The organism is Micromonospora sp. NBC_00617, assembly GCF_045161355.1.
GTDB lineage: Bacteria > Actinomycetota > Actinomycetes > Mycobacteriales > Micromonosporaceae > Micromonospora.
The window spans coordinates 2,292,403-2,349,103 of sequence record NZ_CP107751.1 but is presented as its reverse complement, the minus strand read 5'-3'; the positions used below and the strand labels follow the sequence as shown (position 1 = coordinate 2,349,103).

At 71.8% G+C, this 56,701-nt stretch carries 57 protein-coding genes and 1 pseudogene (1 of these 58 cut by a window edge); 43 read left to right on the top strand and 15 right to left on the bottom strand.

The genetic code is table 11. The features are described 5' to 3' along the window. On the top strand, positions 1-2 hold a 2-nt sliver of the coding sequence (locus OG505_RS10675) for an isocitrate lyase/phosphoenolpyruvate mutase family protein (protein ID WP_405432894.1). Its footprint begins 715 nt before the window's first position; a 2-nt sliver of its 717-nt coding sequence is all that appears in the window; its start codon lies beyond the left edge, outside the window; the stop codon is cut by the window's left edge — 2 of its three bases fall inside, at positions 1-2. Positions 3-69: 67 nt separating this feature from the next. Here OG505_RS10675 and OG505_RS10670 read toward each other — a convergent pair whose 3' ends face one another. Beyond that, a complete protein-coding gene (locus OG505_RS10670) occupies positions 70-996 on the bottom strand; it encodes a 5'-3' exonuclease H3TH domain-containing protein (protein WP_405432893.1) in 927 nt (308 codons plus the stop codon). Between the two features lie 58 nt (positions 997-1,054). Beyond that, positions 1,055-1,282 (bottom strand): hypothetical protein, encoded by a 228-nt coding sequence (locus tag OG505_RS10665; protein WP_405432891.1) that lies wholly within the window; start codon positions 1,280-1,282, stop codon positions 1,055-1,057. Between the two features lie 119 nt (positions 1,283-1,401). Here OG505_RS10665 and OG505_RS10660 point away from each other — a divergent pair, with 119 nt between their 5' ends. Further along, positions 1,402-2,493: a DUF4037 domain-containing protein gene (locus tag OG505_RS10660; RefSeq protein ID WP_405432890.1), complete on the top strand. Its 1,092-nt coding sequence runs from the start codon at positions 1,402-1,404 to the stop codon at positions 2,491-2,493. Here the strand turns inward: OG505_RS10660 and OG505_RS10655 are convergent. Continuing rightward, a complete protein-coding gene (locus OG505_RS10655; protein ID WP_405432889.1) occupies positions 2,477-3,739 on the bottom strand; it encodes an MFS transporter in 1,263 nt (420 codons plus the stop codon). The genes OG505_RS10660 and OG505_RS10655 overlap by 17 nt on opposite strands. A gap of 146 nt (positions 3,740-3,885) precedes the next feature. Between OG505_RS10655 and OG505_RS10650 the strand changes: the two genes are divergently transcribed. Further along, positions 3,886-4,773 carry a winged helix-turn-helix transcriptional regulator gene (locus OG505_RS10650; protein WP_405432888.1) on the top strand — a complete coding sequence of 296 codons (888 nt, stop codon included), beginning with the start codon at positions 3,886-3,888 and terminating at the stop codon, positions 4,771-4,773. Positions 4,774-4,840: 67 nt separating this feature from the next. Here the strand turns inward: OG505_RS10650 and OG505_RS10645 are convergent, their stop codons facing one another. Further along, the gene (locus tag OG505_RS10645) at positions 4,841-6,211 is read right to left on the bottom strand and encodes a glycosyl hydrolase family 18 protein (RefSeq protein ID WP_405432887.1); all 1,371 of its coding nucleotides are present in this window, start codon (positions 6,209-6,211) and stop codon (positions 4,841-4,843) included. A 205-nt stretch (positions 6,212-6,416) separates the two neighbouring features. On the opposite strand from OG505_RS10645, the gene OG505_RS10640 reads away from it, so the two are divergent. The 3 genes from OG505_RS10640 (at position 6,417) to OG505_RS10630 (ending at position 8,251) form a co-directional block, all read left to right on the top strand. Then, positions 6,417-6,542: a hypothetical protein gene (locus OG505_RS10640; protein ID WP_405434896.1), complete on the top strand. Its 126-nt coding sequence runs from the start codon at positions 6,417-6,419 to the stop codon at positions 6,540-6,542. Beyond that, the gene (locus OG505_RS10635; protein ID WP_405432886.1) at positions 6,539-7,681 is read left to right on the top strand and encodes an acyl-CoA dehydrogenase family protein; all 1,143 of its coding nucleotides are present in this window, start codon (positions 6,539-6,541) and stop codon (positions 7,679-7,681) included. The genes OG505_RS10640 and OG505_RS10635 overlap by 4 nt, the downstream gene beginning before the upstream one ends. A 63-nt stretch (positions 7,682-7,744) precedes the next feature. Next, positions 7,745-8,251, top strand: a complete 507-nt coding sequence (locus tag OG505_RS10630; protein ID WP_405432884.1) for an Lrp/AsnC family transcriptional regulator — start codon at positions 7,745-7,747, stop codon at positions 8,249-8,251. Here OG505_RS10630 and OG505_RS10625 read toward each other — a convergent pair. Beyond that, the gene (locus OG505_RS10625) at positions 8,181-8,792 is read right to left on the bottom strand and encodes a histidine phosphatase family protein (protein WP_405432883.1); all 612 of its coding nucleotides are present in this window, start codon (positions 8,790-8,792) and stop codon (positions 8,181-8,183) included. The two genes, OG505_RS10630 and OG505_RS10625, sit on opposite strands and share 71 nt — an antisense overlap. A gap of 156 nt (positions 8,793-8,948) precedes the next feature. Here OG505_RS10625 and OG505_RS10620 point away from each other — a divergent pair, with 156 nt between their 5' ends. The 5 genes from OG505_RS10620 (at position 8,949) to OG505_RS10600 (ending at position 12,345) form a co-directional block, all read left to right on the top strand. After that, on the top strand, positions 8,949-9,143 hold the full coding sequence (locus OG505_RS10620; protein WP_088989634.1) for a CsbD family protein: 195 nt from the start codon (positions 8,949-8,951) through the stop codon (positions 9,141-9,143). A 72-nt stretch (positions 9,144-9,215) separates the two neighbouring features. Beyond that, positions 9,216-9,557 carry a YnfA family protein gene (locus OG505_RS10615; protein ID WP_405432880.1) on the top strand — a complete coding sequence of 114 codons (342 nt, stop codon included), beginning with the start codon at positions 9,216-9,218 and terminating at the stop codon, positions 9,555-9,557. A gap of 386 nt (positions 9,558-9,943) precedes the next feature. Further along, a complete protein-coding gene (locus OG505_RS10610) occupies positions 9,944-10,642 on the top strand; it encodes a polysaccharide deacetylase family protein (protein ID WP_405432879.1) in 699 nt (232 codons plus the stop codon). A gap of 123 nt (positions 10,643-10,765) precedes the next feature. Next, complete coding sequence (locus OG505_RS10605; RefSeq protein WP_405432877.1) at positions 10,766-11,287, top strand: RNA polymerase sigma factor; 522 nt, start codon at positions 10,766-10,768, stop codon at positions 11,285-11,287. Then, entirely contained in the window at positions 11,287-12,345 is a 1,059-nt protein-coding gene (locus OG505_RS10600; protein WP_405432876.1) for a hypothetical protein, read from the top strand. The genes OG505_RS10605 and OG505_RS10600 overlap by 1 nt, the downstream gene beginning before the upstream one ends. A 49-nt stretch (positions 12,346-12,394) precedes the next feature. Here the strand turns inward: OG505_RS10600 and OG505_RS10595 are convergent, their stop codons facing one another. Beyond that, positions 12,395-13,786: a KamA family radical SAM protein gene (locus tag OG505_RS10595; RefSeq protein ID WP_405432874.1), complete on the bottom strand. Its 1,392-nt coding sequence runs from the start codon at positions 13,784-13,786 to the stop codon at positions 12,395-12,397. A 155-nt stretch (positions 13,787-13,941) separates the two neighbouring features. Between OG505_RS10595 and OG505_RS10590 the strand changes: the two genes are divergently transcribed. The 9 genes from OG505_RS10590 to OG505_RS10550 all read left to right on the top strand — a co-directional run bounded on the left by OG505_RS10590 (position 13,942) and on the right by OG505_RS10550 (position 24,496). Next, positions 13,942-14,991, top strand: a complete 1,050-nt coding sequence (locus OG505_RS10590; protein ID WP_405434453.1) for a zinc-binding alcohol dehydrogenase — start codon at positions 13,942-13,944, stop codon at positions 14,989-14,991. Between the two features lie 4 nt (positions 14,992-14,995). Continuing rightward, positions 14,996-16,561 carry an amidohydrolase gene (locus OG505_RS10585; protein ID WP_405432872.1) on the top strand — a complete coding sequence of 522 codons (1,566 nt, stop codon included), beginning with the start codon at positions 14,996-14,998 and terminating at the stop codon, positions 16,559-16,561. Next, positions 16,558-18,114 carry a lysine 5,6-aminomutase subunit alpha gene (locus OG505_RS10580; protein WP_405432871.1) on the top strand — a complete coding sequence of 519 codons (1,557 nt, stop codon included), beginning with the start codon at positions 16,558-16,560 and terminating at the stop codon, positions 18,112-18,114. The genes OG505_RS10585 and OG505_RS10580 overlap by 4 nt, the downstream gene beginning before the upstream one ends. Before the next feature lie 71 nt (positions 18,115-18,185). Continuing rightward, entirely contained in the window at positions 18,186-18,935 is a 750-nt protein-coding gene (locus tag OG505_RS10575) for an OAM dimerization domain-containing protein (RefSeq protein WP_405434451.1), read from the top strand. Beyond that, complete coding sequence (locus OG505_RS10570; protein ID WP_405432870.1) at positions 18,932-19,339, top strand: hotdog domain-containing protein; 408 nt, start codon at positions 18,932-18,934, stop codon at positions 19,337-19,339. Before OG505_RS10575 ends, OG505_RS10570 begins: the two co-directional genes overlap by 4 nt. Positions 19,340-19,380: 41 nt before the next feature. Beyond that, positions 19,381-20,718, top strand: a complete 1,338-nt coding sequence (locus tag OG505_RS10565; RefSeq protein ID WP_405432869.1) for a glutamate mutase L — start codon at positions 19,381-19,383, stop codon at positions 20,716-20,718. Between the two features lie 577 nt (positions 20,719-21,295). Next, a complete protein-coding gene (gene lnt, locus OG505_RS10560) occupies positions 21,296-23,062 on the top strand; it encodes an apolipoprotein N-acyltransferase (protein ID WP_405434449.1) in 1,767 nt (588 codons plus the stop codon). Positions 23,063-23,096: 34 nt separating this feature from the next. Then, on the top strand, positions 23,097-23,906 hold the full coding sequence (locus tag OG505_RS10555) for a polyprenol monophosphomannose synthase (RefSeq protein ID WP_405432868.1): 810 nt from the start codon (positions 23,097-23,099) through the stop codon (positions 23,904-23,906). 65 nt (positions 23,907-23,971) lie between these two features. Next, complete coding sequence (locus OG505_RS10550) at positions 23,972-24,496, top strand: FxsA family protein (protein ID WP_405432867.1); 525 nt, start codon at positions 23,972-23,974, stop codon at positions 24,494-24,496. Positions 24,497-24,559: 63 nt separating this feature from the next. On the opposite strand, the gene OG505_RS10545 is transcribed toward OG505_RS10550, so the two are convergent. From OG505_RS10545 to OG505_RS10535, 3 genes are all read right to left on the bottom strand, one after another. Then, on the bottom strand, positions 24,560-24,901 hold the full coding sequence (locus tag OG505_RS10545) for an RNA polymerase-binding protein RbpA (protein ID WP_046564157.1): 342 nt from the start codon (positions 24,899-24,901) through the stop codon (positions 24,560-24,562). Between the two features lie 188 nt (positions 24,902-25,089). After that, a complete protein-coding gene (locus OG505_RS10540; RefSeq protein WP_405432866.1) occupies positions 25,090-26,277 on the bottom strand; it encodes a hypothetical protein in 1,188 nt (395 codons plus the stop codon). 26 nt (positions 26,278-26,303) lie between these two features. Then, entirely contained in the window at positions 26,304-27,653 is a 1,350-nt protein-coding gene (locus OG505_RS10535) for an MFS transporter (RefSeq protein ID WP_405432865.1), read from the bottom strand. Between the two features lie 57 nt (positions 27,654-27,710). Here OG505_RS10535 and OG505_RS10530 point away from each other — a divergent pair, with 57 nt between their 5' ends. Genes OG505_RS10530 through OG505_RS10520 form a run of 3 tightly spaced genes read left to right on the top strand, consistent with a single transcriptional unit; the run spans position 27,711 to position 30,554 of the window. Beyond that, entirely contained in the window at positions 27,711-28,358 is a 648-nt protein-coding gene (locus OG505_RS10530) for a TetR/AcrR family transcriptional regulator (RefSeq protein WP_405432864.1), read from the top strand. Between the two features lie 55 nt (positions 28,359-28,413). After that, positions 28,414-29,739 (top strand): flavin-containing monooxygenase, encoded by a 1,326-nt coding sequence (locus tag OG505_RS10525; RefSeq protein WP_405432863.1) that lies wholly within the window; start codon positions 28,414-28,416, stop codon positions 29,737-29,739. Next, positions 29,736-30,554 (top strand): SDR family NAD(P)-dependent oxidoreductase, encoded by an 819-nt coding sequence (locus tag OG505_RS10520; protein ID WP_405432862.1) that lies wholly within the window; start codon positions 29,736-29,738, stop codon positions 30,552-30,554. Before OG505_RS10525 ends, OG505_RS10520 begins: the two co-directional genes overlap by 4 nt. 8 nt (positions 30,555-30,562) lie before the next feature. Here OG505_RS10520 and OG505_RS10515 read toward each other — a convergent pair whose 3' ends face one another. Further along, entirely contained in the window at positions 30,563-31,213 is a 651-nt protein-coding gene (locus tag OG505_RS10515; protein WP_405432861.1) for a LysE family translocator, read from the bottom strand. Positions 31,214-31,425: 212 nt separating this feature from the next. Between OG505_RS10515 and OG505_RS10510 the strand changes: the two genes are divergently transcribed. From OG505_RS10510 to OG505_RS10475, 8 genes are all read left to right on the top strand, one after another. Then, entirely contained in the window at positions 31,426-31,902 is a 477-nt protein-coding gene (locus OG505_RS10510; RefSeq protein WP_405432860.1) for a DUF1992 domain-containing protein, read from the top strand. Positions 31,903-32,036: 134 nt separating this feature from the next. Further along, positions 32,037-33,320 (top strand): MFS transporter, encoded by a 1,284-nt coding sequence (locus OG505_RS10505; protein ID WP_405432859.1) that lies wholly within the window; start codon positions 32,037-32,039, stop codon positions 33,318-33,320. Positions 33,321-33,541: 221 nt separating this feature from the next. Then, positions 33,542-34,777, top strand: a complete 1,236-nt coding sequence (locus OG505_RS10500) for a condensation domain-containing protein (protein WP_405432858.1) — start codon at positions 33,542-33,544, stop codon at positions 34,775-34,777. Then, complete coding sequence (locus OG505_RS10495; RefSeq protein WP_405432857.1) at positions 34,774-36,105, top strand: MFS transporter; 1,332 nt, start codon at positions 34,774-34,776, stop codon at positions 36,103-36,105. The genes OG505_RS10500 and OG505_RS10495 overlap by 4 nt, the downstream gene beginning before the upstream one ends. Further along, positions 36,098-37,192 (top strand): hypothetical protein, encoded by a 1,095-nt coding sequence (locus tag OG505_RS10490; RefSeq protein ID WP_405432856.1) that lies wholly within the window; start codon positions 36,098-36,100, stop codon positions 37,190-37,192. The genes OG505_RS10495 and OG505_RS10490 overlap by 8 nt, the downstream gene beginning before the upstream one ends. Then, positions 37,164-37,400, top strand: a complete 237-nt coding sequence (locus tag OG505_RS10485; protein WP_405432855.1) for a phosphopantetheine-binding protein — start codon at positions 37,164-37,166, stop codon at positions 37,398-37,400. Before OG505_RS10490 ends, OG505_RS10485 begins: the two co-directional genes overlap by 29 nt. Beyond that, positions 37,397-38,605, top strand: a complete 1,209-nt coding sequence (locus OG505_RS10480; RefSeq protein WP_405432854.1) for a cytochrome P450 — start codon at positions 37,397-37,399, stop codon at positions 38,603-38,605. The genes OG505_RS10485 and OG505_RS10480 overlap by 4 nt, the downstream gene beginning before the upstream one ends. Next, a complete protein-coding gene (locus OG505_RS10475) occupies positions 38,602-39,888 on the top strand; it encodes an amino acid adenylation domain-containing protein (protein WP_405432853.1) in 1,287 nt (428 codons plus the stop codon). The genes OG505_RS10480 and OG505_RS10475 overlap by 4 nt, the downstream gene beginning before the upstream one ends. A gap of 24 nt (positions 39,889-39,912) precedes the next feature. Here the strand turns inward: OG505_RS10475 and OG505_RS10470 are convergent, their stop codons facing one another. Further along, positions 39,913-40,488: a maleylpyruvate isomerase N-terminal domain-containing protein gene (locus OG505_RS10470; protein WP_405432852.1), complete on the bottom strand. Its 576-nt coding sequence runs from the start codon at positions 40,486-40,488 to the stop codon at positions 39,913-39,915. Positions 40,489-40,583: 95 nt separating this feature from the next. After that, entirely contained in the window at positions 40,584-41,060 is a 477-nt protein-coding gene (locus OG505_RS10465; RefSeq protein ID WP_405432851.1) for a hypothetical protein, read from the bottom strand. 331 nt (positions 41,061-41,391) lie between these two features. Between OG505_RS10465 and rox the strand changes: the two genes are divergently transcribed. The 3 genes and pseudogenes from rox to OG505_RS10450 all read left to right on the top strand — a co-directional run. Continuing rightward, entirely contained in the window at positions 41,392-42,816 is a 1,425-nt protein-coding gene (rox, locus tag OG505_RS10460; protein ID WP_405434448.1) for a rifampin monooxygenase, read from the top strand. Between the two features lie 80 nt (positions 42,817-42,896). Then, positions 42,897-44,798 carry a S9 family peptidase gene (locus OG505_RS10455; RefSeq protein ID WP_405432850.1) on the top strand — a complete coding sequence of 634 codons (1,902 nt, stop codon included), beginning with the start codon at positions 42,897-42,899 and terminating at the stop codon, positions 44,796-44,798. A 70-nt stretch (positions 44,799-44,868) separates the two neighbouring features. Next, positions 44,869-45,100: pseudogene (locus OG505_RS10450) on the top strand (hypothetical protein); the annotation flags it as partial. Here OG505_RS10450 and OG505_RS10445 read toward each other — a convergent pair. Beyond that, a complete protein-coding gene (locus OG505_RS10445) occupies positions 45,076-45,801 on the bottom strand; it encodes an aminoglycoside phosphotransferase family protein (RefSeq protein ID WP_405432849.1) in 726 nt (241 codons plus the stop codon). The pseudogene OG505_RS10450 and the gene OG505_RS10445 sit on opposite strands and share 25 nt — an antisense overlap. A gap of 379 nt (positions 45,802-46,180) precedes the next feature. Next, positions 46,181-46,984, bottom strand: coding sequence for a helix-turn-helix domain-containing protein (locus OG505_RS10440; RefSeq protein WP_405432848.1), 804 nt, complete (start codon positions 46,982-46,984; stop codon positions 46,181-46,183). A gap of 117 nt (positions 46,985-47,101) precedes the next feature. Between OG505_RS10440 and OG505_RS10435 the strand changes: the two genes are divergently transcribed. The 8 genes from OG505_RS10435 (at position 47,102) to OG505_RS10400 (ending at position 53,642) form a co-directional block, all read left to right on the top strand. Beyond that, positions 47,102-47,524, top strand: a complete 423-nt coding sequence (locus tag OG505_RS10435; RefSeq protein WP_405432847.1) for a hypothetical protein — start codon at positions 47,102-47,104, stop codon at positions 47,522-47,524. Continuing rightward, positions 47,521-48,552: an NAD(P)-dependent alcohol dehydrogenase gene (locus tag OG505_RS10430; protein WP_405432846.1), complete on the top strand. Its 1,032-nt coding sequence runs from the start codon at positions 47,521-47,523 to the stop codon at positions 48,550-48,552. Before OG505_RS10435 ends, OG505_RS10430 begins: the two co-directional genes overlap by 4 nt. 217 nt (positions 48,553-48,769) lie before the next feature. Beyond that, positions 48,770-49,378, top strand: coding sequence for a dihydrofolate reductase family protein (locus OG505_RS10425; RefSeq protein WP_405432845.1), 609 nt, complete (start codon positions 48,770-48,772; stop codon positions 49,376-49,378). A 54-nt stretch (positions 49,379-49,432) separates the two neighbouring features. Beyond that, positions 49,433-49,756, top strand: a complete 324-nt coding sequence (locus OG505_RS10420) for a YciI family protein (RefSeq protein ID WP_405432844.1) — start codon at positions 49,433-49,435, stop codon at positions 49,754-49,756. Beyond that, complete coding sequence (locus tag OG505_RS10415) at positions 49,753-50,988, top strand: RNA polymerase sigma factor (protein WP_405432843.1); 1,236 nt, start codon at positions 49,753-49,755, stop codon at positions 50,986-50,988. Before OG505_RS10420 ends, OG505_RS10415 begins: the two co-directional genes overlap by 4 nt. Positions 50,989-51,164: 176 nt before the next feature. After that, positions 51,165-51,614, top strand: a complete 450-nt coding sequence (locus OG505_RS10410; RefSeq protein ID WP_405432842.1) for an HIT family protein — start codon at positions 51,165-51,167, stop codon at positions 51,612-51,614. Positions 51,615-51,789: 175 nt separating this feature from the next. Beyond that, positions 51,790-52,707, top strand: a complete 918-nt coding sequence (locus OG505_RS10405) for an IS982 family transposase (RefSeq protein ID WP_405427136.1) — start codon at positions 51,790-51,792, stop codon at positions 52,705-52,707. Between the two features lie 248 nt (positions 52,708-52,955). Further along, positions 52,956-53,642, top strand: coding sequence for a transposase (locus OG505_RS10400; protein WP_405432841.1), 687 nt, complete (start codon positions 52,956-52,958; stop codon positions 53,640-53,642). A gap of 4 nt (positions 53,643-53,646) precedes the next feature. Here OG505_RS10400 and OG505_RS10395 read toward each other — a convergent pair whose 3' ends face one another. Next, a complete protein-coding gene (locus OG505_RS10395; protein WP_405432840.1) occupies positions 53,647-55,053 on the bottom strand; it encodes an IS256 family transposase in 1,407 nt (468 codons plus the stop codon). Positions 55,054-55,153: 100 nt separating this feature from the next. Between OG505_RS10395 and OG505_RS10390 the strand changes: the two genes are divergently transcribed. Continuing rightward, entirely contained in the window at positions 55,154-56,053 is a 900-nt protein-coding gene (locus tag OG505_RS10390; RefSeq protein ID WP_405432838.1) for a Tn3 family transposase, read from the top strand. The last annotated feature ends 648 nt before the right edge of the window (positions 56,054-56,701 follow it).

Here is a 56,701-nt window from a genome sequence, read left to right as displayed (position 1 = left end):
GAGGCACCGGCCGACCGACGCGCCCTCAGGCGAGGGCGGGGCCGCGTTTGCGTGGAGGTCGCCGCCCGGTCAGGCGTCGGCGCGGGCGGCCAGGGCGTCCACGAGGCGGCGGGCGGAGCCGGCCAGGTTCCACCGGTCGGCCAGCTCGAGCAGTCGCTCCGGGTCGGCGGGGGCGGTCGGCAGCGCGGTGGGCAGCTCCGGCAGGGCCACGTCCAGGGCGACCCGGACCACCGTCGGCGCGACGGCCAGGTAGTCGCGGGCGCCCGCCAGCTTGGTGCGCAGGCCCGGCGCGAAGGACGAGTCGGAGTCGTCCAGCGCGGCCAGGATGCCGTCGATGCTGCCGTACCGCTCGATGAGCCGCGCGGCGGTCTTCTCGCCGACGCCCGGCACCCCGGGCAGTCCGTCGCTGGGGTCGCCGCGCAGGGCCGCGAAGTCGGCGTACCGGTCGGCGGGCACCCCGTAGCGGGTGCGCACCGCCGCGTCGTCGCAGTCGTCGAGCTTGGCCACGCCGCGCCCGACGTAGAGCAGCCGCACGGCCCGGGAGTCGTCGATGAGCTGGAACAGGTCCCGGTCGCCGGAGACCACCTCGACCGGGCCCGGCTGAGTCACCGACAGTGTGCCGAGCACGTCGTCGGCCTCGTAACCGGTCGCGCCGACGGCGGTGATGCCGACCGCGTCGAGGACCTCCAGGATCATCGGCACCTGCGGGGAGAGCGTGTCGGGGACGACCTCGCCGCCCTGCGGGGCCACCCGGTGCGCCTTGTACGACGGCAGCAGCTCGACCCGCCACGCCGGCCGCCAGTCGTAGTCCAGAGCGCACACCATCCGGTCGGCGCCCCGGCTGCGGATGAGCGTGGCGAGCATGTCGAGAAAGCCGCGCACAGCGTTGACGGGCGTGCCGTCCTCGGCGCGCGCGGCGGACTCCGGGATGCCGAAGTAGGCCCGGAAGTAGAGGCTGGGTGCGTCGATCAGCAGGATCGGGGATCGGTGTGCCACGCCCGACAGCCTGGCACAGCCCTGCGACGATCAGCGGTAGCCCGGCCGCCCGGTGGGATCAACGCCGCTCGTCGTGCCGGTAGACGGTGTCGCGTCGGGCGAGATGCTGCACGACGTAGCTGGTCACCAGCAGCAGGATCGCGACCAGCACCTCGACCCAGGCGGCGACGCCGTCAGCCACGGTGAGCCCGATGACCAGCAGGACCAGGCCGATGAGCGCGAGAACCCCGGCCCACAGTTGCCGGCGACGGCGGGTCGCCGCCCGGTTCGCGTCGTTCGCTGTCACGTCGGCCCTCCCGGTCGCGGCCCCATGCGGACATCCCGAACCCAGGCTATGGCCCCCGCCCCGGTCCTACCCGGAGAACCATCGTGCGGGCAGGCCCCGCAACGGCGCAGACTGCCGGTGTGTCGTTTCTTCCAGGCTTGGTGCTGGCCCGCCGGTACCACGACGAGGTGGTCGCGCCGATCCTGCGCGGTCGTCTCCCCGCCCTGCGGTACGCGGCGGGGCTGCTCGATGGTGGCTCGGAGGTGCTCGGCCTGGACACGGCCCGGTCCACCGACCACGACTGGGGCCCGCGCCTGCAGTTGTTCGTCGGGCCGGCTGACGTCGCCGCGATCCCGCGGATACGCGCCGCGCTGGACTCCGACCTGCCGGCGGAGTTCCTCGGCTGGCCCACTCGTTTCGCTGGCGACGGACGACTGGGTGTCGCCGATGCGGCCGGAACGCGCCACGGTGTCACGGTCGACGAATCGGCCGCTTGGTGGCGCCGCCGGCTCGGCTTCGACCCGATGGCCGGGGTCGGTACGGCGGACTGGCTCGCGAGCCCGACCCAGCGGTTGGCGGAGGTGACCGGTGGCGAGGTCTTCCACGACGGCCTCGACGGGGCGCTGACCGCTCGACGGGCGGCGATGCGGTGGTATCCGCCGGACGTGTGGCGGTACGTCCTGGCCGCCGTGTGGACGCGGATCGCGCAGGCTGAGCACCTGCCCGGCCGGTGCGCCGAGGTCGGCGACGAGGTGGGCAGCCGGGTCGTCACCGGGGGCATCGCCCGTGACGTGCTACGGCTCGGTCTGCTGCTGCATCGACGCTGGCCGCCGTACGACAAATGGCTCGGCACGACCTTCGGCAGGCTGCCCGGCGCGGCCCCGGCGGTCGCGGCGCTGGCCGAGGCGACCGGCCCGGGCGACTGGACCCGGCGCCAGGCCGGTCTGGTCGAGGCGCTGGAGACCATGGCCCGGTGGACCGACGACACCGCTCTGGCAGCGCCGGTACGCGCCCGGGCCGGGCCGTTTCACCGCCGGCCGTTCCTGGTGCTTGGTGCCGAGCGCGTCGCCGCCGCCCTTCGCGCCGCGGTGACCGACCCGGCGCTGCGCGACCGACCGCTGCTGGGGGCGGTCGACCAGTACGTGCACAGCGTCGATGTGCTCAGCGACGCGAGCCGGGCGCGGCGGGTGGCCGACGGCCTGTTCCGGGGTGCGGTCACCGACCGATGGTGACGGCCGGACGTCGGCCCTCGTCGCGGTCGTGGTCGGTGAGGTCGCGCAGGCGTCGGACGGGGGACAGCAGCAGCACCAGGGGCGCGCAGATCAGGGTCGCCGCGAAGACGAACAGGGTGGCGCGGGCGCCGAGCGGGCCGGCGAGAGCGCCGGCGACCAGCCCGCCGACCGGGATGGCGCCCCAGGAGACGAACCGCACGGTCGCCATCACCCGCGAGAGGAGTTCGGGCGGGCTGGCGATCTGCCGGTACGTCCGGGTGGTCACGCTGAGCACGACCGTGCCGAGGGAGAAGACGATGCTGCCGGCGGCGAAGGCGACGTAAGCCGGCCACCCGGTGCCCCCGGGGATCAGGAACGCTCCGGCGACCGTCGTGAACCCGGCGGCGACCAGCGCGCGGGCGCTGCCGAGCCGCGTGGTGATCGACGTGGCGAGGGCGGCCCCCACCAGCGCACCGACACCCTCGACGGCGAGCAGGACGCCGACCAGGCCGGCCGGCGCGTGCAGGTCGCGGACGAGGTAGAGCGGGTGCAGCGCGAACTGCGCGCCGCAGACGAAGTTCATGGCCGTCGCGGCCCACATGCACGGGGCCATGACCTGGTGGTACGCCACGTAGCGCCAGCCCTCGCGGATCAGCTCACCGACCGGCGGCCACTGCTCGGGTGCGTCGACGCGGCGCGCGGGCAGGGTGCGCAGCAGAGCCGCCGACACGAGGTAGCTGGCCGAGTCGACGAGCAGGGTGGGCACCGCGCCGAGCGCCTGCACGGCGAGCCCACCGAGCGATGGGCCGCTGAGCAGGGTCGCGGCGTGGGTGGCCGAGGTGAGACTGTTGCGCGACTGCAACTGCTCGCGCTCGACGATGCTGGGCAGGAAGGTCGAGTTGGCCACGTCGAACAGCACGTTGGCGAAGCTGACGACGAGCGCGGTGACCACCAGGTGGGTCACGGTGAGCTGCCCCCACCACCAGGTCAGCGGGATCGACGCGACGGCGAGGGCGCGGGCCAGGTCCGCGCCGACCTGGGTGCCGCGCAGCGGCAGGCGCTGCACGATCACGCCGGCGGGCAGGCCGATCACGATCCAGGCGACGTAGCTGGCCGCGGCGATCAGACCCATCTGCCACGCGGAGGCGTCCAGGACGGTGAGCGCGGTCAGCGGTAGGGCCACCGCGCCGACCGCCGACCCGACCAGACTGGTCGTGCCGGCGGCCCACCAGCGCCAGAACACACCGGCCCGTTCGTCGACGTGCATGTCGTCGGCCCCCGTCCGTCGCGCCGCTGCGTTCCCGGTGTCAGTGCGCTGCCGTTGGCGGTGCGTGCCGTGGGCAGTGGTTCCCGAGGACAGTGCGTTCCATTCTGGAACGGACTATAGTCGGGCGGGACCGAGGGAGGAAGCGGGTGCGACGAGAGGATCTCGCGGACGCGGACTGCGGCATCGCGCAGGCGCTCGGCGTGCTGGGGGACTGGTGGACGTTCCTCATCGTGCGCGACGTCGCCGGCGGCACGACCCGCTTCGACGCGCTCCAGCGGGAACTGGGCGTCAGCCGGCGGGCGCTCACCGAACACCTCGCCGCACTGGTCGAGCACGGCGTGCTGGAACGCCGCAGGTACTCGGCGCACCCGCCCCGGCACGACTATCTGCTCACTAGCAAGGGCGAGGGCCTGCTGCCGGTCCTGATCGCCCTGCAGGACTGGGGAACGAGGCACCTGATGGGTGACGGAGAGCTGACCGCGACCGCCGACGACGCCTCGGCCGAGGCGCGACGGGCACACGCGCTGGTGGGCCGACGGCTGCCGGAGGTCGCCCTGCCCGGCGCCGACGGCCGGCCGGTCGCGTTGACCGCGCCGGACGTCTGGAGCGTCCTCTACCTCTTTCCCGGGGCGTACGCGCCGGGGACGAACGGCTACCCGCCGGGCTGGGCCCAGATCCCCGGCGCCCGGGGCTGCACCCTCGAATCGACGACGTACGCCGACCGGCACCCGGCCTTCGCGGCGGCCGGGGTACGGGTGCGCGGGATCAGCACCCAGCGGCCCGACGAGCTCGCCGAGTTCGCCGCGTACGCCGGGCTGCCGTTTCCGTTGCTGTCCGATCAGGACGGTCGACTCGCCACGGGCCTGCTGCTGCCGGTCTTCTCCGCCGGCGGGGTGACCCGGTTCAAGCGACTGACGATGCTTGTCGACCCGACGTCGGTGGTGCGGGCGGTGCAGTTCCCGGTCACCGATCCGGCCGGTTCGGTCGACGAGATGCTGGCGCTGGCCCGCGACCACGCGACGATCCCCGGCTGACGACCCACGCGACGATCCCCGGCTGACGCGGGGGCGTCGACCGGGGATCGCGGCGGCTGGTTCAGGGTCAGGTCGGGAGGGTCCAGCGCTGGTTGGCGCCGGCGAAGCAGTCCCAGATCTGCAACCGGGCGCCGTCGGCCGAGCTGTTGTCGGTGACGTCCAGGCACTTGTTGGACTGCGGGTTGCGCAGCGTGCCGTTGGACTGCGCCTGCCAGACCTGGGCGCCGCTGCCGTTGCAGTCGTACAGCTGCACCTTGGCGCCGTTGGCGGTGGAGCCGCTGGTGATGTCGGCGCACTTGCCGAGGGCGCGCAGCGTGCCGTCGCTGGCGACGGTCCAGGTCTGCGCGTTGGTGCCGTTGCAGGTCCAGAGCTGGATGGCGGTGCCGTTGGCGGTGCTCGCGGAGGCCACGTCGACGCACTTGCCGCCGAGGCCGGTGATCTGGCCGGTACGACCGGACGGCGGCGGGGTGGTGCCGCCCATGATGGTGTCGTACATGGCGCTGACCAGCGAGGTGGAGCCGGTGGTGTCCTGCGACAGTTCCCAGTTCATGACGCCGCCGGCGTTCGCGAGGGCCCACTGCGTCTTGCGCTTGACGGTCGGGATGCCGTTGTAGCACTGCTGCGCGCCGCCGGCCGTGGTGCAGTCCCGGTTGGCGTTGGCGGGGTCCAGGGCGACGAGCGCCGAGTACGTGTAGTAGCCGGGGCGGCTGTAGAACGGGATGCCGAGGACGGCCTTGCTGGCCGGCAGGCCGCGGGACTTCCACAGGTTGATGCTGTTGATCGACCAGTCGTAGTTGGAGTGCGGGCTGCCGCCGTCGTACGCCATGATGTTGAGCCAGTCGACCTGGCCGAACACGGCCGTTGGCACGCCGTCGAGGTAGTAGCCCTCGGAGACGACTGCCGCGGTGAGCAGCTTGCCGCGGCTGTGCATGGCGCTGCCGAGCTGCGTCATGAGCTGGCTGTAGTTGTTCGCCGAGGCGCCCGGGTCCGGGTACTCCCAGTCGATGTCGACGCCGTCGAGGTTGTACTGGTTGACGAAGTTGACCAGGTTGTTGACGAAGGCGCCCCGGCTGCCGGAGTTGGCCGCGAGGGCCTCGAAGGCCGAATCGTTGCCGTCGTTCCAGCCGCCGACGGCGATCGAGACCTTGACGTTGTTGGCGTGCGCCTGGGAGACCAGCGAGGAAAGTTTGCTCGGGTTCTCCACCGCGCGCAGGCTGCCGTCGTTGTTGGGCAGCACGAACGCGTAGTTGATGTGGGTGAGCTTGTTGTACTGGATGGTGTTGACGTTGCCAGCCCACGAGGGCATGTAGCCGACGCTCTTGAAGTTGTTCGGCAGCACCACGGCCTGCGCGTTGGTGGGGACGAGGGTGACGGTGGCAGCGGCGGTGGCCAGGGCGAGCAGACCGGCGGTGAGGGCGCGGCGCAGTGGTGAGGACATCGGGGGCCTTCCCGTGGGCGGGGGACGACGCCCGCCTACGCAGAGTTGTCGCGGGCGGGAGATGCGGGACGCAGGAACGGGTGGGCCTCGAGGCAGCCAAATCTTAAAGAGTGTTAACTGTCGGCGTCAATCAACGCCGGTGGATTTCCTCGCCTGGGCGGATGCGGGCTTCTGGGGATGCCCAAACGACCGTTAAGCTCACGGGGTGGGAACCGATGAGTTGTACCCGCCGGACCGGCTGATCGACGCCCGCATCGAGGACATCGTCGTCTGCACGACGGACGGCGTGCAGCGGCTCAACACCACCCCCACGGAGCTCATCGCGCTATGACTGTCGACCGGATCCTCCCTACCGACGAGGCCCACGACCTGCTGGACCTCGCCACCGAGCTGGCCGACCGCGAGCTGGCGCCCAAGGCCGCGAGCTTCGAGGAACGCGCCGAGTTCCCCCGCGAGGTGCTGCGCACCATCGGCCGCGCCGGCCTGCTCGGCCTGCCCTACGCCGAGGAACACGGCGGCGCGGCGCAGCCGTACGAGGTGTACCTGCAGGTGCTGGAGATCCTGGCCAGCCGGTGGCTCGCGGTCGCCGAGGCGGTCAGCGTGCACACCCTGAGCTGTTACCCGGTCGCCGCGTTCGGCAGCGCCGAGCAGCGCAAGCTCCTGCCGGACATGCTCGGCGGCGAGTTGCTCGGCGCGTACTGCCTCTCCGAGCCGCAGGGCGGCTCCGACGCGGCGGCGCTGAGCACCCGGGCGGTCCGCGACGGCGACGCGTACGTCGTCTCCGGCACCAAGGCGTGGATCACGCACGCCCAGGTGGCCGACTTCTACAACGTCTTCTGCCGCACCGGCGGGCCCGGCCCGAAGGGCATCTCCTGTCTGGTCGCCGACGCGGGCACCGCCGGCATCTTGCCGCAGGCCGCCGAGCGGACCATGGGGCTGCGGTCCTCGCCGGTGGCGCAGATCGCCTTCGAGGAGGCGCGGGTGCCGGCCGACCGGCTGGTCGGTGGCGAGGGGGCGGGCTTCACCATCGCGATGTCCGCGCTCGACTCGGGCCGGCTGGGCATCGCCGCCTGCGCGGTCGGGCTGGCCCAGGCCGCGCTCGACTACGCCGTCGGCTACGCCCGCGAGCGTCAGCAGTTCGGCCGGTCCATCATCGACTTCCAGGGGCTCGGCTTCCTGCTCGCCGACGCGGCCACCCAGATCTCCGCCGCCCGCGCGCTCACCCTGGCCGCGGCCCGGCTGCGCGACGCGGGGCGGCCGTACTCGATCGAGGCGGCGAAGGCGAAGCTCTTCGCCACCGACATGGCGATGCGGGTGACCACCGATGCCGTGCAGGTGCTCGGCGGCGCTGGTTACGTGGCCGACCACCCGGTCGAGCGGTACATGCGCGAGGCGAAGGTGCTGCAGATCGTGGAGGGCACCAACCAGATCCAGCGGTTGGTGATCTCCCGGGCGCTCGCCAAGAGCTGAGACGGCGGGCCAGCGCGGCGTTCGTCGTCGCCGTCGCGCCGATTTCCCGGTAGGTTGCTCGCCGTGGAGGAGATCGACCGCGCCATCGTCGCCGCGCTGACCGCTGACGGCCGTCTGTCGTACACCGACCTGGCCGAGAAGGTGGGGCTGTCGGTGTCCGCCGTGCACCAGCGGGTGCGCCGGCTGGAGCAGCGCGGGGTGCTCAAGGGGTACGCCGCCCGGGTGTCGTTCGAGGCGCTCGACCTGCCGTTGACCGCGTTCGTGGCGATCCGGCCGTTCGACCCGTCGCAGCCGGACGACGCGCCGGAGCGACTGGCCCACCTGCCGGAGATCGACTCGTGCTACTCGGTGGCGGGGGAGGACTTCTACCTGCTGCTGGTGCGGGTGGCCAGCCCGGCGGATTTGGAGCGGGTGCTGCAGGAGATCCGTACCTCGGCGAACGTGACGACCCGGACGACGGTGGTGCTGTCCACCCCGTACGAGAATCGCCCGCCGAAGATCAGTGCAGCGGCGCCGAGTCGGTCGCGGTCCCGGGCGCCGGAGGAGCCGGCTGGTTCCACCGCAGGATGACCTGTCGGCCGTGCTCGTGACCGAGCGCGCTGACCGTGGCGGTGTCCAGGCGCAGCCGTCCGCCGGCGGATGGGGGCAGCCCGATCCAGCGGGCGCCGAGCACCCGCAGGCTGTGCGCGTGGCCCACCAGCGCCACGGTGCCCCGGTCGAGCAGTGGGGTGACGCGGGTCAGCACGCGGTCGAGCCGGTCACCCACCTGCGCGGGTGACTCCCCGCCGGGGCAGCCGTCGGTCCAGATGTTCCAGTGCGGGTCGTCGTCGTGGATGTCGACGGTGGTGCGGCCCTCGTAGTCGCCGTAGTTCCACTCGCTGAGGTCCTCGTCGACCGCGTCGACGGTGAGCCCGGCCAGCTGCGCGGTGCGCAGCGCCCGGGAGCGGGGGCTGGTCAGGACGGTGACGAAGCGCCGGCCGGCCAGGAACGCGGCGAGGGTGCGGGCCTGTCGCTCGCCGTCGGGGGTCAGCTCCAGATCGGTGTACGAGGTGTGCCGCAGGCTGGCGCTCCAGGTGGTCTCACCGTGCCGGATCAGCAGGAGCTCTCCCATGCGGCCAGTTAACCATCGCGGTGGGGCGGCGAGTGCCGCCCTCCCTCAACCTATCTTCCTAGGACGCCTTACGGGGTGTGCCGACCGACACCGCCGGTTTCGGCACCGGGAGAGCGGGCATGCGAGCCGCGACAACCGCCAGACCGAGGAGGCGCGATGAGCTTCACCGAGAAGGCAAAGAACAAGGTCGAGCAGATGGCCGGCGCCGCGAGAGAGCGCGTCGGCGACATGACCGACAACGAGCGGATGCGTGGCGAGGGCGCCAGCCAGCAGAGCGACGCGCGCGCCAAGCAGGCCGGTCAGAACGTCAAGGACGCGGGACGCAACGTGAAGGACTCCTTCACGAAGTGACCTGAGCGGTCCGCGGGTCCCCGGGTGCGCCGTCGCCCGGGGACCCGTCGTGTGCGCGGCTAGGGTCGTGGGGTGACCGTGCTCCGTTCCCTGGGGTTGTTCGTGCTGGCCGCTCTGGCCGAGATCGGTGGCGCCTGGCTGATCTGGCAGGGTTGGCGGGAGCAGCGCGGCCTGTGGTGGATCGCCGCCGGCGTGGTGGCGTTGGGCTGTTACGGCTTCGTGGCCACGTTCCAGCCGGACGCCAACTTCGGCCGCATCCTGGCCGCGTACGGCGGGGTGTTCGTGGCGGGTTCGTTGGGCTGGGCGATGGTGGTGGACGGGTTCCGCCCGGACCGCTGGGACCTGACCGGCGCGGCGCTGTGCCTGCTCGGCGTCGCGGTCATCATGTACGCCCCGCGCGCGGGTTCCGCCTGACCCGCGCTCGGTGACCTCGCGGGCGGTGTATCACTGGAAGGCGATATACCTCAGAGTCATATTTATACCTCTGAGGTATATCGCTTACCGGAGCGGCACCGCCCAAGCGGGCCTGAGACGCGCGCCCACGAGCCTTCGTGGTGCCACGCGGGGGACAGTGAGGCGCTTTCGTGTCTGCGATGATCTGCGGCGTGATCCGACCTGGGCTTCGCCCGTTTCTTGGCGTACTGGTTGTGGCGGCGATCCTCGGCGGTGCCGGGTGTGAAGCGTCCCGGGTGCCGCCCTCGGATGAGCCGGTCTTCGTCGGCTCGTCCGCCTCGTCGAGCCCATCCACGCCGTCCGTCGCCCCATCGGCCGGTGTCCCGTCTGCGCCGACGGTTGCCTCGGTGCCGGGCGCGACGCCGACCGGGACCAGGGCGCCGGTGGTGGACCACGGGCCGCGGACCGGTAACAAGGTCGCGTTGACCTTCGACGCGGACATGACCGACGCGATGTTGGGCAACCTGCGTGCCGGTCGGGTGAAGTCGTACGCCAACCTGCGCATCCTCGACCTGCTGGAACGGGAGCGGGTCCCGGCTACGTTCTTCCTGACCGGCAAGTGGGTGCAGCGGTATCCGGACGTGACGCGGCGGATCGCCGGTAATCCGCGCTTCGAGTTGGCCAACCACACGTACGGGCACGCGGCGTTCACCGGGGACTGCTACGACCTGCCCTCGAAGCCGGTGAACGAGTTGCGCGGCGACGTGGCAAAGACGTTCGAGGTGATCGAGCCGTACGGGGGTCGGCAGACCCGGTACTTCCGCTTTCCGGGGCTCTGCCACGACGCGGCGGCGCTGGACGCGCTGGCACCGCTGGGCGTGACTGTCGTCGACGGAGACGTGGTGAGCGGTGATCCGTTCGCGACGGCGTGGAAGCCATTGGTGCGTGCGGTGCTGGACCACGTACGGCCGGGGTCGGTGGTGATCATGCACGTGACCGAGGCGAACGCGGCGATGACCGATGAGGCGTTGCCGCACATCCTGGCCGGGCTACGCGAGCGGGGGCTGGTGCCGGCCCCGCTGTCCGAGGTGTTGGCCGGCGCCTGAGACGGCACGGTCCGCGTCGGATTCGACGGCGCGAGTCCGGTGGGGTGTCACGCTTGGGGTCCCACCGGACATGGAGTGAATGTGAGCTCCGGGATAGAGCAAGACGAGGACCGATTCCGGCGGGTGTACGCCGACGATTTCGATTCGCTGCTTGCGTACGCGTTGCGGCGTGTCGCACATGCGGAAGACGCGGCCGACGTGGTCGCGGAGACCTTCCTGGTGGCGTGGCGTCGCCGGCAGGACATTCCGATTGCCGGTGCGACCCGGCTGTGGCTGTACGGGGTCGCCCGGCGGGTGCTGGCCAATCATCACCGTGGTGGTGTTCGCCGGCAGCGCCTCGGTGAGCGATTACGCCAGCAGATTGCCGCGTCGGTGGCCGATCCGGGGAGTGAGGTGCCGGAGCGTCTTGCCGTTCGGGCGGCGTTGGCGGGTCTGGCCGAGGTGGACCGGGAGGTGCTGATGCTCACCGTGTGGGAGGGGCTGCAACCGCATGAGGTGGCCGTGGTGCTGGGGGTGTCTCCTGCGGCGGTCCGGACGCGGCTGTCGCGGGCGCGGACGAGGTTGCGGGGGTTGGTTGGTGACGATCCGGGGCCGCCCGGACATGTACTCGACGTGCTGACCACATCCACCCGCAAGGAGGACTGATGACCACAGAGGAGCGTGTCGACCAGCTGGTTCGGGATGCCGACCCGGGTGGGCTCGGGATGGTGGGGGACCTCGGCGGGGTGAAGCAGGCACTCCTGGAGGACATCCTGTCCGAGTCGTTGGTCCGGCGTAGCGTCGGGATGCCGCCGCGGCGGTTGTGGGTGCGTCGCTTCGCGGGCGTCATGGCGGCGGCGGCCGTGCTCCTGAGCATCGTGCCGGCATCCATAGTGTTACGGGGGCAGTCCGAGGAGGGCGGGGCCTCGCCTATCGCCAGCGCGGACGCGGGGGTCGTCTATTCGGCGGCGGCGATGGCGGTGGCGCAGAGAAACCCGCGGCTGCTGATCGACCGGGTCGGCTGGAAGGTGAGCGGGCTGTCCGAGTTCACCGCCGACTTCGGCACCATCACATTCCGCCAGGGTGGGCGGGAGCTGGAGATGACCTGGTATCCGGAGTCCGGGTATGCGGACCGCCGCACCGACCGGCTCGACGTGGGCCCCCCGAAGTCGGTGCGGGTCGACGGGTGGCCGGCTGACCTGTTCCAGTACTTCGCCGGTGATTATGCGGTGCTGGTGAGTCCGCGCGACGGGCTGTTCGTCGAGATGCGGACGTCGGGCAACTGGTCGCGTAAAGATCTGGATCGGGTTCTCGAGAACATCGTCCGGGTGGATGCGCGGACGTGGTTGGCGGCGCTTCCGGCGGAGATGGTGAGGCCGCCGGGGGAGCGAGCGGTGAAGGTGCTGGCCGGCGTGCCGCTGCCGCCCGGCTTTGATGTCGCCGCGTTCGAGGAGATCGGGTTGGGCGACTCGTTCCATTTCGCGCTGGACGTGACGTCCCGGGTCGGTTGCGCGTGGATCGACCGGTGGCAGCGGGCGACGGCGGGCGGGGACGAGGAGGCGGCACGGCAGGCCGCCGACGCGCTGCGCGGCAGTCACGGCTGGCGGGTGCTGCGGGACATGGATCAGGCCAGTGACTGGCCGGAGGTGTTCTGGAAGTACGCCGACGAGGTCGCGGCGGGGACGTCGCCGACCGGGTACTCCCAGGCCCTGGGCTGCCGGTGACCGGAACGGCGACACCCCGGGGAGTCCCCAGGGTGTCGCCGTCGGTGGGTCAGTCGTCGCGGTGGTCGTTCCACCACTGCTGGCCGCCCTCGGGGAGGGTGTCGATCGGGTCGTAGTAGGCGTAGCGCTTGTTGAGCGCTTCCAGGTCGGCGGACTCGATGGAGGTGCGGTAGTTCTTGGTCCAGTAGGAGATGCCGCGCTCACGGTCGTAGTCGGTGAGCATGTGCACCCAGCGCTTGCCGACGAAGGGCACGTCGCAGACGATCCGTGGGGTGGCGTAGCCGGGCAGGTAGCCCATGATGTCGTGCTGGAGCTGCTGGGCGTGCCAGACCGGGACGCGCCAGTGTTCGGCGTTGGGGATCATGTCGCACATGTAGAAGTAGTACGGCAGGATCCCGGCTTCGCCCTGCAGGGCGAAGCAGAGGTCGAGCAGTTCCGGGGTGGTGGCGTTGACGCCGCGCATGAGGACGCCCTGGTTGCGGACGTCGCGGACGCCGACGTCGAGGGCGGTCTGGGCGGCCTTGGCGACCAGTGGGGTGAGCGACTGGGCGTGGTTGACGTGGGTGTGGATGGCGAGGTTGACGCCGCGGCGGGCGGCGGTGCGGGCGACCCGCTCCAGTCCCTCGACGACGTCGGGTTGCAGCCAGTGCTGGGGCAGGCCCATGAGGGCCTTGGTGGCGAGGCGGATGTCGCGGACCGTCTCCAGTTCCAGCAGGCGCATGAGGTACGACTCGAGGTTGCGCCACGGGACGTTGGCCACGTCGCCGCCGGAGACGACCACGTCGCGTACGCCGGGGTGGGCCTTGAGGTAGGCGATGTGGGCGTCGTAGCGGTCGACGGGCTTGAGGGTGAGCTTCAGCTTGTCGACGGCGGGGGTGGAGTTGCCGACCAGGTCCATGCGGGTGCAGTGGCCGCAGTACTGGGGGCAGGTGGAGAGCAGTTCGGCGAGGACCTTGGTGGGGTAGCGGTGGGTGAGGCCTTCGGCGACCCACATGTCGTGCTCGTGCAGGCTGTCGCGGCTGGCGTAGGGGTGTGAGGGCCAGTCGGTGCGGCGGTCGGAGGCGACCGGGATCATGTAGCGGCGGATGGGGTCCGCGAGCAGCGCCTCGGTGGTCAGCGGCGCGAACGGCACCATCGTGTTGATCATTTGTGGCGGCACCAGCATGGACATGGTGGCCAGGGCCTTCTGGTCGGCCTCGAGGTCGGCGTAGAAGCTGTCGTCGACGAGGTCGCCGAAGACGGCGCGGAGCTGCTTGATGTTCTTGACGCAGTTGACGCGTTGCCACTGGGCGGATTCCCACTGGTCGCGGGTGACGGTGCGCCAGCCGGGGAAGCGGGTCCAGTCGGGTTCGACCAGGGGGCGGCGGTGGTATTCGTACGGCTGCCCGGCGGTCGGTACGGCGACCGGGGCGTGACGGGGTTGCGGGATGGTCTGGGTCACGGCCCCTCCTCGATGGTGCGCGGTGGATCATCGAAGCCCGAAGGCTACTGGAAAATATTCGGTACAGAAACTAGTCTGCCGTAAGTTTTCCCGCTACGCGAGCCTTGACCGGGGCTTCGAGCGGCTGGACAGGGGAGGTCGGCGTGACGTCACCGGTGGGACTGCACCGCGTCGTGGAACCGGCGGGGGTGTTGCCGCAGGCGGCTTGGCGACTGGACGCGTCCGCAGCGATCGCCCCGAGCGAGGTGCGGATCCGGGTGGAGCGGCTGAACCTGGACGCGGCGAGTTTCCGGCAGTTGTCGGAGAAGCACGGCGGCGACGGGGATGCCGTGCGCGCCGAGGTGCTGGAGATCATCTCCAGGCGGGGGAAGATGCAGAATCCGGTGACCGGCTCCGGCGGGATGCTGATCGGCACGGTCGAGGAGGCCGGTCGGCGGTCCCCGCTGGGGCTCAAGGCCGGTGAGCGGGTCGCCACGCTGGTGTCGTTGACGTTGACGCCCCTGGTGATCACCGACGGGCTGGCGCGCTGGGACGGGCGCAGTGAGCAGGTGCCGTGTGACGGGTGGGCGATCCTGTTCGCGCGGTCCATCGCGGCGGTGCTGCCCGACGACGAGGACCCGCAGTTGTCCCTGGCCGTGCTGGACGTGTGCGGGGCGCCCGCGCTGACCGCCCGGGTGGTGTCGCGCTACGTGGAGGATCGTCGGCGCAGTGGTGATCCGACGCCGGTGCGGGTCGCGGTGATCGGCGGGGCCGGCAAGAGCGGGTCGCTGTCTCTGGCGGCGGCGGGACGTGCGGGCGCCGCGCGTACGGTCGGGGTGGTTCCGGTGGCGGCGGAGCGGGACGCGCTGACGGCCGCCGGGCTGGCGTCGGTGGTGGCGGTGGCCGACGCGCGCGACCCGGTGGGGTTGTCCACGGCGGTGACCACGGCGCTGGGCGTGCCGGCGGACGTGACGGTGGTGTGCGTGGACGTGCCGGGGTGTGAGCACGGCGCGGTGCTGGCCACCGCGGACGGCGGCACGGTGATCTTCTTCTCGATGGCGACGAGTTTCTCCGCGGCGGCGTTGGGCGCGGAGGGGTTGGCGGCGGACGTGACGATGCTGGTGGGCAACGGGTACGTGCCGGGGCACGCGGAGCTGGCGTTGGGGCTGTTGCGCGCCGAGCCGGGGGTGCGTCGGCTGTTCGCGGCGCGGATCGCGGCAGACTGAGGTCATGACGAACCCCTCGACGTTGTACCGCGGCGGCGTGCTGCACTGCCCCGCCGACCCGAGCGCGACCGCGCTGGTGGTGTCCGGTGGGCGGATTGCCTGGTTGGGGACCGACGGTGACGCGCCGCCGGCCGACCGGGTGGTGGACCTGGACGGGGCTCTGGTGACGCCGGCGTTCGTCGACGCGCACGTGCACGCCACCGACACCGGGTTGGCGTTGTCCGGGCTGAAGTTGTCCGGGGTGCGCTCGGCGGGGCAGTTGCTCGACGCGGTGGCGGTGTTCGCGGCGGGGTTGCCGGCGGACGCGGTGGTGCTGGGGCACGGCTGGGACGAGTCCGGCTGGTCGGACAAGGCGTTGCCGGACGCGGCGGCGTTGGACCGGGCGGCCGGTGGCCGGCGGGTGTACCTGTCGCAGGCGTCGATCCATTCGGCGGTGGTGTCGTCGGCGTTGCTGGCGGCGTGTCCGCAGGCGGCAGAGGCGCCCGGGTACGACGCGTCGGGCTGGTTGCGGCGCGACGCGCACCATGTGGTGCGGGCGGCTGCGCAGGGGTCGGTGACGCGCTCGCAGCGGGTCGCCGCGCAGCGGGTGGCGCTCGCGCACGCGGCGTCGTTGGGCATCGCGGCGGTGCACGAGTGCGGTGGTCCGGAAGTTTCCGATGAGGAGGACTTCACCGGTCTGCTGGGTATCTCCGGGGCGGGGTTGCCGGAGGTGTACGGGTACTGGGGTGAGCTGGGTGGCGCGGCGCGGGCCCGGGAGTTGGGTGCGGTGGGCGCCGGAGGTGACCTGTTCGCCGACGGGGCGTTGGGTTCGCGTACGGCGCACGTGTCGCAGCCGTACGGCGACGGTGACGACTGCGGGCACGGGTACCTGACGGCCGAGCAGGTGCGTGATCACCTGCTGGACTGCGCGGCGTACGGCATGCAGGGCGGTTTCCACGCGATCGGTGACGCGGCGATCGGCACCGTCCTGGACGGTTTCGCGGCGGCGGCGGAGTCGCTGGGTGTGGAGCGGCTGCGGGCGGCCCGGCACCGCGTCGAGCACGCGGAGATCATGAACAAGTCGATGATCGCGCGGTTCGTGGAGTACGGGATCGTGGCGAGCATGCAGCCGGCGTTCGACCGGTTGTGGGGTGGCGCGGGCCGGATGTACGAGGCGCGGTTGGGTCTTGCGCGGTCGTTGGAGTCGAATCCGATGGGTGCGATGCACTCGGTGGGTGTGGCGTTGGCGTTCGGGTCGGACTCGCCGGTGACGCCGCTGGACCCGTGGGGGTCGGTGCGGGCGGCGGTGGCGCACCACAGCCCGGCGCAGCGGATGAGTGTACGAGCGGCGTTCGCGGCGCACACCCGTGGTGGGTGGCGGGCGGTGCACCTGGACGTCGAGGGTGTGCTGGCGCTGGGTGCGCCGGCGACGTTCGCGGTGTGGTCGACGCCGGCGGGCCTCGAGCGGGGTTTGCCGGTGCTGGTAGCTGAGGACCCGGAGGTGCGGGGTCCGGACGATCCGACGCCGCTGCCGGTGTGCCGGCGGCTGGTGCTGCGCGGTGAGGTCATCTATGAGGAAGGGTCGTCGTGACCGGGAAACTTGACCTTGATCCGGTGTTGGTGGCGCGGGCGCGGGAGTTGGCGCGTCGGGCCGGGCAGCCGGTGGTCGACCTGGCCCGCAGCCACACGACGGTGTCGGTGGAGCGGGCGGTGCTGCGGCTGGCCGGGGTGAGCGGCGCCGACCCGGACGGCATTCCGTGGGTGAACCGGCTCGTCGACGCGGTCGCCGCGGACGTGGGGTTGGGTCACGGGGTGGCGGTGCCGGTGTTCGACGCCCTCGCTCGCGAGGGGATCACGGATGTGACGTTGCTGGCGCAGAAGGCCGCGGCCGGGTCGGTGCGGTTCGCGCTGCCCAGCGGGCGGGCGGCGACGGCGGCCCGGTCGGCGGCGCGCAAGGCGGTCGGCGCGGGTGTCCGGCGGATCGACCGGCGGCGCGCGGAGCGGGACCGGCTCATCAAGCGGCACGGGGACCCGAAGCAGCGGCCGTGGATCTACCTGATCGTGGCGACCGGGGACATCTACGAGGACATTCCGCAGGCGCAGGCGGCGGCGCGCGCCGGCGCGGACGTGATCGCGGTGATCCGGTCGACGGGGCAGTCGCTGCTGGACTACGTGCCCGAGGGCGCGACCCGGGAGGGTTTCGCCGGCACGTACGCCACGCAGGAGAACTTCCGGTTGATGCGCGCGGCGTTGGACGAGTCGTCGAAGGAGTTGGGCCGCTACGTGCGGTTGACGAACTACGCGTCGGGCCTGTGCATGCCGGAGATGGCGACCCTGGCCGGGTTGGAACGGCTCGACATGATGCTCAACGACTCGATGTACGGGATCCTGTTCCGCGACATCAACCCGGTCCGTACGTTCGTCGACCAGCGGTTCTCCCGGCAGGTCCACGCCCGCGCGGGGATCATCATCAACACCGGTGAGGACAACTACCTGACCACCGCCGACGCGGTCGACGAGGCGCACACGGTGACGGTGTCGCAGCTGCTCAACGAGTTCTTCGCGCACGAGGCGGGCCTGGCGGACTGGCAGTTGGGCCTGGGGCACGCGTTTGAGATCAATCCGGAGGTGCCGGAGTCGTTCCGCCTGGAGTTGGCGCACGCGCTGCTGGCGCGGGAGTTGTTCCCGGACGCGCCGCTCAAGTGGATGCCGCCGACGAAGCACATGACCGGTGACGTGTTCCGGGGCAACCTGCTCGACGGGTTCTTCAACCTGGCGGGCGCGCTGACCGGTCAGGGGATCCTGCTGGTGGGGATGATGACCGAGGCGGTGGTGACGCCGTGGCTGTCGGACCGGGACATCGCGCTGCAGAACGTGCGGTACGTCCTCGGCGCCGCCGGTGGGCTGCACGAGGACTTCGTGCCGGCGACGGGCGGGTTCATCCGGCGTCGCGCCAACCAGGTCCTCGGTGAGGCGCTGGACCTGCTGGAGCGCATCGGGGAGCAGACGCTGCTCACGGCGATCGCGGAGGGCACGTTCGGGATCATGAAGCGGCCGGCGGACCGGGGCAAGGGCCTGGACGGGGTCGCCGCGCACGAGGCCGATTACTGCAACCCGGCCACCGACATCCTGGAGGCGGCGTGAGTGAGCGTAGCGAGCGAACCGGCCAGCACAGCAGTCACGCGCTCACGCCGCCGCCGCGAAGCGGCGGCGGCGTGAGTAGGCAGATCGTGCGGCCGTACGGGGACACCACCGGCGACGGGATGGTGCAGGTGTCGTTCACCCTGCCGGTGGCCCACGACAAGCGGGCCGAGGGCGCGGCGGTGCAGTTGGCCAACAAGATGGGCATCGACCCGGCGATGGTGGTGCACGCCAAGCCGATGGGTGGCGAATTCACGTTCTTCGTCGTGTACGGGCGGGTCAACCACCTCGTCGACGTCGACGCGGTGCAGGTGGTGGAACGGGACTTCCCGCTGCTGTCGGCCAAGGAGGTCAACACCGTCGTCAAGCAGCGGCTGCGCCGCAAGCTGTCGGTGGTCGGGGCGTGCATCGGCACGGACGCGCACACCGTGGGCATCGACGCGATCCTCAACGTCAAGGGCATCGCGGGGGAGAAGGGCCTGGAGTACTACCGGGAGTTGAAGGTCACCAACATGGGCGCGCAGGTCAGCGTGCCGGAGCTGGTGGAGGCCGCCCGGGTGGAGAAGGCCGACGCGGTGCTCGTGTCGCAGGTCGTCACCCAACGCGACGCGCACCTGCACAACACGCGGGAGATGTCGGCGGCGTTCCGGGAGGCGATGCCGGCGGGTAAACGGCCCCTGTTGATCGTCGGCGGTCCCCGGTTCGACGAGTCGATGACCGACGAGTTGGGCGTGGACCGGATCTTCGGTCGGGGGACCACGCCCGGCGAGGTGGCCAGCTACCTCGTGCACGCCCTGATCACGCAGCGAAAGGCGATGGCATGACCGACGCAAGGCTCGGGTTGACGGTGACGCACCGGCGGTACGTGCCGTACGCGCACGCCCACTACGCGGGCAACCTCGTCGACGGGGCGTACGCCCTCGGGTTGTTCGGCGATGTCGCCACGGAGGTGTGTATCCGCACGGACGGCGACGAGGGCCTGTTCGCCGGGTACTCCGACGTGCGGTTCAATGCGCCGATCCGGGCCGGTGACGTGGTGGAGGTGACCGCCCAGGTGTCCCGGGTGGGCAGTCGCAGCCGCACCCTGGAGTTGAGTTGCGCGGTGGTGTGTCGGGGTCGCCCGGAGCGCTCCGCGTCCGCCGCCGAGGTTCTGGACCCGCCGATCGTCGCGGTCACGGCGACCGGCACCGTGGTCGTACCCGCCGCCAGAGTGAGTCGCGAGGAGTGAGCCGGGGTTGCGAGCCCCGCAGTCGCGAACAGGGAAGGCCGGTGACCCTGGCGGTCTGCGCGGACGTCGGCTCGACGTACACCAAGGCGGCCGTGGTGGATCTGGCCGCGGGTGTCCTCGTCGGCGCGGCGACCGCGCCCACCACGGTGGGCAGCGACGTGCTGCACGGCTTGGACGCCGCCGTCGCGGCGGCCACCGCGGGGCTCGGGGCGCGCGACGTGCCGTGGTACGTCTGCTCGTCGGCCGGTGGTGGGTTGCGGCTGGCTGTGCTCGGCTACGAGGCGTTGGTGACCGCGCAGGCGGGCCGGCGGGTCGGGCTGTCGGCCGGCGCGCACGTGGTGCACGTGGCGGCCGGTCGGCTCGGCGCCGCCGACCTGACGGCGTTGCGGGCGGCCCGGCCGGACGTGGTGCTGCTGGTGGGCGGCACCGACGGCGGCGACGCCGACACGATCACCCACAACGCCACCCGCCTGGCCCGGGCCCGCTGGCGGGTGCCGGTCGTCCTGGCCGGCAACACCGACGTCCGTGGGGAGCTGACCGGGCTGTTGGCGGCCGCCGGCGTGCCGGTGACCGGGGCGGACAATGTGCTGCCGCGCATCGGGGTGCTCGCCCCGGCGTCCGCGCGCGCGGCGATCCGCGCGGTGTTCCTGCGTCACGTCATCGGCGGCAAACGCCTGTCCAGGGGGACCCGGTTCGCGCGGCTGGTGCGGGCGGCCACGCCCGACGCCGTCCTCACCGGCGTGGAGGTGCTCGCCGACACCATCGGCGGGGACCTCGCCGTCGTCGACGTGGGTGGGGCCACCACCGACGTGTACTCGGTGCTCACGCCCGACGAGCGGGCCACCGGGCCGGGCCGGGAGGTCGCGGGCAGTCTGTGGCGGGCCCGCACCGTCGAGGGCGATCTGGGCATGCGGTGGAGCGCCCCCGGTGTGGTGCGCGCCGCAGCCGAGGAGCGGCTGCTCGCCGCCGGCGAGGCCGACGACCTGACCGGCGCCGCCGACCGGCGGGCCGCCGATCCGGCGTTCCTGGCCGCCGACGACGCCGAGCGGGCCGTGGACGCGCGGATCGCCACGCTCGCGGCGACGGTGGCGCTGCGCCGGCACGCCCGGGGTGCCGCCACGGGCGAGCGGGCTGGGCGGGACCTGCGCGACGTGCGGCTGCTGGTGGGCTCCGGTGGGGTGCTGCGGCACGCGCCCGGCCCCGCGTCCGGGCAGGTCCTGGCGGCAGTCCTGGCCGATCACGCGGGCGGGTGGGCGCTGCCGCGGGCCGCCCGCGCGGTCGTCGACGTCGACTACGTGCTGGCCGCCGGCGGGTTGCTCGCCGAGGAGCACCGGACGGCCGCGGGGGCGCTGCTGCGCCACCATCTGGGCACGCAGTGAGACACGCCGACCCGACACGCCGTGGCGCAACACACGACAGGCCGGGGGTGGGTTGACAGGAGGCGGGGTGCAGCACGTACCGTCTTTGAGTCCTACCACGGGAAGCGGCTGTTGTTCGCTTCGTCCCTTCGTCCGCTGGCCGAGCGACATTTTTCAGCGTCATCGTCGCGGCGGCCAGGTCCAGCGGGCGGGGGTCGGCGGGGCGGCGCGAACCGGTCGCGGTTACCGGTGTACGGGCAGGGTGAGGTGCACGGCCAGTAGACAACGGCCCGGCGGGGGCAGCCAGTCAACCGCCTGGTCGGTCCGAAGGTCGGCGTGCCCCATTCTCGCCGCACCGGCCGGGGAGGGCCTGGGAGCATCGGGGCGCGGCGAAAGCCGCGCCCCGATTTCATCCCCCACCCCACCCCCGCGCCGATCTTGCAGTTTCTGTTGCCGCTGTGGGTGGGAATGCCCCTTGTGTCGGGGCGGAAAGTGCAAGATCGCGGAGCAGGGTCCTCGGTGCGGGGTGATGCGGCCGGCGGGGGTGGCGGCCGGGTAGCCTTCGCCGGGTGATCGAGGTGAAGCAGCGGTGACGACCCTGGACCGCGATGAGAGCCACGCCTCCACGGTGATCAGCGCGTCGGTCGCCGTGGGTCGGCCGCTGCCGCTGCGCGTCGCCGCGCCGATGGCGGTCGCCGCCGGGCTGGCCCTGCTGCTGGCGTTCCCGCCGTACGGGGTGTGGCCCCTCGCGCCGGTCGGCGTGGCGCTGCTGGCCGCCGCCGCGCACCGACGGCGGTTGCGCGCCGGCGCCGGTGTGGGCTTCCTCACCGGGGTGGCGCTGTTCGCGCCGCTGCTGGCCTGGACGAACCTGCACACCGGATACCTGCCGTGGGTGCTGCTGTCGCTGCTGCAGGCCGGCTACCTGGCGCTGCTCGGCGCCGCCACCGCCTGGGTGTCACCGCTGGCCGACCGTGGCCGCTGGGCATGGCCGACGCTGACCGGGCTGCTGTGGGTGGGGCAGGAGGCGCTGCGCGACCGCACACCGTTCGGCGGGTTCCCGTGGGGGCGTCTCGCGTTCACCCAGGGCGACTCGCCGCTGCTGCGTCTGGCCGCCCTCGGCGGCGCGCCGCTGGTCACGTTCGCCGTGGCGGTCGTCGGCGGGCTGCTGGTCACCGCCGGCTGGCACACCTGGGCCACCCGGCGCCCCACCAGCCTCATCGACGCCGACCCGACCGGCGCCCCCGACCCCACCGAGGGCCCCGGTGACACCGACCCGACCGACGGCCCCGGCGACATCGAGACGCCCACTCGGACCGCCGGCAGCCTTTCGACCAGCCGCCCCGGCGAACCGGCCACCCGGCCCAGTGGCGCGCGGCGGTGGGCGCCGGTGGCCGTGCCGGCCGTCACCGCGGTCGCGTTGGCCGGGGCGGGTCTGCTGGTGCCGCTGGCCGCCACCGGGTCGGGCGCGTCCGTCACCGTCGCGATCGTGCAGGGCAACGTGCCGCGCCTCGGGCTGGACTTCAACGCCCAACGCCAGGCGGTCCTCAACAACCACGTCGACGCCACCCTGGAGCTGGCCGCGCGGGTCGCCTCCGGCGCGGAGCGGCAACCCGACGTGGTGGTGTGGCCGGAGAACTCCAGCGACATCGACCCGCTGCGCAATCCCACCGCCGGGGCCCGCATCTCCCAGGCCGCCGACGCGATCCGCGCGCCCATCCTGGTCGGCGCGGTGCTGCTCGGGCCCGGCCCGGGGCAGGTCCGCAACGCGGGCATCCTGTGGCGGCCCGACACCGGCGCGGACATGGCGCAGCTCTACACCAAACGCCATCCCGTGCCGTTCGCCGAGTACGTGCCGCTGCGCGACATCGCCCGCCAGGTCAGCGACAAGGTCGACCTGATCCGCAACGACTTCGTGCCCGGCAGCACCCCGGGCGTGGTACGCGCCGGCCCGGCCGTGCTCGGCGACATCATCTGCTTCGAGGTCGCCTACGACGAGGTGGTCCGCGACACCGTCACCGGCGGCGCGCAGCTGCTGGTGGTGCAGACCAACAACGCCACCTTCGACGAGGCCGAAGCCCGCCAGCAGCTGGCCATGGTGCGGCTGCGGGCGGTGGAGCACGGCCGGCCGGCGTTGATGGCCTCCACGGTCGGGGTGTCCGGGTTCGTCGCCCCCGATGGGCGGGTAAGCGACGCCACCGGGTTCAACACCCGGGAGGTCGTGGTCCGGCAGCTACGGCTCGACAGCGGGCGTACCCTCGCCACCCGCCTCGGCTGGTGGCCGGAGCTGGCTCTCGCCGGGCTGGCCGTGGCCGCCTTGGCCGGCGCGGGCGTGCTGCGCCGACGGCAGCGGGTCATGCCCGGATAGCAACAGCCGGTACGCCGGCGGGAGCGGAGGAACCGTGATCCAGGCGACCGATACGATCCGGCGTCCGGACGAGGTGCCCGGCGTGGGTCGGGTGCTCGTGGTGATCCCCACCTACAACGAGGCCGACAACGTCGCGGCGATCGTGGGGCGGGTCCGGCGGGCCGCCCCCGCCGTGCAGATCCTCATCGCCGACGACAACAGCCCCGACGGCACCGGCGCGATCGCCGACGCGCTCGCCGACGGTGACCGGCAGGTGCAGGTGCTGCACCGCGAGGGCAAGCAGGGCCTCGGCGCCGCGTACCTGGCCGGGTTCGGATGGGCGCGTGAGCGCGGCTACCACGCGGTGGTGGAGATGGACGCCGACGGCTCACACGCCCCGGAGGACCTGCCGGCGTTGCTGGATGCCGCCCGCGACGCCGACGTGGTGATCGGGTCGCGGTGGACCAGCGGCGCGCAGGTGGTGAACTGGCCGCTGCGGCGGCTGCTGTTGTCGCGCTGCGGCAACCTGTACGCGCGCCTCGCGCTGGGCATGCCCGTCTCCGACGCCACCGGCGGCTACCGGGTGTACCGGATCAGCGCCCTGGACGCCATCGACCTGGAGTCGGTGTGCTCGCAGGGTTACTCGTTCCAGGTGGAGTTGTCGCGGCTCGCCCACCGGGCCGGAGTGCGGATCGTGGAGGTGCCGATCACGTTCGCCGAGCGGGAACGCGGCGACAGCAAGATGAGCCCGCGCATCGTCGCCGAGGCGCTGTGGCGGATCACCCGCTGGGGTGTGCAGGACCGGCGCCAAGCCGTACGCCGGGGCCTGCACGGCACCCCCACGGGTCAGGTGCGGTGGCCGTGAGCGCGGCCGTGTCATGCTGGATGTGCGGTACGTGTCGGTGTGCCGCGGGATGGCGATGAGGTGAGATGCGCCGAGGATTGAGGTTCGTGCCGGTCGCCCTGCTGCTGGCGGTGGTGCTGGAGTTGACGGTGTTCGTCCTGGTGGGGCGGGCGGTGGGGTTCGGCGCGGCGGTGCTGCTGGTGTTCGCCGCGTCGCTGCTGGGGCTGGTGCTGCTGCGCCGCGAGGGGATGCGCGCCTGGCGCGGGTTCCGCACCGCCGCGCGGGCCGGGCAGCCACCGGGGCGGCAGGTGACCGACGGGCTCGTCGGGTTGGCCGGCGCGCTGCTGCTGGCGGTGCCCGGTCTTGTCAGCGGTCTGGTCGGGTTGTTGCTGATGGTGCCGCCGGTGCGTCGCCTGGCCCGCGCCGGGGTGCAACGCACCGCCGAGCGGCGGGTGTCGTCGATGGTGGCCGGTGACCTGTTCGGGCCGCGTACGGTGCGGGTGCGCCAGGGTGCGCCGCAGCCGACGCCGCGTCCGGAGCCGGAGCGGCCGGTGGTCGTCGACGGTGGCCGGGCCATCGAGGGTGAGATCGTCGAGCCGGGCCGCAACTGAACGCACGCACACACGACGGCGCCCCCGGGGAAACCCGGGGGCGCCGTGTCGTGCGGGTGGGGCTCAGGCGCGGCCGCGGCGGGTCCGAACCTCCTGGAGGCGTTCGGCGAGGATGTCCTCGAGCTCGGCGATCGAGCGCCGCTCCAGCAGCATGTCCCAGTGGGTACGCGGCGGCTTGGCCTTCTTCTGCTCCGGCTCGCTGCCGTCGACGAGTCGGGCGACGCTGCCGTCGAACTTGCATTCCCAGGTCGTCGGGACCTCGGCGTCGACGGCGAACGGCACCTCGAACTGGTGGCCCTTGGCACAGAGGTACTCGCGGGTCTGACGCGGCGCGAGCTCCGTGTTGCGGTCGGATTCGTAGCTGACCGCGCCCAGGCGGCTTCCGCGCAGCATACGCTCGCCCATGATCGACTTCCCCTCGTTCGTGGTGCTGGTCTTCTGGGTGTAACGGTGCCTTCCCGTCGCCCCATTCCCGCCCGAGGGCGTGAGGCGTCCACGGGTGAGCCGGACCCAAGGGTAGCCGGCCGAGACAGTGACGCCACGGCGGCGGCCTGTCGGGACCGCCACCGGGGATGTTAACCGCCCGGACGCGGTCAAGGTTGCGCCGGCGGTGCACCCGGGTCGGAAGCGCCCGCACCGCCGGGGGCGGCGGCGCCCAGGCGAGCCAGCGCCAACGCCAGGTCGCTGACCTGGTCGCCGAGCTGCGCCACCCGCCGCTGCGCCACGTCACGGTCGGCCTCGGCGGCGTCGAGCCGTACCGTCACGGCGGTGAGCCGGCCCTCGGCGGTGGCCGCGGCCTGCCGGGCGGCGGTCAGGTCGGCGGTGAGCGCGTCGCGCTGCGCGGCCGTGGCGGTCAGTTCCGCGCGCAGCCGGGTGGCCAGCTCGGCGGCCTCCTGCCGGGCGTCGTCGGCTTCGGCGGCGGCGACCTGGGCGCGGTCGCGGGCCCGGTCGGCCTGTTCCCGGGCGCGGGCCGCGTCGGCGGCCTCGGCGCGGGTCCGCGCGGCGTCGGCGCGGGCCTGGTCGATCTGGCGGCGCACGTCCTGCACCTCGGCCTGCCACCGTGCGGCCCGCTCGGTCGCCTCGGCTGCGGCCCGGGTGGCCCGCTCGGCGTCGGTGCGCGCCGCGTCCCGCTCGACGGTCAGGTCGGCCGCGCGCTGGCGCTCGGTGTCGCGCTCGCCCCGCAGGTCACGCACCTCGGCGCGGGCCTGGTCCCGGTCCCGTTCGGCCTGGGCGCGCAGCGCCTCGGCGGCGCTGACGTCGTGCCGCGCCTGATCGCGGGCGGCCTCGGCGCGCTGGGCCCGCTCGTCGGCCGCGGTGGCCTGGCTCGCCGCCTGCTCGGCGCTCCGGCGGGCGTCGTCGGCCTCGGCGCGGGCGGCGCGGGCCTGCTCGCGGGCGCGTGCCGCGTCGGCCGCCGCCGCCTCGGCGTCGTCGCGGGCCTCGTCGCGTTCGGTCTGCGCCGCCGCGATCTCGGTGGCGGCCTCCGCGCGGGCCTGCGCGAGCTGCCGCTGCACACCCCCGGGGGACAGCTCGGCGTGCAACGCCTCGGTCAACGTCTCGACGATCTGGTCGAGACGGTCCACCGCCTCCCAGGTGCGGGCCACCTGACCGGGCAGTCCGGGCGCGTTGCGGTGGCGCATCCGGCTGTTGCGCGAGGCGCGCTGGCAGGCGCCGTCGTTGTCGCGGCAGTACCGAAACGGCCGACCCGCGCCGACACGCTGCGGCACCGGCCGTCCACAGTGGGCGCACGGGCGGGTTTCAGTGGGGGTGAGCGGGGCGTCCATCGAGCGCGAAGTCTAGTGCCGGCCGCTCAGCTCGCGGCCCGGGCGGTCGTGTCCAGGGTGTAGCGGCGTTGCAGCAGCAGCGCGGCGAGCATCGCCGCCGCGGGCAGCAACCCGAAGCCGTAGCGGACCGCCACGAGCGCCGCATCCGGCTGCACCGGCGACTGGCCCGCCGTCGACGCCACGAAACCGCTGACGGCCAGGCACAGGGCGTAGGCGTACGGGCCCAGGGCCGCGCCGGTCGCCTCGGTAGCCGTCCACACGCCGGTGTAGGTACCGGCGCCCGTCGCGCCGGACGCGCGGATGACGTCGGGAAGCATCGAGAACGGCAGCAGCTGCATGCCGGCGAAGGCCACCCCGAGCACCGCCACCGCGGCCACCAGCACCGGCAGGCCGGCCGGGCGGCCCACCGCCAGCACCAGCGACCCGGCGGCGAACGCGCCCTGCGCGCCGAGCAGCGCCCGCTGCTTGCCGACGCGGCGGGCCAGCAGCAGCCACCCCGGGGTGACCAGCAGGGCCGGCGCGACGAACGCGGCCACCAGCACCGTGGTCAGGCCGGGGGCGCGCAGCTCGTACTCGGCGTAGTAGGGCACCCCGGCGAGCACCAGGTGGGTGGTCGTGGACATGGCCAGGTACGCGGCGACCAGCCAGCGGAACTGCGCGTCGCGCAGGGCGGTGCGCAGCGCCCGCCACCCGCCGTGCCCCGCCGTCGTGGCCCCCGCCGCGGCGCCGCGCAGCCGGGCGGTGCCGGCGACGCCGACGAGCATGGCGGCCAGCATCCCGACGGCCAGGACCACGCCCATCCGCTGGTAGCCGCCGCGGCTCGCCGCGTCGCCGCCGGTCAGCAGCGGGGCCACCAACCCGGAGGCCAGGATGCCGAGGGTCAGCACCACCATCCGGAACGCCATCAGCCGGGTGCGTTCGTCGTAGCCGATGCGCAGGTCGGCCGGGGTGGCCAGGTAGGGGACCTGGTAGGCGGCGAAGAGCAGGTTGCCGGCGACGAAGAACACCGCCACCCACGCGGCGGCCGGCGCTCCGGTCAGGCCGCCGGGCACCGCGAAGAGCGCGGCGAACGCCACCGGCAGGGCGCAACCGAGCAGCAGCAGCCGACGCCTGTCGCCCCGGCGGGCCTGCTCGACGTCGGCGCGGTGCCCCACCCACGGGTGTAGCAGCACGTCGGCGATCTTCGGCAGCAGCAGCGCGAGACCCGCCAGCCACGGTCCGACGGCCAGCACGTCGGTGAGGAAGTAGAGCAGCAGCAGGCCGGGCACGGTCACCCAGACACCCATGCCGAGCGATCCGGCCGCGAAGCCGGCCAGGGGGCCGCGGGGCAGTGTCGCGTCGGTGGCGGCCACGGGCCGCCGGTCGAGCCCGGTCATCGCCGCACCCTCTCCACAATCCAACAGTTGCTGGATTCTAGGGGCACAATGGCGGCCATGACCATGCCCCGACGCCGCCCGGGTCGGCCCCGGCGCGACGAGACCCGACCGACGCGCGAGGTGGTGCTCACCGCCGCCACCGCGCTGTTCGCCGAACGCGGCTTCGACGCCGTCGGGCTGCGGGAGGTCGCCGCCGCCGCCGGGGTGGACGTCGCCACGGTCGCCCACCACACGGGTACGAAGGCGGCCCTCTACGAGGCGTGCTTCGCGCGGGTGTTCGCCGTCGAGCGGGAGGTCCTCACCGCCGCCGCCGAGCGGGCCCGGGCCGCCCTCGACGCCGGCCCGGACGCGGCGCGGCGAGCGCTGCACGACCTGGTCGACGTGTTCGTGGACTTCCTGCAGGACCACCCCGAGACCACCGCGCTGTGGCTGCGGCGCTGGTTGGAGCCGCAGCGGCACGCCGAGCTGGACCAGCGCTACGCCGAGCCGCTCTACCGGCTGGTGGCGGAGTTGCTGACCGCCGCGGCGGCGGCCGGCGCGCTGGCCGAGCCGACCCCGCACATCACCGTGCGCAGCCTGGTCTGGGCGACACACGGGCACGTCGTGGCGTTGGCGGCGGGCACGCCGGGCGCCCGGGAGCGGCGCGAGTTCCGGGCGTTCGTGCACCGCCTCCTGGACGGGCTCTACGGACCGCCGGGCCCTTGACGAGCCGCCGCCACCCGACGATTATCCATCGGACGTTGGATTAATGGGGGCAGCGATGCAGGCACCACCCAGGGTTGCGGTGATCGGCGCCGGCGCGGCCGGGCTCGCCGCCGTCAAGGCACTGCGCGACGCGGCCGTCGCGGTGGTCTGCTTCGAGGCGGGCGACCAGGTCGGCGGCCTCTGGGTGTACGGGGCCCCCGACTCGCCCGCGTACCGCACGCTGCACCTGAACACCAGCCGTGGCCGCACCGAGTTCGCCGACCACCCGATGCCCGCCGACTGGCCCGACTACCCGGACCACACACGCGTCGCCGGCTACCTGGCCGACTACGCCGACCGGTTCGGGCTGCGCGACGCGATTCGTCTGCGGCACACCGTCGAGCGGGTCACCCGGCGACCCGACGGCGCTTGGACGGTCGCTGCGGCCGGGCCGGACGGACGGGTCGAGGTCACCGTCGAGGCCGTCGTCGTCGCCAACGGTCACAACCGGGTGCCACGGCTGCCCGACCCGCCGTACCCCGGCACCAGCACCGCCGAGCAGATCCACAGTCACGACTACCGTGGCCCCGAGCAGTTGGCCGGCCGGCGCGTCCTGGTCGTCGGCGGCGGCAACTCGGCGATGGACATCGCGGTGGACGCCTCGTACGTCGCCGAGCGGACCCTGCTGTCGCTGCGCCGGGGCGTCTGGGTGGTGCCCAAGTACCTGCTGGGCCGCCCGTCGGACACCCTCAACGGCGCGCTGGCCCGCCGGCTGCCGTGGCGGCTGCGCCAGCGCCTCAGCCAGACGATGCTCGCCACCGCCGTCGGCAGCCCCGCCCGCTACGGGCTTCCCGCGCCGACGCACGGCTTCCTGCAGGACCATCCGACGCTTTCCGACGGGCTGCTGTCCCGGCTGACCCACGGCGACATCGAGGCCCGCCCCGGCGTCGCCGCCCTCGACGGCGGCCGGGTCGAGTTCACCGACGGCCGCGCCGACGTCGTCGACCTGATCGTCTGGTGCACCGGGTACCGGGTGGAGATCGGATTTCTCGACCCCGAACTGCTCGGCGGCGGCGCCGACACCCTGCCGCTGTACCGGCACGTGTTCCACCCCGAAGCCCCCGGCCTGATGTTCGTCGGGCTGATGCAGTCCACCGGCTCGGCGTTCCCGCTGGTCGAGGCGCAGGCCAAGCTGATCGCCGCGCAGCTCGCCGGCCGGTGCACGCTGCCCGACCCGGCCCGGCAGCGGGCCGCCTGCCGCGCCGAGCTGCGGGCGGCGACGGCCCGCTGGGGTCAGCGCCGACCGGCGATGCGGGTGGACTTCGACGCCTACCTGGTCGAGCTGACCCGGGAACTGAGCGCGGGCGCCCGTCGCGCCACGGCGGCCGGAGCGGGCCGGTGACGCACCTGATCGGCAGGCGGGTCCTCGTCACCGGCGCGAGCGGCACCTTCGGCCGGCACCTCGGTGCCGCGCTGCACGCCGCGGGCGCCCGGGTGGTCGGACTGGACCTGCACGCGCGACCCGACGTCGTCCTCCCGGTGCTCGGCTGCGACCTGACCGACCCGGCGGCCGTGCCGACGGCCGTACGGGCCGCCGTCGACCACCTCGGCGGCCTCGACCTGCTGATCAACAACGCCGGGGTCGGCGGCCCCGCGCCGGCCGAGCTGCCGCCCGACGAGGTGGTCCGCCAGCAGTTGGAGGTCAACCTGCTCGCCGCCTGGCGGACCACCGCCGCCGCGCTGCCCCCGCTGCTCACCGCACGCGGCCGGGTGATCTTCGTGGCCAGCCGGATGGCGGTGCTGCCGCTGCCGCTGGCCGCCGCGTACGGGGTCAGCAAGCGGGCCCTCGTCGCGTACGCCGACGCGCTGCGCCACGAGGTGGGCACCCACGTCGGGGTGAGCGTCGTCTACCCGAGCATGGTGGCCTCCCCGATCCACGACAGCACCGCCGAGGCCGGCCTGTCCCTGCGGGGAGTGTCCCGCCCCGAGCCCGTCGAGGGTGTCGTCGCGGCGATCCTGCGCGCGGCCACGGCCCGGCGGGCGCCCCGGGACGTGGCGACCACCCGGCGCGGCCGGCTGGAGATGGCCGTCGGCCGGCACGCGCCCGCGCTGGCCGACCGGCTGGTACGTCGTACCCTCGCCGCCCGGCTCGCCGCCGGTGACCTGGACGCCGCGCCGCTGGCCGCGGCGATGCTCCGCCGCCACCGGGGGCGGTGACCGCCGGGTCAGGGCGCGGCGACCGCCGCGCGGGACCGGTCGGTGGCGATGCGAACGGCCAGCGCGGCCAGGGCCGTCCCGGTCACCCACCGCTGCACCCGCAGCCACACCGGCCGGCGGGCGAAGAACCCGGCCAGCGCCCCGGCGCTGAGCACGATCAACGCGTTGACGCTCAGCGCGACGGCGATCTGGGTCAGGCCCAGCAGCAGGCTCTGCGCGGCCACGTGCCCCCGCGCCGGGTCGACGAACTGCGGCAGCAGCGACACGTACAGGATGGCGATCTTCGGGTTCAACAGGTTGGTGACCAGGCCCATCGTGAACAGTCGCCGCGGCGGGTCCGGTGGTAGCGGCGCGGGCGTGAACGGTGACCCGCCGCCCGGGCGCAGCGTGCGCCACGCCAGCCACAGCAGGTAGCCGGCGCCGGCCAGCTTCACCACCGCGTACAGCGTCGGGACCAGGACGAACACGGCGGCCAGGCCGGCGACCGCGGTGGCCAGGTAGACGCCGAACCCGGCGGCCACCCCGAGCAATGAGATCAGCCCGGCGCGGCGGCCCTGCGCCACCGAACGGGAGACCAGGTAGACCATGTTCGGGCCGGGCGTGAGCACCAGCCCCAACGCCACCAGCACGATACCCAGCAGCGCACCCGCGCCGATCATGGCGTTGCCCCCGTTCGCCGTCGCCTGGCTCGAACCTAGACCGGCCGGCCACGCCGGCGAAGGACCACCCGGTCGATGGTGGCTTGAAATTCCGTCACGCGGGCGGAAACCACCGCGCCGGGAATGGCCACCGGCGTGGACGCGCTGACCCGTGACGAGTGTGTCGCCGGCCGGAGGCGGCGCGTTACGGTGACCAGGGGAGGTGCCGCAGGGTGACCGAGGCGTGGGACGCGGCCGTGGAGGCGCAGATCCGGGGAGCCGTGCAACGCGGGGAGTTCGACAACCTGCCCGGCATGGGCAAGCCGATCCCTGGGCGCGGAATGCCGTACGACGAGTCGTGGTGGATCAAGAGTTTCCTGGAGCGCGAGAGGCTGCCCAGCGACCTGCTGCTGCCCACGCCGCTGCAACTGCGCCGGCGCATCGAGCAGGTCCGCGACGAGGTCCGCGACCTGCCCACCGAGCAGTCCGTGCGGGACTTCGTCGGGCAGCTCAACACGCAGATCGTCGCCTGGCTGCGCAACCCCGACGGTCCCCGGGTGGCCGTCCGGCCGGTGAACGCCGACGAGGTCGTCCGTCGCTGGCGTGCCGAGCGCGACCGGCCCGAGGGCGCCGTCGAGCCGGCCACGGCCACCGGGCCGGGCCGCCGCGCCCACCGGGGCTGGTGGCTGCGCTGGCGCCGTCGGGGCTGACCCCCGCAGGCCGTCGGCGGTTCGAACGGCTCCGAACGGTCCCGAACACCTGGTCCCGTCCCCGAACACCGCCGCGTCGCTACGGTCTGGACCGAGCGACCTGAGCGCAGGCGCGGGGACGGGACGGGGGCGACGTGACCGAACGCGCCGCGACGTACGCCGAGGTGTTCGCGGTGCGCGAGTACCGCCACCTGTTCGCGGCGTACCTGCTGTCCCTGGCCGGCGACCAGCTCACGGCCGTCACCGTGGCGTACCTCGTCTACACCGCGACCGGCTCGGCGGCCCTGGCAGCCGCCGCGTACGCCAGTTCCTATCTGGCCTGGCTGACCGGCGGGCCGCTGCTGACCGGCCTCGCCGACCGGTTCCCCCGGCGGCGGATCCTGATCGTGTGCGACCTGGCCCGCGCGGCGCTCGTTCCCGTGGCGGCGCTGCCGGCGCTTCCCGCGCCCGCCCTGGTGGCGCTACTCTTCGCGGTCAACCTGATGCGGCCGCCGTTCGTGGCCGCGCGGGCGGCGTTGCTGCCCGACGTGCTCGACGGCGACCGTTACGCGGTGGCCAACGGCGTGGACAACATCTCCGCCCAGGTCGTGCAGGTGGTCGGTTTCGCCGTCGGCGGGAGTCTGGTGGCGCTGCTGTCGCTGCGCGGCGCGCTGCTGGTGGACGCCGGCACGTTCCTCGTCTCCGCGCTGCTGATCGCCCTGGGCGTGCGGGCCCGCCCCGCGCCCCGAGCACCGCTGAGCCCGACCCGCCGCGGCTGGGCGAGCGGCCTGCGGGTGATCGTCGCGGACCCCCGGCTGCGCGCCTACGTCCTCGTCCTGTGGACGGCCAGCGCCTTCACCTACGCCGCCGAGGGGTTGATGGCGCCGCTGGCCCGGCAGTACGGCGGCGGCGCCGCCACGGTGGGGCTGTTGCTGGCGGCCGCGCCGACGGGAATGGCCCTCGGTGGGGTCGCCCTCACCCGGCTCTGCCCGCCGGCGGCCCGATCGCGACTGATCCTTCCCCTGGCCGCGCTGGCGGCCGGGGTGCTGACGGCGGCGTGGCTCGTCCCGGCGCTGTGGGTGATGCTCCTGCTGTTGGGGCTCGCCGGCGCCGCGAGCGCCTTCGCCATTCCCCTGAACGCGCTGTTCGGGCGGGCAGTGCCGGCCCAGTACCGGGGACGCGCGTTCGGGGTGGCCATCACCGGCCTGAGTGGGTTGCAGGGCGCGGCGATGGTCCTGGCGGGTCTGGCGGCCGACCGTTGGCCGGCCACCACGGTGATCGGGTTCAGCGGCCTGACGGGCGCGGTGGCCGTCCTCGCCCTCGGACCGCTGTGGCGGCGTGCCACCGCGCCGGTGACGTTCGAGGACCCCGTCGAACAAGGCCGAACGACTCCGAACGCCGACAGCCCTACCGCCGACGTGGGCGGCGGCCGACGCTGAGGTCACCGGGCGGGCACGGGGCCGCCTCCAGGGGAGAGGAGAAGCGCATGCGCAGCGTCGGCACGCGCGGCATCAGCTGGACCTGACGGTGACGCTCCACCACGTCGACGTCCCTCCGGACCGCACCTGACCGCGGGAGGACGCCGACGGCTCTGTACGAGGGGAGGTGGGGGCGATGCGGAAGAACGACTGTGCCATCTGAGGTCCCTGGAAGCGGGTGGGTGGTCGCCGAGCAGGCGGCCACCCACCCCCTCGACGCTGGAGGAGCCATGCACGGCCGAGGCCATTACCCGCTCACCATGGGGCAGCTCTCGATGTGGCGGGCCGTCTCGGTACGCCCGACCGAGCAGCTGTGGGAGTCCAACCAGGATCTGCTCTGGTCGGCGCCGGCCGGCACCAGCGAGGAGGAGCTGCGCCAGGCGCTCACCGCCCTGGCCGCGCGGCACGAGTCGCTGCGTACCGTGTACCGACCTGGCGACGAGCCCAGCGCGGTACGGCAGGTGGTCCTGCGTGACCCGCTCCTGCGGTTCCGCGCGGCGTCCGTGCGCGAGCCGTTCGACCTGAGCGCCGAACCGGCGTGGCGGGCCTGGATGCGTCCCGCCGGCGACGGCGAGCCACCGCAGGTCCACGTGGTGATCCACCACATCGCGGCCGACGGCGCCGCGACGCGGATCCTGGAGTCCGACTTCCACGCGCTGCTGCGCGGCGACTCCCTCGCCACAGCCCACACGCCACGGGAAGCCGCCGAACGCCAGCACACCGACGCGTTCCGGGCTCGGCTGAGCGCGGCCCTCGAATACCGCCAGCGGATCCTCGCCGCGGCACCGCGGATCGCCGTGTCGCGAGGACCCCTGGTGCGGGCGCGCGCGCAGACGGGCATCCCGTACCGCGCTGTTCATCAGGCGGCACGGCGTCTGGGCGTCACGCTGCCCACCCTGCTGCTCACGGTGTACGTGCAGACGCTGGCCGCGACCACGGGTCGGACAGATCACCTGTTGTGGCAGTTGTCCGCGAACCGGATGGACCCCGCAGTGCGCGGCCTGGTGTCCTCGCTGACGCAGTGGGTGCCCATGCTCGTCGAGTGTGACCCCGACGGTCCGCTGCGCCCGATGGCACGCGACGTCAACGTCGCGGCGGCACGCGCCCTGCAGCACGGCGTGTACGACCCGTACGCCGTCGCACTCACCGACCTCGACCACGGCAGCTACTTCACGATCATCCCGGCGCCGGCCGACGCCGCGGTCGATTCCACGCCGGCGGAGACGGCGCCCGCGCGCGTCGAGTTCCTCCCGCCGCACGCCCGCAGCGGACCCAGCTTCTACCTGATGGCCCACGTGCACCCCGAGGTGCGGCTCACCGTGCGGGTGATGCGCGGCGGGTACCGACGCGTCGAGGTGCGACGCCTCCTGACCACCATGACCGACCTGCTGCTGCGCGCGGTCAAGGACACGGCATGAGCGGCAGCCTGTGGCGACACCGCGACTTCCTCCTGTTGTGGTCCGGTCGGACCTTCAGCGAGGTAGGCGACGCCGTCTCGATGCTGGCGATTCCACTGCTGGCCGTCACCGTGCTGGACGCCTCCGCCGTGGAGGTCGGCATCCTCAACGCCACCCGGATGGTGGCCTACCTGTTCCTCTCCCTGCCGGCTGGGGTCTGGGTGGACCGGATGCGCAAACGTCCCCTGATGGTGGCCTGTCACCTCGTGCGGGCTGGACTGGTCGCGACCGTCGCGGTCGGCGCGTGGGGCGGCTGGATCACGATGGCGCACCTGTGGACCGTGGCGCTGCTCGCCGGGGTCTGCACCGTGCTGTACGAGACCGCGCACCAGAGCCTCCTGCCGTCGGTCGTCGCCGGCAACCAGTTGCTCGACGCCAACGGCAAGCTGACGGCCACGTACTCGGTCTCGCAGATCGCCGGGTACGGCGTGGGCGGCGCGCTGGTGTCGGCGCTGGGCGTGGCGCGTACCGCCGGCGTCGACGCGCTCGCCTACCTGGTGAACGCCCTGTCCCTCCTGCTGATCCGTCGCGGTGAGGATCCGCCGGCCAGGGCGCGGCGTCGGGACTTCCGCCGTGAGCTGGGCGTCGGCCTGGCCTTCGTGTTCCGGCACCCGGTCATGCCGCGACTGGTGGCGGCCTCGGCGTCGTTCAACCTGTTCAGTCAGATGATCTTCGCGCTCGCGGTCCTGTACCTGGTGCGTGACCTGCGTCTGGGCGACCACCTGGTCGGTGTGGTGCTGGCGTTGACCACGCTGGGCGGCATCGTCGGCGGCCAGGCGTCCGCACGGCTGGGACGCCTGGTCGGCACGGCGCGCATCATCTGGCTCGCTCCGCTGGGGCTCGGCTGGACGGTGCTGCTCGTGCCCGTCGCCAGACCGGGCTGGGGTCCGGCCGCCTACACGGTCGGCATGGCGGGAATGGGCGCGCTGTTCGCCATCTACAACGCGGCGGCGGTCAGCTACCGGCAGCGGGTCTGCCCGCCCGAGCTGCTGGGCAGGATGACCGCGTCCATCCGCTTCGTGATCTTCGGGGTGATGCCGGCGGGCGCCCTGGCGGGCGGGCTGCTGGGCAGTTGGTGGGGGGAACGGCCGACGCTGTGGGTCGCGGCCCTCGGCGTGTGGGCGTCCGGCCTGTTGCTCTACTTCTCGCCGCTGCGGCAGTGGCGTGACCTGCCGGACGACGCCCCCGCACCCGACGGCGGGCCGCCGTCGACGAGACTCCCGGCGCCGCAGGGGCGGCCGCCGGTCGACCCGGCCGGGACGGCCATCGGAGGTGTACGAGGTGGATGATCAGCCGTACGCGCAGCGCATTCTCACCTGGACGGGTGGGCCGCCGGACACTGACCGGTTCGTCGCGTTGGGCGGGGCCCGACTGCTCGTGGAGCCCGACCCGGCCGCCCTGCGGCGAGCGCTCGACGCGGTAGTGGTGCGGCATCCCGTCCTGGGCACGGGGCCGGTCGCGCTGAACACGGTCGACGACGTGTGGGCGGCGGCCGCCGCGGGCCGGTACCCGCCCGACGCGAGGTGCCTGCTGTGGGCGTACCTGGCCGGTCGCGAGTTGCTGCTCGTGGCGCACCACAACGTGTCCGACCCGTGGTCGATACGGCTGCTGCTGCGCGAGGTCCTGCTGCCGGTGACCGATGCGCCCGCCACCCACCGCAGCGGCACGACCACGCCCACGCCCGAGCGGATGAGCCGTGCCGTGCCGTTCTGGCGGGAGATGCTCGCCGACGTACCGTCCCTCGCCGCGGGCTCCAACGACGACGGCGACGGCACGGCCGAGATCAGGACGCCGAGCGGCATCACGCGGCAGGAGGCGGCGGCGGTCGCGCGGGCGGTGCGCAGCACAGCGTTCGTCGTCCTGCTCACCGCGTTCGCGCGGGCCCTGAGCCCGCTCGGTCCGGGTGAGGCCGTCATTCCCGTGCTCACGCACGGCCGGCGGCGCTCCGAATGGAACACCGTCGGTCTGTACATGAACGTGCTGCCGGTGCGACTGCGCACGCCGACGGTGCGCGCCGTGCACCGCGCGTTCGCCGAGGCGTACGCGCACGAGATCCCGTTTCCGACGCTGCTGGACGGGGTGCCACAGGCCGACGCGCTGTTCGCCGACGGCGGGCCCCACCTGGCCCAGTTCGAGGTGATCCAGGTGCCGGAGGGCGACGGGATCGAGCCGCTGACGGTCCCGCCGGGCCTCGGGCTGGGCGGGCCGATTCTGCCCGTCAACGGACTGGCGTTCTGGCTCGAACCGGCCGCGGCCGGCACCTACACCGCCTGCCTGCGGTACCGCCGCTCCCACCGACAAGCCGACATGCAGGCCCTGATCCGTCGCTTCATTCACAGTTGGGAGGATGTCCGTGCCGACGCGCACCGAGCTTGAGACGGAGTTGATCCGGCTCTGGAGCGAGAAGCTGAACGTCACGTCGGTGGGCGCCGACGACGACTTCTTCGCCCTCGGCGGGGATTCACTGCTCGCCGCCGACCTGCTGATGGACCTCTACGAGCAGTTCGGCGTCGAGCTCGACGCCGCGGTGCTGTTCCTGCGGCCGACCATCGCCGAGCTGGTGGACGAGGTGCTGGCCGCATGATGATCCCGCCGTGCGCCCACACCCGGCCGCCAGGCCGGATCAACCTCGCCGACCCCCTCCTGCACTCTGTGGGTGACCCACACGCCGCGTGGCGGATGCTGCGCCGGTGGGATCCCGTCGACTGGCAGCCGGTGGAGGGCAGACCGGGCTTCTGGGCCGTCACCCGCCACGCCGACGTCCGAACCGTCCTGGCCGACCACGCTCGGTTCACCTCGACCGGCGGAGTGGTGCTCAGCATGCTCGGCCGGCCGGAGCCGGCGCAGAACCAGCAGTTCTCGGCGACCGACCCACCGCGACACGGGCTCGTCCGGGGGCCGCTGCAGCGCCAGATGACCGCGCGTGCGGTGGCACGACACGAGCCGGCCATCCGTTCGTTCGTGCGGGACATGCTCCGCCCCGCCGACGGGCTCCTGGACTTCGCCGCTCTCACGGCCACCCTGCCGATGGCCTTCCTAGGGCCGCTGATGGGCATTCCGGCTGCCGACTGGCCCGCCCTGGCCCGGTGGGTGGCCATGTCGGTGACCGAGCACGACCCGGACGTCATGCTGCCGGGTGGGCCGTCCGCGACCCTCGACCGGGGGCACCGGGAACTGTTCGCGTACCTGCTCAACCTGATGCTGCGGCACCGGCGACGCCCACGCGGCGACCTGGTGGACCTGCTGGGATCCATGCCGCTGCGGCCGGGGGCGATCGTGGCCAACTGCTACAGCCTGCTTCTCGGCGGTGGCGCGAGCATCCCGCACGTGCCGAGCGTGACGCTCACCGAGCTGATCCGCACCGGGCGGTACGAGCACTGGGCCCGGCACCCCGAGCGGGTGGGCCGCGCGGTGGAGGAGGCGCTGCGGTTCGCCGCGCCGGCCGGGCACTTCATGCGGTTGGCGACGAGGGACACCACCCTGGGCGACGCGCGCATCGCTGCCGGCGACGCCGTCGTCGTGTGGCTCCGGTCCGCGAACCGCGACGAGAGCGTCTTCTCCGCCCCCGACACGCTCAACCCCGACCGGCACCCGAACCGGCACCTGGCCTTCGGCGACGGACGGCACTACTGCCTCGGCGCGGCCATCGCCCGGTTGACGTTGCGCGTCTTCTTCACGGAACTCTTCGCCACGTTCGCGTCCTTCGAGCCGGCGGGCGACGTCGAGCGGATACCGTCACCCTGGCTGGGCGGGATCAAGCGGATGCCGGTCCTGGCCGTGCGGCGATGATCTGCGAGACACTGGCCGCCCGCCTGCGATCCGGTGGAGAGACGCCGGCCGTGGTGGATCCCGAGCGGACCCTCACGTACGCCGACCTGGATGGCTTGAGCAGCGCGGTCGCCTGCCATCTCGCGCGGCAGGCGGTGGCCGTCGGGGAGCCGGTGCTCGTGCACACCCGACTGTCCCGCTGGGCCGTCGCGGCAATGCTCGGTGTTCTGCGGGCAGGAGCACGGTACGTCCCGGTCGACGCGGCCTTCCCCGCGGCCCGCCGCGAGCTGATGGCCGACGCCAGCGGTGCGCGCGTGACCCTCACGGAGGAGGTGCTGGCAACGCTGCGCCCGGCCCGCTCCGGCTGGCGGGACGGGCCGGACGCTTACACGATGTTCACCAGCGGCTCCACCGGCGTGCCGAAGGCCGTCACGGTGTCGCGGGCGGCGTTGACCTACTCGACCGACGCCCGCCTGGAGTACTACGATCGCCCGCCGCGACGTTTTCTGCTGTGCTCGTCCATCTCCTTCGACAGTTCCGTGGCAGGCATCTACTGGACTCTGTGCACGGGCGGCACGCTGATCATCGCGGGCGACCGTCCGTTCGACGTGCGGGCCCTGGTCCGGGCCGGCGCCGCGCACCGACCCACCCACACGCTGATGGTGCCGTCGCTGTACCGGCTGGTGCTGCGCTCGTCGCTGCCCAGCCTGACAACCGTGATCGTCGCGGGGGAGAGCTGCCCGCCCGGTCTGGTCGACCTGCATCACCAGCGGATGCCGGACGCGACGCTCTACAACGAGTACGGCCCCACCGAGTGCACCGTCTGGAGCACGGTGCACAGGTGCGCGGTCGGCGAGGATCCGGTGCCCATCGGTCGGCCGATTCCCGGTACGACGGTCTCGATCGACGGCGGTGAGCTGTGCATCTCCTCTCCGGGAGTGGTGTCCGGGGGGCCCGTGTACCGCACCGGTGACCGGGTCAGCCTGGGTGCCGACGGACTGCTCCGGTACCACGGACGCGTCGACGAGCAGCTCAAGATCGGCGGGATGCGCGTCGAGCCGGCCGAGATCGAGCACGCCCTGATGGCCCACCCGGCGGTGCTGCTCGCCGGCGTCGGCGTCCCCTACCGGGGTGTGGCGTACGTGGTCTGCGCCGAGCCGGTGGACCCGAGGGCCCTGCGCGCGCACCTGCTCGACCGGCTGCCCGCCGTGGCCGTGCCCACGGTGTTCGAGCGGGTGCAGCGGTTGCCCGCCCTGCCCAACGGCAAACTGGACCGACGTGCCCTGGGCGGGCCGGACGGCTGAGCGGCGCGAGCCCTGAGCTGCGGCTCAGTCGACTGCCGCCTGCCAACGCCAGGACGTGCGCCGCTCCCGGCCTGGCAGCTCGCCGCGACCGGTCATCCACCGCAGGACGTCGGGTGCGGGGCCGGACGGGGCGTCCGGGAAGAGACGCCGCAACACCAGCGCGCTCAGCCGGTCCGGCGGCTGCCACGGCACGCCGAGCCCGAGGGCGATGTCGTGGGTGTGCAGCAGCGTCTCGGCCACCCCCATCGCGGCGAAGCCGGCCGGGTCGCAGGGCCCGAAGTGCCAGGCCCGCGCGTCCGGTGCGGCGCTGTCGACCGCGACAGCGAGCAGTCCGGCGCAGGCCCGCACCACGGTGAGGGCCTGCGCCGGGCTCGCGGTGGGGGAGACCCGCAGGTCGTACGGCAGGTAGCCGTCCCGCGGGAGGCCGCTGACCTGGCCGGCGTACGCCAGCAGGTCGTGCGCGATGTGCGCGGCGGTCGTCCAGCAACTCCAGGTGAGCGTGCCGGCGGGCACCGACCAGTCACGCTCGCGGTGCGGGCGCAGCACCCGTGTCGTCTCGTCGGCCGCCTCCCGCAGGTCGGCACCGGTCACGGCTGGCATCGCTCGACCCTCGCAGGGGCCGAGCGGCCGGCGCAACCGAGATCATCAAGCGGCAGGTGTGGAACGCGTCGCCTGCCGCCACTGTCCGCGACGCGCTACGGCCGTGAGTCGGTCGGGTCGTCCGGGGCGAAGTCTCGTACGGCGGTGCGGATGGCCTCGCCGTACGCGTCGTCCGGCAGGTGCGCCAGGTGCTCGCGGGCTCCGGCCAGATGCTCCCGGGCCTGGGCGGCGTTGCCCAGGCGTCGGTGGCAGTCGGCCAGGTTGAGGTACAGCGACGGCAGGAACGCCTGGACCTGGAGCGAGGACAGGTGACGCTTGGCGCGTTCGTCGGTCAACGCGGACACGGCGGCCAGGGCCCGCTCGTCCCAGCGCAGCTCCGCGTCGAAGGTGTCCTGCAGATCGGCGAGGTAGTGGGCGAGGGTGCAGCGGTGGAGGGCGTCGCCGTCGGCGCCGATCTCGTCCCACAGCGCGGTGAGGGCGTCGCGGGCGAGGACCTTCTGCCCTGATCGGCCGAGCTGCACGGCCTCGCCGATGCGGGTCATGGTCGGGTCGGATGTCGGCTGGTCGTCCATGCCGCAGATGCTCGGGCCTCGACCCGGTCGTTGGCCCACCCACCGCACCAGGCCGGATAACGGAGTGGACGGGTCGCCGAGTGGCTTGTAGCGTCCTGCTGACCGTGACGCCGCCCGAGGAGGTGAGACCCATGAACGTTGTATCGAAGTGGGTGCTCCCCCTCGCCGTCGCGGCCGGGCGATCGACGTAGGTGTCGCCGGGAGCGCTCCGCCACCGCGGCACTCCCGAAAGGCAACACCTGTGCACTCTCAGCGCTTCACCGCCGAGCAGTCGTCGAACGACGTCTCCGAACTCCCGTCGCCGGCCTCCGGCACCGCCCGCACGTCCCCCGTGTTCGACGTGATCATCGCCGGCTGCGGGCCGACCGGCGCGATGCTGGCAGCCGAGCTGCGGCTGCACGACGTGCGGGTACTCGTCCTGGAGAAGGAGACCGAGCCCGTCTCGTTCGTCCGGATCGTCAGTCTGCACATCCGCAGCCTCGAGCTGATGGCGATGCGGGGACTGCTGGATCGCATCCTCCCGCACGGCAGGCGTCGTCCCGCGGCCGGATTCTTCGCCGCCATCGCCAAACCCGCGCCCAAGGGCCTGGATTCCGCGTACGCCTATCTGCTGGGCATCCCGCAGCCGGTCATCGTCCGCCTGCTCGAAGAGCATGCGGTCCAACGGGGCGCGCAGGTCCGGCACGGGTGCGCGGTCGTCGGCGTCGAGCAGGACGACGAGGGTGTGACCGTCGAGCTGGCCGACGGGGAACAGCTACGTGGGCGCTATCTCGTCGGCTGCGACGGCGGACGCAGTACGGTGCGCAAACTCGTCGGCGTCGGCTTCCCCGGTGAGCCAGCGCGAAGCGAGACGCTGATGGGCGAGATGGAGGTGGGTGTGCCGCCGGAGGAGATCGCCGCCAGGGTGGCCGAGATCCGCGAGACCCAGCACCGATTCTGGCTCCGGCCGTTCGGCGGCGGCGTCTACAGCGTCCTGGTCCCCGCCGCGGGAGTCAGCGACCGCGCCCAACCGCCCACCCTTGAGGACTTCAGGCAGCACTTGCGGGCCGTCGCCGGAACCGACTTCGGCGTGCACTCCCCGCGCTGGATGTCCCGCTTCGGGGACGCCACCCGGCTGGCCGAACGCTACCGGGTCGGGCGGGTGCTGCTGGCCGGCGACGCCGCCCACATCCATCCCCCCATCGGCGGACAGGGCCTCAACCTGGGGGTTCAGGACGCGTTCAACCTCGGTTGGAAACTGGCCGCACAGGTCCGCGGCTGGGCGCCGGAGACACTCCTCGACACCTACCAGGCCGAACGTCATCCGGTCGCCGCGGACGTGCTGGACAACACCCGCGCCCAGACCGAGCTGCTGTCCACCGAGCCGGGTCCGCAGGCGCTGCGGCGGCTGTTCACCGAACTGATGGACTTCGACGAGGTGAACCGCCATCTGATCGAGAAGATCGCCGGGACCGGGATCCGCTACGAGGTCGGCGAGGGCCCCGACCTGCTCGGCCGCCGCCTGCGCGACATCGACGTGCGCCAGGGCCACCTCTACGGCCTGCTGCATCGCGGACGCGGCCTGCTGCTGGACCGCACCGAGCGCCTGACCGTCAGCGGCTGGTCGGACCGGGTCGACCACCTCGCGGATCCCACGGCGGCACTGGACGTCCCGTGTGTTCTGGTACGCCCCGACGGTCACGTCGTCTGGATCGGCGACGACCAGCAGGACCTGGACGACCACCTCGGGCGCTGGTTCGGCGAGCCCACCCACTAACGTCCGGGAGCGGACCGGGCATGCTCGCGTGCCCGGTCCGCTCCTCCGCACGGGCCTGTCGATGCTGGCAGACTGATCGCGTGACAGGACTGACCGCCGAGCTAGTGGTCGATGGCCGCGGCCCGCAGTCCCCGGTGCTCGCCCCGAACGGGCGCCTGCTCTGCTACGTCGTGGCGCCCCTCAGCCGGACCGGTGACCACCTCGACACCGAACTGTGGCTGGTCGACACCGATGACGCCGTCGCGCCGCGCCGGGCGACCGCCGACACCGCAACCGAATCCCGTCCACGCTGGTCGGTCGACTCGGAGACGCTGTTCTACCTGTCCGACCGCGCCGAGCGCGGCACCCCGCAGTTGCACGCGCTCACCCTCGCCGACGGCACCATCACCACGTTGACCCGCTGGCTTGTCGGCGTCCTCGACCACCTGCCACTCACCGACCCCAACCTGGTCGTCCTGCTCACCGAGGACGAACCCACCGAGCAGGACGCGCGCCGCGCCCGGGACCGCGACGACGTCATCGTCGTCGGCGAGCGCGAACCTCGGGCCCGGCTGCGCCTGCTCGACCTGCGCACCGGCCGGGTCACCACCCCGGCGGTGTTCGGTGACCGGCACGTCGCGGAACTGCGGCAACGTCCCGACGGTGGCCCACTCGCCGTGCTGACCGGGGTCAGCGCCGACAACGACTACGGCCCGCGCACCGGCCACCTGCACCTGTTCGACCCCACGACCGGGCTTGCGGAGGATGTCGGACCGGTCGAGGCCGACGCCCGATCTCTGGCCTGGTGGCCGGGTGAGGACGGCTGGCACCTCGGGTACGTCGCGCTCACCCCACCGGTGCTGCACGCCGGCACCGCCGTGTTCGACCTGTCGGTGGACAGCGGCGTTCGGCGCAACCGCACCGCAGGCCTCTCGATGTGCCCCACCCAACTCTGCCAGACCGACGCCGCACCGCTCGTCGTGTTCGCCGACGGCCTGCACACGACCCTGGCCCGGCTCGACCCCACCGACGTCACGACCCTGTCACACCACCCCGGACGCCTCGACGATCTCACCACCACCCCCACCGGCGAGGACATCGCTGTGCTCGCCGGCACCCGCTATCAGCACCCGAACGTCCATGTCGGACGGCCGACCGGTCCGCTACGCAGGATCACCACCATCCGCCCGGAACTGGACGGCATCGCACTCGGCACGCAACAACCGCTTGCGTACCAGGCCGCCGACGGCCTCGACCTGGACGGCCTGTTCGTGCTGCCGGTCGGAAGAACCGCGTCGGAAGGCCCGTTTCCGCTGGTCACGATCGTGCACGGAGGCCCGTACGATCGCTACGCCGATCGGTGCCAGTTGTTCTGGTTTCCCAGCGCGCAGTGGCTGGCCGCCGCGGGCTACGCGGTGTTGCTGCCCAACCCGCGCGGCGGCCAGGGCCATGGCCACCAGTTCGCCGCCAGCGTCGCCGGTCGGGTCGGGCAACAGGAGTGGACCGACATCCTGACCGGCATCGACCTGCTCATCACCGAGGGCATCGCCGACCCCGACCGGTTGGGCATCGCCGGCTGGAGCCACGGCGGCTTCATGTCCGCCTGGGCCGTCGGCCAGACCGACCGGTTCCGCGCCGCGCTGGTCGGCGCCGGGATCATCGACTGGGGCATGCTCGCCGCGACCGGGGAGAACGGCCAGTTCGAAGCCGCACTCGGCGGCAGCACCGGCTGGTCCGGCATCGGTCCCCACCCACATGACGCGGTCAGCCCGATCTCCTTCGCCAGCAACATCCGCACTCCGGTGCTCATCCTGCACGGCGCCGAGGACACGAACGTTCCCCTCGGACAGGCCGTGTACCTCCACCGGGCGCTGCGCCACTTCGACGTCGAGCACGAGTTCGTGATCTACCCGAGAGAGGGCCACTCGATCCGGGAACGCCACCACCAACTCGACGTCCTGCACCGGACCCGCGCCTGGTTTGATCGCTGGCTCCGGACCTGACCTGAGCTGACTGCGGGGCTGGACGGGCTGTACGCCACCGGTGCCCGCAAGGTCCCGCCGGCGCCCTGGCCGAACAGCCAAGGGCAGCACCGGCGGACGACCGCCAACCTTCGACAAGGCGATCTACAAGAAGCGCAACGTCGTGGAACGCTGCTTCAACCGGTTCAAACAGTGGCGTGACCTGGCTACCCCGCTACGCCACACGCGCATCCCTCCGCCGGGCGAGCCTTGTCCTGATCGCTGCAGTCATCTGGCTTCCATGTCGACAGGACACGCCCTATGCGACATCCCGGCCCAACTGATCGGCGTGCGCGGTGATCCACCTCGCGTCGCGTCGGTAGAGCCCGACGTGACTGCGAATGTCCTCCTGTCCCTGATCGGCCCGCGCCTCGGTGAAGGCGGCGAGGTCGTGTAGCCGATGGACCGCGACCTGGAGGACGTGAGCGGGGTCTTGCCCCGAGCCGTAGGCATTGCAGAGCACGCGCAGCCGGCGTGCCCGCTCGACCAGGTCACTGTTGATTGCGTCGCCGTTGTCGGGATGGGCCAGCGGCACCAGCCGGTAGGCAAGGTAGGCCAGATCCCACGACCGGGGACCGGGCGAGGCCGTGTCCCAGTCGATGACTCCAGTGAGCCGCCGGTCGATGAAGACCATGTTGTACGGCGCGAAGTCGTTGTGACAGATGACCTCAGCTGGCTGTCGCACCGGGCACTGCCAAACTCCGCCGACGGTGTCGAAGCTGGCGCTGGCGTGGTGAAGGTGTGCGAGATGGAGACCTGCGTCGGTGAGGACGCCATCACTCCAGATCCAGTCCGGCAACGGGTACCGCGGCACGATGCCCGGCAGATACGAGACGCTGTCTCGTCCGTGCTCATCGGTCCCGAGCGGTTGCGGCGCCCAGGTGACGCCACGCTCATGCAGATGTCGTAGCAGGCGTTGAATCGTCGGGCTCCAGGCCCCGGCACCGCGTCGAACCGTGACACCGACACGTGTGGCCGCCCCCATGTTGCCCCCCGGGTAGCGCTTCCTCCTGCTCGCCGACCGCGTTCGCGCTGTGGTCATTCATGCCGACATCCTCAGCGCGTGGGGCCGGCAAAGCCACCGCGTTCCCGAGGCGGGCTGACGCGGAGGGCCGAGGCCCAGCGGAGCTAATTAATGGATAACTGATAACGATAATCCGTTAACTACCTGGGACGAAAGGTGCGAAACGCTCAAGCACCATAATGACAGTTATTGTGCGTAAGGCGGCAGGATGGTGTACGCATGGGATCGCGACTGCTGTTCAGCATCGTGTTGAGCGCCAGCCGCACGGCAGATCAGTGCGGAGCCCATCACCGACTATGACGAGCCAGCGCGTACGCAGGGCGGCATGAGCGGATGGTGTTCACCACGTGACGAGCTCGGTCAGTGCGGCGCTGGTCGCTTCGTCGGCAGGTAGGAATGCTTCCAGTCGCAGCTCGGCGATGGTGACGTCGGTGGCGGTACCGAAGTGGGTGAGTGTGGTGATGAGCCGCAGTTCCCGGCTGTCCACGCTGCTCGTGCGCAGGTGCAGCGGCACCGCGAACCCGAGGTGGTGTGGCGAGAGTTGCCGTGGCCGCGGGGGTGCCAGGTCGACGAGTTCCTCGGCGAGGCGCTGGAGCCGGTCACTGGGGTTGCGGACGCTTTCGGCCTGGACGCTGTCGATGACGTGCCAGGCCCATTCGTCGAGGTTGACGATGCGGGGTGCGAGGCCGCGGGGATGCAGCAGGACTCGGGGAACGCTCACGGGTGGGGTGAGCAGGTGTGGGTCCACTCCGCGAGTGATCATGTGGAAGCCGGCGTTGGCGGAGATGAGGTCGCCGTGCCGGTCGACGATCACAGCCGGGTACGGCAGGTGGCCGTGCAGGACGCGCTCAAGGGCGGTCCGGACCGGCGCCAACTGGGGATCGTCCAGGTCGGTCTGTGGGTACGCGGGCGCGAATCCTGCGGCGAGGAGCAGTTCGTTGCGTTCGCGGATCGGCACGGTGAGCGACTCGGCCAGCCGTATGATCATCGCCCGGCCGGGGGTCGAGCGTCCGCTCTCGATGAAGCTGACGTGCCGTTGCGTGGTGCCGGCGCGCACTGCCAGTTCGAGTTGGCTGACGCGTCGTCGGGTGCGCCAAGTGCGCAACGCGGCCGCGAGTCCGCCGCTCGCGGATTCGGTGATCACTTTACCTGTGTACCGGGTGTCGCGGCCGGTTGGCGATTCCCTCCAGGGAATTGTCGCGGCGCGTCCGGCGCAGAACAGTCGTGGTCGCAACGATCATCCACGACCCGAAAGATCACCATGACTGACATCGACCTGAAGAACCTCACCGACCGCTACGTCGCGGTGTGGAGCGAACCGGACCCGGACCATCGCCGCGTGGCCGTTCGCGAGCTCTGGTCCACCGACGGGATCCATGTCCTGCAGCCGCCTCAAGAGATGCGACAGGCCGCCGAGGGCCTGGGGTTCGATCGTCTCGTCTTGGAGGCGCGCGGGCATGACGAACTGGAGGTGCGGGTGCGGCGCGCGTACGAGGAGTTCGTCGCCCCGGGCACTTTCGTGTTCCGCTCCCGCGGTGATGCCGAGCGGCTCCACGACATGGTCAAGTTTCGCTGGGAGATGGTGCCGCGCGACGGTGGCGACGTGGCCGGTGTCGGGCTGGAGATCCTCGTGCTCGGCGCGGACGGGCGCATCGTCAGCGACTACCAGTTCATCGAAGGATGACGGCGACGCTGCCCCCGTCCGTGCGCAGCTATCACGTCAACAGCGGCGACGGCATCGATGGCCTGTCGCTGCGCAGCCACGAACCGCGCACGCCAGGTGTCGGTGAGGTCGCAGTCGCGGTCCACGCCGTGTCGCTCAGCTTCCGCGATCTGCTGGTGCTGCGTGGGCAGTACGTGCTGCCGGTCAAACCGGACGTCATTCCCGTCTCCGACGGTGCCGGGCGGGTCATCGCCGTGGGCCCAGGTGTTGAGCGGGTGCGACCGGGTGACCGGGTGACCGCCGCGCTGTTTCCGCAATGGCTGGACGGTCCCCTGAAACCGTCACTCCTGCCACAACTGGGAGGCTCCCTCGACGGCATGCTCACCGAACTCGTCGTCCTGCCGGAGCAAGCCCTCGTCCCGATCCCTGAACACCTCTCCTACGCCGAGGCCGCGACGTTGCCGTGCGCCGCAGTCACGGCGTGGAACGCGCTGACCGGGGACGGTCCGGGGATCCAACCGGAGCACACGGTACTGACGACCGGCTCGGGCGGCGTATCACTGTTCGCGGTACAACTGGCCACACTTCGCGGCGCGCGAGTGATCGCCACGACCGGCCAGGCGGAGAAGGAGCAGCGCCTTCGTGACCTGGGCGCCGACGGGGTCGTCAACTATCGCGCCGTTCCCGACTGGCACAACGCGGTCCGCGACATCACCGGCGGGCGAGGGGTCGACCGGGTCGTCGACACTGCCGGAACATTGGAGCAGTCACTGAAGTCACTTGCCGTCAACGGGCACGTCGCGTTCGTCGGGTCCCTGTCCGGAGACTGGCCACCACTCGACCCTCGCCTGCTGTTCGGTGTCGCCGCGACGGTCCGGGCGTTGGCAGTCGGAAGTCGCGCGCAGTTCACCCAGCTGAACGAGATCATCGCCGCGCACCAGGTTCGGCCCGTCATCGACCTGGTGTTCCCCTTCGAGGAAGCCGGGGCGGCGTTCCGGTACTACGAATCGGCCAGGCCGTTCGGAAAGGTCATCATCGAAATCCGATGACCGGCGTGCGTGGCGGCGCAATCCGCCACGCACGCTCATCGGCGAGGAGGCGGAGCGGAGCTGCCGCGAAACTGTCGTGTCGTCGGAGTGCTGACGACCGGCGTCCCGGAAATTCTTCAAAGAAGTCCGGGACCGGGTGTCGGATCGGGGCGGTGGTGTTCGTGGCAGGAGTGAGGCCGCCCGCGAGGGGCGGCGCCAAGGTGAAGGAACCGCGATCATGAAGCTGACGACCATGACCCAGGTCACCCTCGATGGAGTGATGCAGGGAAACGGCGCCGTGTCGGATGACCGCAGGAACGGATTCGAGCGCGGCGGATGGGCCCGGGGGGCGGGTGACGACGGGACCAGGACGTTCATCACGCAGACCTACCAGCGCGCCGAAGCGTTCCTGTTCGGCCGGCGCACCTACGAGTTGTTCGCCAGCTCCTGGGGATCGGTCGGGCAGATGCGCGTACATCCCATCGGCGTGGCCCTGAAGGAGGCCCCCAAGTACGTTGCCTCGTCCACGCTCACCGCGCCGCGTTGGGAGGACACGACCGTACTCGGCGGTGACCTCGCGGCGGCCATCAACGAGCTGAAGGCCAAGCCCGGGGGTGAACTGCAGGTGCACGGCAGTGGCGCCCTGATCCGGTGGCTGCTGGCGAACGATCTGGTCGACGAGATGACTCTGATCGTGATCCCGGTGATCCTCGGCCAGGGCGCGAGACTGTTCCCGGAGACCGGTCCGGATCTTGCGCTCGACCTGGTCGAGTCTCGGGTCGACACGAAGGGCGTGTCGATCCAGGTCTACCGGCCGGCCGGTCGCCCGCGGTATGCAACGTCCTGAAGTCCCCGTACCACCGAACCACGCTGTCCGGACACCACAGGAGATGATCTTCAGATGCAGTACCTGGTTTCCGTCATCGACGACAAGAGCAATCCCGGTAGCACGGACCGGCAGCCTGCCATCAGCGCGTTCAACGAACGACTGATCGCCGAGGGCTACTGGGTTTTCGCGGGCGGACTCGCGGACACCACCGCGGCCACCGTCATCGACAACCGGGGCGAGCACGCGGTGTTCAGCGACGGGCCTTTCGTGGAGTCGAAGGAGTACCTCGCCGGCGTCTGGGTGTGGGAGGCCCCCGATCTGGATGTGGCGCTCAAGCTCGCCACCGAGGCGTCGAAGGTCTGCGATCGCAAGGTCGAGGTGCGGCCGTTCCAGTGAGCGACATCGAGGAGGCGATCACCCGGGTCCACCAAGACGAGTGGGCCCGGGTGGTCGCCTCGCTGACCCGACGGTTCGGTGACCTCGACATCGCCGAGGAGGCAGCGGCCGAGGCGTTCGCGAGCGCCGTGCAGCGGTGGCCGGCCGACGGCGTACCTCCCAACCCCGGCGCCTGGCTGACCACCACCGCCGTTCGCAAGGCCATCGACCGGATCCGGCGCGAGAACAAGCGCGACGACAAACACAAGGAGGCTCAGATGGTGTACGACAACTCCCCAGCCGAGCCTCTCGGCGCCATCGACGACGACCGGCTTCGGCTGATCTTCACCTGCTGTCACCCGGCGCTGGCGATGGAAGCCCGCGTGGCGCTGACCCTGCGCATGCTCGGTGGCCTGACCGTGCCCGAGATCGCCCGCGCCTTCCTGGTGCCGGCGACCACCTTGGAACAGCGAATCACCCGCGCCAAGGCCAAGATCAAGGCGGCTCGGATCCCTTATCGGGTGCCGTCCGCGGAGGATCTCCCGGGACGCGTCTCCGGCGTACTCGCCGTGCTGTATCTCGTCTTCAACGAGGGCTACCTGGCGACCGGCCCCGACACCGATCCCGTACGTCACGACCTGACCGCCGAGGCGATCCGGCTCACCCGCCTGGTCCGCGCTCTGCTGCCGCAGGACGGTGAGGTGGCCGGGCTGCTGGGGCTGATGCTGCTCACCGAGGCCCGCCGCACCGCTCGGGTTTCGGCCAGCGGCGAACTGGTCACCCTCGACCAGCAGGACCGTGGGGCCTGGGACAAGGCGCTGATCGCCGAGGGCCACCGGCTCGTGCGCGAACGCCTCGCCGCTGCCGCCGCCGGAGTGGCTCCGGGCCGTTACCAGATCCTCGCCGCGATCAACGCCGTGCACACCTCCGCCCGCGACATCCGCGACACCGACTGGTCGCAGGTCATCGCCCTCTACGACCAACTCGTCCACCTCGACTCCTCGCCGATCGTCGCCCTCAACCGGGCCGTCGCGGTCGCCGAGCTCGACGGACCGGAGGTGGCGCTGGCGGCCGTCGACCGTCTTGAGGACAAGCTGGCCGGCTATCACGCCTACCATGCGACCCGCGCCGACCTGCTGCGCCGGCTGGGCCACAGTGAGCAGTCGCGCGCGGCCTACGACAAAGCCATCGAGCTGGCCGGCAACACCGCCCAGACCGCCAACCTGACCCGCCGCCGCGACCAACTGCGGTAGCGCCCACGAATCCCGGACCGTCCGAAGCAACTCCTGCACGGCGAACCCCATCCAGGGACCCGCTCTTGACTCGGATCGGCCCGCTTCTCATCGACGTCGACCATCCGGGCTGCCGCGCGGGTGCCCACCTGCGACGAGGCCTCAACCGCAGGAGGCCGGGGCATTAGTGTTCGAGTGTGGACTGCTACACCTGTGACCAGAACCGGCAGATCGACACCCTGCCCGTCCGTGAGCTCGTCGGCGCCGACGAGCACTGGCGGGTCGCCCACGCGTTCGACTCGACCTTGCCCGGCTGGCTGGTGCTCGTCCCGCGCCGGCACGTGACGGCGATCGCCGCGCTGTCCGACGCCGAAGCGGCCAGCCTCGGCACGTGGCAGGTCCGGCTGTCGCGCGCCCTGCACGCCGTGACGGGATGCGCGAAGACCTACGTCATCCAGCTCGCCGAGAAGGAAGGCTTCGCCCACGTGCACTTTCACGTGGTGCCACGGATGCCCGATCTTCCGGACGATCGCCGCGGACCTAGGGTCTTCGGCTACCTGAACGCCGCCGAGGGTGACCGTCTCGACGAGGCGCGGCAGGATGACATCGCCGCAGCTCTGCGCGCACAGCTCGACCCGGCCGGATGAGGAGCGGGTGACGAAGGCCTACCGCGGGACGTACCGGCGCTTGAGGACTATCGCTCGGGAAAGTCGCGGTAGGGATGATCTAGATGATCTAGATGATCTATTCCAAGGGGTAGCTGACACGAAGCGAGGGTGTCCATGATCGACGTTGCGAAGCAACGATGACCATGGAGGCCACGTGCACGTCGACAGAGACACCCTCGCCACCGCACTGTACGTGAAGATCGATGACGAGCTGAAGGCGTCACCGCAGTACGCCCGGTATCGGCCGGTGGTCGGCCTGGCCCCGCAGATCACCGACGCCGAGTTGATCACCTTAGCGGTGCTGCAGGTCCTGCTCGGCTATCCGAACGAGGCCCGGTGGGTCCGCCACGCCCGCGCTCACCTGCGGCACCTGTTCCCGTTCATGCCCAAGCAGCCCGGCTACAACAAACGGCTCCGCGCGTTGACCAGCCAGATCACCCGGCTCATCCGCGTCCTGACGCTGGACACCGACCTGTGGCAGCACCCGGTCCGTATCGCCGACTCCACCCCGGTGGAGTGCGGCCGCTCCCGGGAGACCGTGAAACGCTCGCACCTGGCCGGCTGGGCCGGGTACGGCTACTGCGCCTCACACTCGCGCCGGTTCTGGGGACTACGCCTGCACCTCATCACCACTGTGCATGGGCTGCCCGTCGCGTTCGCGCTGGCCACCCCAAAAACCGACGAGCGGGAAGTGCTACTCGACCTGTTCGACCTCGACCAGCAAGGTCTACTCACCCACCCCGACGGGCTCCTGCTGATCGTGGACAAGGGCTACCGTGACGCCGCGACCGAAGCCCAACTCAACGCCCGCGACGTCACCGTCATCCGGCCCGCCTACAAAGGCGAGGCGCCCCGCCCCGGCCGGCCGCTGCTACGCGCGCTTCGCCAAAGCATCGAATCGGTCAACCAAACCTTCAAGGGCCAGCTTGACCTGGAACGACACGGCGGACGCACCATCACCGGCGTCACCGTCCGCGTTCTGCAGCGTGTCCTGGCCCTGACCGCGACGATCTGGCACAACTGGCACACCGGCCAGCCCGTCCTCAGATCCCTGGTCGCCTACGACCACTGAGCCCTTGGAATCAATCATCTAGTCTTTTTCGCCCTGGTGGGCGGCCCGTTCCTGGGCTGAAAATGGGGGTTCGGTCGCCCGTTGACGTCGTTCCTCCTTGGTCGTTCAGGCCGTCGTCTAGTCGGGCGCTGGGAGTCACGTTGTGGGCCCTTCACTGTTGCTTCGAGCACGCGGATTAGCTTCGCTCCTGTCCCTGTGACTCCTGCGGGCGGCCGGCCCGGATGGTGCTTCGGCGTGGGAGGTTCACGGTGTTGGAAGAAACCCCAGACGACGCGCGGGCCGTGGAACGGGTCGCGGCATTGGATATCGGCAAGGCCGAGGTGGTGTGTTGTGTGCGGGTGCCCAGCCCGTCGGGGTCCGGGCGGCGGGTGCAGGAGGTACGTACCTTCACCACGATGACCCGGTCCCTGCAAGCCATGGGTGACTGGCTGGGCGGGCTGGGCGTGACCCGGGTCGTGATGGAGGCGACGTCAGACTATTGGAAGCCGCCGTTCTACCTATTGGAGGCGGCCGGGTTCGACGTGTGGCTGGTCAATGCCCGGGAGGTCAAACATCTGCCGGGTCGGCCGAAAACCGACAAACTCGATGCGGTGTGGCTATGCAAGATCGCGGAGCGGGGCATGGTCCGGGCGAGTTTCGTGCCGCCGGCCCCGATCCGTCAACTGCGGGATGTGACCCGTTACCGCGTTGATCTGGTCGGTGAGCGGGGTCGGGAGAAGAACCGGGTGGAGAAGCTGCTGGAAGACGCGCAGATCAAACTGTCGGTCGTGGCCAGCGACATCTTCGGGGTGTCCGGCCGGGCGATGATGGACGCCCTGATCAGCGGGCAGCGGGACCCGAAGAGCCTGTCCGAATTTCTGTGTAACGCCCTATCCTGTCTAACTATCGGACATCGATGGGGATGCGGCCTGGGAAGAAGATGTCCAAGGCGTTGAGGGCCTACTTCCAGCCGTGGACGCCGGCGCCTTCGACGAGGCGCGGTGGTGCTTGCCGGGCTTGGGTGCGGGGTTTGCCGGCTTCGGCGGCGCGTTGGCGGGCGCGTTTGTCCTCGATGTCGGCGATGGCCAGCCAGATCAGCTTGACCACGGCGTCGTCGGTGGGGAAGTGCCCACGATTCTTGATCACTTTGCGGATCTGGTAGTTGAAGCTTTCGATGGCGTTGGTGGTGTAGATGATCCGGCGGACCTCGGGTGGGAACGCGAGGAACGGGGTGAACCGGTCCCACGCCCTCTCCCAGACTGCGACTGCGGCTGGGTAGCGCTTCCCGAGCGGACTGTCGGCGAAGGCGAGCAGCGCTGTCTCCGCGGCGTCGGCGGTCGGGGCGGTGTAGATGTCCTTGAGCGCGGCGGCCATCGCGCGGCGGTCGGTGTAGGACACGAACTTCATGGCCGCCCTGATCAGGTGCACCACGCAGGTCTGCACGGTGGTGTGCGGCCAGACGGCCTCGATCGCCTCGGGCAGGCCGGTGAGCCCGTCGCAGCAGGCGATGAGCACGTCGCGCACGCCCCGGTTACGCAGTTCGGTGCAGACCTGCATCCAGAACTTCGCGCCCTCGCTCTGCGCCACCCAGATACCCAGGACGTGCTTGACCCCATCGGCGCCGACACCAACGACGAGGTAGCAGGCCTTGTTGCGCACCGTGCCGCCGTCGCGGACCTTCACCATCAGGCAGTCGACGTAGACGATCGGGTAAACCTCGTCCAAGGGCCGCTGCTGCCAGGTCTTGACCTCGTCGAGGACCTCGTCGGTGATGGTGGAGATGGTGTCCGGGCCGACCTCGGTGCCGTAGACGCGGTGCAGGTGATGCGCGATGTCCCGCACGGTCATCCCACCGGCATACAAACTGATGACCACATCCGACAGGCCACCGAGGCGGCGGGCGTTCTTCGGTAGCAGCATCGGAGTGAACGTGCCCGCCCGATCCCGGGGCACCTTCACCTCGACCGGCCCGATCTCGGTCTGCACCGTCTTCGCGGTGCTCCCGTTGCGCGAGTTGCCCGACCCCTTGCCCGCCGGATCATGCTTGGCATAGCCCAGATGTTCCCGCAGTTCGGCCTGCAGCCCCCGCTCCAGGACCACCTTCACCAGCTCCGACAGGAACCCGCCCGGCCCGGTCAACCGCAGCCCATCGCCCTTGACCTGCGCCAAGACCGCGTCCAACGCCTGCTCGTCGACCAGCTCAGCCACCGCCCGACGAGCCGCCGCGCCCGCAGCGGCCTCGTCCAAGCCCTGCCCGGCCAACGGCAGCCGCGGCCCGTCGGCAGCGATCCGATCGACCAACTCCGCGAACTCACCAGCATCATCGCGCTCAGCCCGCACGCCCGGGCCCACCATCGGGTAACTCATCCACTCGGTCCTATCTGTGCTAGCCGGACTCCACCGGCCTTAACGGAAATTCGACATATTCCGTTACACAGATCTCCCTACAGGCCCCTTCGTGGTCCCGGTGCGCAGCGTCGACGCCCGGCCGAACCCGAAGTACTTCGCCCGCAAACGCGGCGTGACCTGGCTCAACATGATCTCGGATCAGGCAATTGGCCTGACCGGGCGGGTGCTGTCGGGCACTCCACGCGACACCCTGCACTTCGTCGACCTGGTCTACGACCCGCATGGCGGGCCCCGACCCGAGGTCCTCATCACCGACCAGGGCTCGTACTCGGACCTCATCTTCGGCATCGTCACCCTGCTCGGCTTCGACTACCGGCCGGTGCTGGCCGACCTGCCCGACACCAAGCTGTGGCGCATCGACGCGGCCGCGGACTACGGCTACCTGGACCGCACTGCCCGGGGCCGCAGCGATCTGGGCAAGATCGCCCGGCACTGGCCGGACATCCTGCGGGTGATCGCCTCGATCCACACTCGGGCGATCTCCGCCCACGACGCGATCCGGGTGCTGCAACGCGACGGCCGGCTCAACGCCCTGGGTGAGGCGATCGCCCACTACGGCAGGATCTTCAAGACTCAGCACGTGCTGACCCTGGTCGAGGACCCCGCGTACCGGCGGGAGATGAAGCGGATGCGCAACCTGCAGGAGCAGCGCCACGGCCTGGGCCTTAAGGTGTTTCACGGCCGCAAGGGCGAGGTGTACCGGGCGTACCACGACGGCATGGAGGACCAGCTCGGCGCCCTCGGCCTGGTTCTCAACTGCGTGACCCTGTGGAACACCCTCTACCTCGATCACGCCCTGGACACCCTGCGAACCCAGGGCTACCCGGTGCGCGACGTCGACGCGGCCCGCCTGTCGGTCTACCAGCACGCGCACCTCAACGTTCACGGCCACTACTCGTTCGTCCTGCCCGACCTCGCCGGCGGGCGGCGCCCGCTGCGCAACCCCGGCCAGCGGTAAACGCGCGGCTTCCCGACAAATCAGGAGTGGCTGGACGCGGTGCCCCTCCCGCGGAGACTCCTGGCCGATATCACAGGCCCGCCGGGCGCGTTGACCCGATTCAGGTGAAAAGTCGCACACAGATCGATCACAGTCGCTCTTGAAGTGATGGCCCGATCGATGACAGGGAAGGGCTATCACACAAACCGCACGGGAGGATCACAGAGTGTCACACTCGTTAGTGAAGCGGTCGCTCGGAATTATCGGTGCCGCGACGACAGGATTGCTGCTACTGGCTGCTCCGGCTCAAGCAGCACCTGAAACCGCAGCGGCTGGCGGCGAGCAGGTGAAACCGACGGTTAGTGCCGCCGAGATCGCGGCGAACAATGCCGCCGTGTGGGCGTCGCTCCCGCCGAATGTGACCATGACGGTCACCGGGAGGAAGCCCAAGCTTGAGGGCTCAATCGACCACTACACTCAGAACGGCCCTACGACCACCACGGGAGTTTCCCCTCTCGCGGTCTCCTCAATTCCGTACTCCTTCACCTTTGACGGGGTGTGGAGCCTGCACGGCCGGGACTTCAGATCCACGAAGACGAGCTTCTGCAAGGACATCGAAGCCACGTGGGACTCCCCCGGGGGTCGTACCATCAGTTCAAGGTTGAACTT

Excerpts from the sequence above, each read along its gene's own strand:
- OG505_RS10655 (WP_405432889.1), bottom strand. The coding sequence starts at position 3,739 with ATGCACGTCGACGAACGGGCCGGTGTGTTCTGGCGCTGGTGGGCCGCC.
- OG505_RS10645 (WP_405432887.1), bottom strand. The coding sequence starts at position 6,211 with ATGTCCTCACCACTGCGCCGCGCCCTCACCGCCGGTCTGCTCGCCCTG.
- OG505_RS10635 (WP_405432886.1), top strand. The coding sequence starts at position 6,539 with ATGACTGTCGACCGGATCCTCCCTACCGACGAGGCCCACGACCTGCTG.
- OG505_RS10625 (WP_405432883.1), bottom strand. The coding sequence starts at position 8,792 with ATGGGAGAGCTCCTGCTGATCCGGCACGGTGAGACCACCTGGAGCGCC.
- OG505_RS10620 (WP_088989634.1), top strand. The coding sequence starts at position 8,949 with ATGAGCTTCACCGAGAAGGCAAAGAACAAGGTCGAGCAGATGGCCGGC.
- OG505_RS10600 (WP_405432876.1), top strand. The coding sequence starts at position 11,287 with ATGACCACAGAGGAGCGTGTCGACCAGCTGGTTCGGGATGCCGACCCG.
- OG505_RS10585 (WP_405432872.1), top strand. The coding sequence starts at position 14,996 with ATGACGAACCCCTCGACGTTGTACCGCGGCGGCGTGCTGCACTGCCCC.
- OG505_RS10570 (WP_405432870.1), top strand. The coding sequence starts at position 18,932 with ATGACCGACGCAAGGCTCGGGTTGACGGTGACGCACCGGCGGTACGTG.
- OG505_RS10550 (WP_405432867.1), top strand. The coding sequence starts at position 23,972 with ATGCGCCGAGGATTGAGGTTCGTGCCGGTCGCCCTGCTGCTGGCGGTG.
- OG505_RS10545 (WP_046564157.1), bottom strand. The coding sequence starts at position 24,901 with ATGGGCGAGCGTATGCTGCGCGGAAGCCGCCTGGGCGCGGTCAGCTAC.
- OG505_RS10540 (WP_405432866.1), bottom strand. The coding sequence starts at position 26,277 with ATGGACGCCCCGCTCACCCCCACTGAAACCCGCCCGTGCGCCCACTGT.
- OG505_RS10535 (WP_405432865.1), bottom strand. The coding sequence starts at position 27,653 with ATGACCGGGCTCGACCGGCGGCCCGTGGCCGCCACCGACGCGACACTG.
- OG505_RS10530 (WP_405432864.1), top strand. The coding sequence starts at position 27,711 with ATGACCATGCCCCGACGCCGCCCGGGTCGGCCCCGGCGCGACGAGACC.
- OG505_RS10525 (WP_405432863.1), top strand. The coding sequence starts at position 28,414 with ATGCAGGCACCACCCAGGGTTGCGGTGATCGGCGCCGGCGCGGCCGGG.
- OG505_RS10515 (WP_405432861.1), bottom strand. The coding sequence starts at position 31,213 with ATGATCGGCGCGGGTGCGCTGCTGGGTATCGTGCTGGTGGCGTTGGGG.
- OG505_RS10495 (WP_405432857.1), top strand. The coding sequence starts at position 34,774 with ATGAGCGGCAGCCTGTGGCGACACCGCGACTTCCTCCTGTTGTGGTCC.
- OG505_RS10485 (WP_405432855.1), top strand. The coding sequence starts at position 37,164 with ATGTCCGTGCCGACGCGCACCGAGCTTGAGACGGAGTTGATCCGGCTC.
- OG505_RS10480 (WP_405432854.1), top strand. The coding sequence starts at position 37,397 with ATGATGATCCCGCCGTGCGCCCACACCCGGCCGCCAGGCCGGATCAAC.
- OG505_RS10475 (WP_405432853.1), top strand. The coding sequence starts at position 38,602 with ATGATCTGCGAGACACTGGCCGCCCGCCTGCGATCCGGTGGAGAGACG.
- OG505_RS10470 (WP_405432852.1), bottom strand. The coding sequence starts at position 40,488 with ATGCCAGCCGTGACCGGTGCCGACCTGCGGGAGGCGGCCGACGAGACG.
- OG505_RS10465 (WP_405432851.1), bottom strand. The coding sequence starts at position 41,060 with ATGGACGACCAGCCGACATCCGACCCGACCATGACCCGCATCGGCGAG.
- OG505_RS10445 (WP_405432849.1), bottom strand. The coding sequence starts at position 45,801 with ATGGGGGCGGCCACACGTGTCGGTGTCACGGTTCGACGCGGTGCCGGG.
- OG505_RS10435 (WP_405432847.1), top strand. The coding sequence starts at position 47,102 with ATGACTGACATCGACCTGAAGAACCTCACCGACCGCTACGTCGCGGTG.
- OG505_RS10430 (WP_405432846.1), top strand. The coding sequence starts at position 47,521 with ATGACGGCGACGCTGCCCCCGTCCGTGCGCAGCTATCACGTCAACAGC.
- OG505_RS10425 (WP_405432845.1), top strand. The coding sequence starts at position 48,770 with ATGAAGCTGACGACCATGACCCAGGTCACCCTCGATGGAGTGATGCAG.
- OG505_RS10420 (WP_405432844.1), top strand. The coding sequence starts at position 49,433 with ATGCAGTACCTGGTTTCCGTCATCGACGACAAGAGCAATCCCGGTAGC.
- OG505_RS10395 (WP_405432840.1), bottom strand. The coding sequence starts at position 55,053 with ATGAGTTACCCGATGGTGGGCCCGGGCGTGCGGGCTGAGCGCGATGAT.